Raw genomic sequence first — 57671 nt, forward strand, 5'->3', positions numbered from 1 at the left:
ACAATAATGAAAAAGCCAGGGTGAAACTGGTCACAGATAGCACTAATGTGGAATGCGCACCGGTGACATTAAAGTGTTCAGCAATTAGCGGCAGCATGCCCTGAACAGTATAAAGATTGATATAAATAACCACAGACGCAAGGCAAAGCGCCCAGATTAATCGACTTTGTTTACTTTGCTCATGTGCTGATGAGTGAATTGACATACTGGGAGATGCTGATTGGTGAGTCACACAGGCCACGGATTAATGACAACGGAATAATATTATCGTTCGCCACTATGATTAATCAATGGCGAACACGGTAAAATGTGAACTTGATGGCTTTAAAAGGTCAGTTGTCGCCCTTTACTTAACTTGTTTCATCAACACTTCTGTGGTGAATTTATCATTATTAATTACTTTAAATTTCTCATAGGTTTGAAAAATCACTTTACCCTGATAAGTGATCATCGCTACCACGCCATAATCAATATTCTTATCTATTGTTTCGACAGGAAAAATAAATTTAAACGGCACTGGCGCCCGTGCTATATCAAAGGTTTTTTGCGAAATAATCGAGCCTGGTGTATTAAAATCAATCACAGCGATATTAATTTTACAGCCTTGAGGTAATTTTATTTTCTCTAGATAACCGGCATAGCCATTCACCACAACTGGCTCTTCAGGGGCAACAGTCACACAGCCGGTCAACATCAATAATACGCCAGCAAGACCCGCTAAAACATATTTACACTTACTCATACTACTCAACCTATTCATCTATTATTGTTGACATTAATACACTAAACACCCATTAGGACTTAGTCATTCTCAACAAACCTTCCTGGGTTGCCGAAGCCACTAGGCGACCTTGCTGATCAAAAAACTGCCCTTTTACAAAGCCACGACCGCCACCAGCATTAGGACTTTCAATACTGTATAAAATCCATTCTCCCATATTAAATGGACGATGGAACCACATAGAATGATCAATCGTTGCCATTCGAATACCAGGGGTTAAAAATGACACGCCATGAGGCTGGGCTGCAGTCACTAAAAAGTTAAAGTCAGAGGCATAGGCTAATAGATACTCTTGAATACTATGATCATTGGGGATAATGCCATTGGCTCTAAGCCACACATAGCGCACAGGCTCACTGGTTGAAGGTGCGAGTGGATTACCGGGATTCACTAAACGCATTTCAATAGGTGAATCGGCCATAAATTTTTCAAGCATCTTTGCTGGCACTTTATCGCGCATCGTCATGGCAAGTTCTTGCTGATTCATCAATCCTTCTGGTCCAGGTACATCAGGCATAGTCGCTTGATGTTCATATCCTTGTTCGATCGTTTGGAATGAGCAGGTCATATAAAAAATCGGCCGGCCTTTTTGAATCGCTTTCACCCTACGGGCACTAAAGCTACCGCCATCACGCATGATTTCAACATCATAGATAATCGGTTGTTTTTCATCACCTGCGCGTAAAAAATAAGAATGCAAAGAATGCGCATATCGATCTACACTCACGGTCTGTTTTGCTGCACTCAATGCTTGCCCCATTACCTGACCGCCAAAGACATGGCCAAAACCTAAATCCTGACTTTGACCACGAAATAACCCCAGCTCAATTTGTTCAAGGGACAATAATGATAATAAATCGTTTAAAACCTGACTCATTTAACTCTCTCACAAACCACATAATTATAGATAAGCCTACCTTAAACTCTTCAGTAAGAGCTAGTGACTTTTGATTACCATTTTAAATCAGCACTACTTTATATATTCAAATTCAAAATTAGTGATTTGTCGCAAACAATATCAACAGCAGTCGTTATCAAAATTTGTTAAGCTATTAGGCATTACTAATCTAGTTATTTGATATTTATGCAACCTTGGATTTTGGCTATTCGCCCAAGAACATTGCCAGCGGCAATCGGACCTTTACTTATCGGTAATATGTTAGCGCTTCAGCTAGCCCAATTTAGCTGGCTCATTGCCGCTATTTCAATGTTATGTGCCGTATTACTGCAAATATCAGTCAATTTAGCCAACGACTATTTCGACTTTAAAAACGGCATAGATACCGCAGAAAGACTTGGGCCAGTGAGAGTAAGCCAAAGCGGTATGATCGCCCCAGATACGGTACGTAAAGCCATGATACTGTGTTTGTTAGCGGCGTTATTAGTGGGCTCGTACCTTATTTGGCACGGTGGCTGGCCAATTGCCATATTGGCGGCGGCATCTATTTTAGCGGCACTTTGCTACAGTGGCGGCCCTTACCCTCTGGCTTCCCATGGATTAGGTGAAGTTGCAGCATTTATCTTTTTTGGCTTAGTTGCTGTTGTAGGTAGCTACTACCTGCAAGCTGGCGAGACCACATTAACGGCTTGGCTATTAGGCTGTGCAATCGGATTTTTTAACGCCGCCATTATGTTAGTCAATAATACCCGTGATATCAGAACCGATACCAAAGCGGGCAAAAACACCCTTGCGGTTCGCATTGGTGAAGCGCAAGCAAAAGTCTTATACCAAAGCTTGTTATATTTGCCTTTTGGAATAATCATTGCCGGATTTTTATTGGGTGCACTTGAGGGCTGGCCGGTATTATTAGCAGGCGTATCATTAGTCTTAGCCAGAAACTTAAGTAAAGATTTTAGAGATAATTCAGGGGAAGCGTTAAATCCTATTCTGGGTAAAACAGCTAAACTGACGATGATTTTCAGCGCACTTTTCAGCGTGGGCTTAATTATCAATTTCAGCCAAATCTAAGCATTTAAGCTAAGCATAGGTATTTAACTTTAAGCTCCCAAATCTAAAAGCTCAGTGTAAAAATCAAAAAAGGCTTCATTAAGAAGCCTTTTTTATTGGATAACACAAACTAAACTTTACACTTTAGTTAAAGTGCGCTCTTTTGCGCTCCAGTCTAAATGGTATTTTTCGCCAGCCGGTTTATCTGTACGTTCAAAAGTATGTGCGCCAAAAAAGTCGCGTTGACCTTGCAATAAGTTAGCAGGCAATGTTTCGCAGCGATAGCTATCATAATATGCCACAGCGGAACTAATACACGGTGCAGGAATACCTTGCATCACTGATGCCGCGACTGTTTTACGCCAGTTTAATTGCTTGGTTGCTAAAGTGCTGCTAAAGCTTTCGGCCATTAACAGATTTGGCAACGCAGGATCTTGCTCATAAGCTTGAGTTATGGACTGTAAAAAAGTCGCTCTAATGATACAACCAGCACGCCAAATTTTAGCTATTTCAGCAAAGTTAAGTGGCCAATTTTGCTCTTTAGCTTCCATCGCCATTAGCTGAAAACCTTGCGCATAACAGCATACTTTGGCGCAATATAACGCATCTTCTAATGCATCGATAAAGGCTGTTTTCTCAACATCTGACAAGGTTGTTTTTGCTGGACCAATTAGGGTTTTGCTTAACGACACTCGTAATGTTTTTTGAGTACTTACCGCACGGGCATACACAGCTTCAGCGATTGTTGGCGCTGGACAGCCAATTTGCAAACTACTGACTGCAGTCCACAAACCCGTGCCTTTTTGGCCGGCTTTATCCAAAATCATCTCAACCAGCGGTTTACCCGTTAGCGGATCATCTTGTTGCAATACTTCTGCACTGATTTCCATTAAATAGCTATTTAAACTACCTTGGTTCCAACGCTTGAAAATATCACCAATCTCGTGGGTTGATAAATCTAAACCATCGTGAAGCAATTGATAGGCTTCGCAAATTAACTGCATATCAGCATATTCAATACCATTGTGTACCATTTTAACGTAATGGCCTGAACCTGCAGGGCCAATATAAGTGGTACAAGGTTCGCCTTCAGTAACCGGGTTGCCGGGCTCAAAACGCTCAATAGGCAAACCGGTTTTACTGTCAACTTTAGCCGCTATTGCATTCCAAATTGGCGCAACATATTGCCATGCTGATTCATCACCACTGGGCATTAATGAAGGACCAAAACGTGCGCCCACTTCACCACCAGAAACCGCTGAACTAAAGAATTTAAACTTACCTTTATAATGCGCTTCGCGCTCAACCGTATCAGTCCACAGACTGTTACCAGTATCAATGACAATATCATCACTGGAAATGCCACTTTCAATCAAAGTATTACAAATACCATCAACAATTTTGCCCGCAGGTACGGATAAAACAATTACTTTAGGGGAAATTAATTTTTCGAGCATTTCTGAAAGATTCTTACAAGCTTGCATTCGAGGTGCTAAGCCTTCTTTCCGCTCTTGGTGTTCTTGTTCAAGCGCGCCATTGATTTTAGCTTCGTCCAGATCAAAAACAGTCACGTGGTAGCCATTATCAGCTATATTTAACGCAAGATTTTTGCCCATAACACCAAGGCCGATTACGCCGATGTTTGACAATTGAGTGTGGTGAGTCATTAGATTTATATTCCACAAGGTCACAGAGATTTATCGCGATTCGCGAACCCATATGGACAAATATTATAGCGATTTTTGTAACTAAATTACCAGTTAAAACCTAGATTCTATGGGTTACAGTAATCAAAATGTGTTTTTCAATATTTTCGTAAAGCAGTCTTTTTAAGGTTTATTTAATAAAAACGTCAATGTTATCAAGTATAAAAATCATTATCTTAGCTAACATTGACGTCTGTATTCATTAAAAAATTTACTCACCTAAGGCTTTAGTTAGTGCATTAGCATAGCCCATTCGCGTTAACGTATTGCGAACAATGTCTAAAGTTTGTGGATCTTCTATGGTAGCGGGCACAGTATATTCTTGGTTATCGGCAATTTTACGCATAGTGGCGCGTAAAATTTTGCCTGAACGAGTCTTAGGCAATTTAGGCACTGCGCTGACTAATCTAAACGATGCCACTGGGCCTATTTCATGCCTGACTAAGGCTAATAGTTGGCGATGAAGTTCATCATCGGTTAGGTTGACGCCATTTTTAAGCACCACCATACCCAGGGGCACCTGGCCTTTTAATTTATCTTGCACCCCAATAACCGCCGCTTCTGCCACGGCGGGGTGTTGACACAAGACTTCTTCAAAGCGCCCTGTTGATAAACGATGACCGGCCACATTAATAATGTCGTCGATGCGACTCATAATATACAGATAACCATCTTCATCAATGTAACCAGCATCACCGGTTAAATAGTATCCGGGATACATAGATAAATAACTGTCCACATAGCGGTCATCATTTTGCCATAAGGTAGTTAATGTCCCTGGCGGTAACGGTTGCTTAATGACCACGTTACCACTTTCATTGGCGGGCACTTGCTCACCCATAGCGTCAAGCACTTCCACTTGATAACCCGGTACCGGTCTTGCGGGAGATCCGGGTTTAATCGCTATCGGTTCAATGCCCATTAAGTTTGACGCTACTGGCCAACCCGTTTCAGTTTGCCACCAATGGTCAATCACAGGTTTACCCAGCATGGCTTGACTCCAGTTTAACGTTTCTGGATCACAACGCTCCCCCGCTAAAAACATTTGTTTTAAACAGCTCAGATCAAATGGCTTAATGAGCTCACCTTCTGGATCTTCGCGTTTAATGGCTCGAATAGCCGTTGGGGCGGTAAAAAAACTTTTGACGTTATTGGCAGCAATAATTCGCCAGAATGCCGCGGCATCCGGTGTACCAATGGGTTTTCCTTCATACATAATTGTGGTTGCACCGACTAATAACGGCCCATAAACAATATATGAATGACCAACCACCCAGCCCACATCAGATGCAGCCCAAAACACCTCATCTTGCTCAATATCGTAGATATTCTTCATCGACCAACATAAAGCCACCGCATGACCACCATTATCACGTACAACACCTTTAGGTTTGCCAGTTGTGCCTGAGGTATAAAGCACATATAAAGGATCGGTGGCATTGAGGGATACACAATCTGCATTTGAGGCATTTTGCAGTGCGTGCTGCCAGTCAGCATCTCTTGGCTCGGTTAACTCTGCTTGATATTGATGTCTGGCTAAAATAAGGCAATGGTCAACTTTATGACTGGCTTGGTTTAGTGCATCGTCTAGTAATGGCTTATAAGGTACAACGCCTGAGGGCTCTATGCCGCAAGATGCTGACAGCACGAGTTTAGGTTTAGCATCATTAATGCGAGTCGCCAACTCATTGGCGGCAAAACCACCAAACACCACTGAATGAATTGCACCTATACGAGCACACGCTAACATTGCAAAAGCGGTTTCGGGCACCATTGGCATATAAATCACCACCCTGTCACCCTTTTCAATACCGATAGACTGCATGTAGCCCGCTAAACGGCTCACTTGTGCTAATAATTCGTTATAGGTGATGGTGTATTGATTTTGTGTGACTGGGCTAATGTAACTAATGGCGATACGCTCGCCTTTTCCCGCAGCAACATGACGGTCAACGGCGTTGTAACACGTGTTCATTTTGCCATCGGCAAACCATTGATAAAAAGGTTTATTTGAATCGTCTAAAATGCTCTTAGGCTCTTTGTCCCAAGTAATCATCTTTGCAGCATCAGCCCAAAAGGTCGTTGGATCTTCAATTGATTGCTCATGTAATGACTTTCCTACATCAGTCATGTTAGTTCTCCGTTAGCTCTCCCAAGGTTGATTATGAGCAGAATTAAGCCAATATCCCTATTAGACCAAGGGATTAGTATTGAGATTTATGAGCGCTGCGACAATTACACCAACAGGATACAGAAACATAAATAAGAATTAATAAAAACATATTAATTAATAGCTTAAATAAAAAATCCAATCGAAATGGCAAGATGAATTAACAGTTGTAAAATAGATTTTTTACCGCAAACTTTACCTTTACGTAAACTTCATATATCGTGCATCAAAAGAAACCTATTTGGTGAGATGATGAACGCTACAGTCAGCACCCAATCTACATACTCTATCAGTGATTTATCAAAAGAATTTGATATCACCACCCGCAGCATTCGTTTTTACGAAGACCAAGGCTTAATTAAGCCCAAGCGTCGTGGCCAAACACGCATATACACCCTAAAAGATCGCGTCAGACTGAAACTGATTTTACGCGGTAAACGTTTAGGCTTTTCATTGGCTGAAACCCGCCGCCTATTCGAACTTTACGATGCAGATAAATCAAGCACATCACAGCTCAATACCATGCTGGACTTAGTCAATGATAAAAAGGCCGCACTTCAGCAGCAAATGGATGACATTAAAGTGGTGCTGATGGAACTCAATTCTGCCGAGCAGCAATGTAAATCAGCCTTAGAAACCAATAAGGCATCAAAAACATAAAGCGATTTATTTGACTATTATTACAAATATTGTCATTAAAAAATCGAGTGGATTTTGAGTAAAAGTGTCAGTAAAAATAGAACCGAATAATCGGTCATTAGCATCATCAATACCATTTAGCTGCTTAACGCAGCCTTTAAAAGACAAGCAAATGACGCCAAAACGCAACATAGCGTGGCGTCTCAAATAATAATTCAACAGGACATAAGCCATGAGCGATTTATACAGCAGCCTTAATTTCGGTTTGGGCGAAGATATTGATATGTTGCGCGACGCAGTTCGCAGTTTTGCCAGCAACGAAATTGCCCCCATTGCCGCACAAGTAGACCATGACAATGAGTTCCCTAATCACATGTGGACTCAGTTGGGTGATATGGGCTTGCTTGGTGTCACTGTGCCAGAGGAATTTGGTGGTGCAAACATGGGTTACTTAGCCCATGTTGTGGCAATGGAAGAAGTGTCACGGGCATCAGCCTCTATTGGTTTAAGCTATGGCGCGCATTCAAACTTATGTGTAAATCAAATCAATCGTAATGGTAATGCGGCTCAACGCGCTAAATACCTGCCAAAACTCGTTAGCGGCGAACACATAGGTGCGCTAGCAATGAGTGAGCCTAATGCCGGTTCTGACGTAGTTTCAATGAAGCTCAGTGCCCGTAAAGAAGGCGACCGTTATATTCTTAATGGCAATAAAATGTGGATCACCAACGGTCCAGATGCACACACTTATGTGATTTATGCCAAAACTGATTTAGAAAAAGGCGCCCATGGTATCACCGCCTTCATCGTAGAACGTGGCTCTAAAGGTTTCAGCCAAGCGCAGAAATTAGATAAATTAGGCATGCGTGGTTCAAATACCTGTGAGTTAGTGTTTGAAGACTGTGAAGTGCCAGAAGAAAATATTTTAGGCGGACTGAACAATGGCGTAAAAGTACTCATGAGCGGCCTGGATTATGAACGCGTTGTACTGTCTGGCGGCCCACTTGGCATTATGGCAGCGTGTATGGACATCGTGGTGCCTTATATTCACGAGCGCGTCCAGTTTGGTCAATCTATCGGTGAATTCCAGCTTGTGCAGGGCAAAATTGCTGACATGTACACGGGGATGAACGCTGCAAGATCCTATGTTTATAACGTTGCTAAGTCTTGCGACCGTGGCGAAACTACCCGTAAAGATGCTGCTGGCGCGATTCTGTACAGTGCCGAATTAGCCACTAAAATGGCATTAGATGCCATTCAACTGCTTGGTGGCAATGGCTATGTTAACGAATATGCCACAGGCCGTTTATTACGTGATGCCAAACTATATGAAATAGGCGCCGGTACCTCAGAAATTCGCCGTATGCTTATCGGCCGTGAACTGTTTAACGAATCTAAATAATGGTCAATGCGTTAGCCTTATCAACACTTGTTCAAAGTGAATAGGTATGGCTAACACTTTTCCACTTGAGGGGTAAGTTAATCGGCGTAAACGCCCTCCCCCTCAATACCCTATTTGTGCTCAATAAAGGATATTGACATGACGCACCTGAGCAGCAAGATAAATCCTCGTAGTGATGAATTTAAAGCTAAATATGATGATATGGCTTTGTTAGTCGAAGACCTGCAGCAAAAACTGGCAAAAATTGAACAAGGTGGTGGTCCTGTGGCGTGTGAACGTCATCTGTCACGTGGAAAATTATTACCCCGTCACCGAGTTGAAAAACTGCTCGATCCTGGTTCGCCTTTTCTAGAAATCGCCCAATTTGCCGCTTATGAAGTCTATGATGAAGATGTCCCTGCCGCAGGTGTTATTGCCGGTATAGGCCGTGTAAGCGGCGTTGAGTGTATGATCATTGCTAACGACGCCACAGTAAAAGGCGGCACTTACTACCCTATTACAGTGAAAAAGCATTTACGCGCACAGGACATCGCCAAACGCTGTCATTTACCGTGTATTTATCTGGTTGATTCAGGCGGGGCAAACTTGCCACGCCAGGACGAAGTATTTCCAGACCGCGATCATTTCGGCCGTATTTTTTACAATCAAGCACAAATGTCGGCCCTTGGCATTCCGCAAATTGCCGTGGTAATGGGTTTATGTACCGCAGGTGGTGCTTATGTACCTGCAATGGCAGATGAATCGATTATTGTTAAAGATCAAGGCACCATCTTTTTAGCTGGGCCTCCTCTAGTTAAAGCTGCAACTGGCGAAGAAGTATCAGCGGAAGAATTAGGTGGCGCAGAAGTGCATACCAAAATATCCGGTGTTGCCGATCATTTAGCTCAAAACGATGATCATGCATTAGAGCTTGCACGTCGGGCAGTACTGCGCCTAAATCATCAAAAAACGATTTCCAGCATGCTTAGCCCAGTAAAACCGCCTAAGTATGATATTCATGAACTTTACGGCATTGTCGGAACCGATCTTAAAAAGCCATTTGATGTTAAAGAAGTCATTGGTCGTATTGTCGATGATTCAGACTTTGACGAGTTTAAGGCCAATTACGGCGCAACATTGGTCTGTGGCTTTGCCCGCATTCATGGTTACCCTGTTGGTATTGTTGCCAACAATGGCATTTTGTTCTCCGAGTCGGCTCAAAAAGGCGCTCACTTTATTGAGCTATGTTGCCAACGTAAAATTCCATTACTGTTCTTACAGAACATTACCGGTTTTATGGTGGGTAAAAAGTACGAACATGAAGGCATTGCCAAACACGGTGCCAAAATGGTTACCGCAGTATCTTGTGCCAACGTGCCTAAATTTACCGTGATTATTGGCGGCAGTTATGGCGCAGGTAACTATGGCATGTGTGGCCGAGCATTTGAACCCACTATGATGTGGATGTGGCCAAATGCGCGCATTTCAGTCATGGGCGGTGAACAAGCAGCAGGCGTTCTTGCCACCGTTCGTCGTGATGGTTTAGCCCGTAAAGGGGTTGAATGGACTACTGAAGAAGAACAAGCATTCAGAAAGCCTATTGTTGAGCAATATGACAAAGAAGGTCATCCATACCATGCCAGTGCCCGCCTGTGGGACGATGGTATTATCGACCCAGCACAAACCCGTGATGTGGTAGGTTTAGCGTTATCAGCGGCATTAAATGCGCCTATTGAAGACACCAAGTTTGGTGTGTTCCGCATGTAATTGCGTTCAATCAATAGGAGCATTAAAAAATGATTAAAAATGATTTTCAACACATCCAATGTCATCTTAACCAAGGCGTGGGTGAGTTAATATTAAATCGCGCAGAAAAGCATAATGCGTTTGATGAAGTGATGATTAATGAAATGATTATCGCCATCGAACAGTTTGCCGATTCATCTGAATGCCAAATTTTGGTACTGCGTGCCAATGGAAAAAACTTCAGTGCTGGGGCGGATCTTAATTGGATGCGCAAGCAAGCCAAAATGGATTTTGAGCAAAATCTCACTGATGCCCATGAACTTGCCAAACTTATGCATGTGTTGGATAAATTTCCTAAACCGAGTATCGCACTGGTTAATGGCGCAGCCTTTGGTGGCGCATTAGGATTAATTTGTTGCTGCGATATCGCTATTGCCAATCAAGGTGCCAGCTTTTGTTTAAGCGAAGTAAAACTAGGCTTAATTCCTGCGGTTATTAGTCCTTATGTTGTGCGTGCTATGGGTATTCGCCAAGCCAGACGCTATATGTTAACTGCAGAGCGTTTTAGTGCCGACGAAGCCCTTAAACAACAGGTTATTCACGTCATTGATGATGATTTAGATATAGCGGCAGCGCCTTTTATTACCGCCTTTAAAGCGAACAGTCCACAAGGTATGGCATGGGTTAAAACCTTAGTGTCTCGATTAGAAGACGGCGTAATTAATGATGCAACACTGAGCTACACCAGTGAACAGATTGCCCGCATTCGAGTCTCTGATGAAGGCCAAGAAGGCCTAAATGCCTTTTTCGAAAAACGCTCTCCGGCTTGGCAACATGCCGCCGTCCCTCAAGGAGCCAAATAATGATTACTAAATTACTGATTGCCAACCGTGGTGAAATTGCTTGCCGTATTATTAAAACGGCTAAGGCCATGGGTGTACGTACCATAGCCTTATATTCCGATGCCGATAAAGATGCCCTTCATGTCGCTATGGCGGATGAGTCTTATCATTTGGGTGGCAGTGCCCCTGCGGATTCATACTTAAAAGCCGATTTGATTATTGATATTGCCAAACGTTCTGGTGCAGAGGCCATTCACCCAGGTTATGGCTTTTTGTCTGAAAATGCTGAGTTTGCCCGTAAGTGCGAGCAGAACGGTATTGCTTTTGTCGGCCCAGGCAGTGATGCCATTGATGCCATGGGCAGTAAAAGTGCGGCAAAACAGATTATGGGTAAGGCGAATGTGCCATTAGTGCCAGGTTACCATGGTGACGACCAAACCGATGAAAATTTGGTTTATCAAGCCACACAAGTCGGTTTTCCGTTACTGATAAAAGCGGCATATGGCGGCGGTGGTAAAGGCATGCGTATCGTTGAAAATGACGGTGAGACCTTGGAAGCTATTCGCTCTGCTCGTCGTGAAGCCACCTCATCATTTGGTAATGATAAATTATTAATGGAGCGTTACTTACGTCAGCCACGCCATGTAGAAGTTCAAGTTTTTGCCGACAGTAAAGGCAACGCTATCTATCTATCAGATCGCGATTGCTCTATTCAACGTCGTCACCAAAAAGTGGTTGAAGAAGCGCCAGCGCCCGGATTGTCAGACGAGCTACGCGTTCAAATGGGTGAAGCTGCGGTTGCCGCCGCTAAAGCCATTGATTATGTAGGCGCGGGCACGGTTGAGTTTCTACTGGATACCGACAACAGCTTCTACTTCATGGAAATGAATACCCGCTTACAAGTTGAGCACCCAGTGACTGAAATGGTCACCGGCCAGGACTTAGTTAAATGGCAGCTTTTAGTGGCTAGTGGCGGAGAGTTACCACTAAAACAAGATGAAGTGCGCATTCATGGTCACTCATTTGAAGTGCGTATTTACGCAGAAGATCCACAAAATGAATTTTTGCCTGCTAGCGGTAAACTGAACTTTTTACGTGAACCAGAGCAAAATCGTCATGTGCGAATTGACTCAGGCATACGTGAAAACGATGTAATCAGTAACTTCTATGACCCAATGATCGCCAAACTAATCGTGTGGGATGAAACCCGTCCACGTGCCTTGCATCGTTTAGTCAACGCACTAGAGTCATACCAAATTAGTGGTTTAAAACATAACATTGAGTTTTTAGCCAATATTGCAGAACACCCTGCATTTACCAAAGCTGATTTTTGTACCGATTTTATCGAGCGCTATGGCAATACTTTAATTGGTGATGCTAGCAGTGAGTCTGATACTGCCATTGCTCTTGCCGGCTTATATCAAGTGCTATTGCGTCAGCAACAAGCGCAAGTTAATGCCATTAATAGTAACGATCCCTATTCACCTTGGGGACAAGTCAGCGGCTTTAGATTAAACAGTGCCAGCATTCATCATGTCGCCTTGCTTGATGAAAAACATGAACTGCAAAACTTACTCATGACAGACTTAGGCGGTGCATTGCATTTAGGCCTAAATGGCCAAGCACTTAAACTTGCCGGTCAAATTAAAGATGATGTGCTGTTTGCTGAAATAAATGGCCATAAAAGTAAAGTCCCTGTCAGTTGTGATGGCGACGATTTCACCTTATTTCTACCCAGCGGCAGTTACCACTTTACAGCAGTGCTTGCACAAGTTGCCGATGAAACCATTAACAGTGCCGATAAGTTAAAAGCACCAATGAACGGTACAGTAGTGACTCATCTTGTTGAAGTGGGCGCAACAGTTAAAGCGGGACAAGGCTTATTAGTGATGGAAGCCATGAAAATGGAGTACACTATAGAAGCCCCATTTGATGGCGTAGTCACCGAGTTTTACTTCCAAAGCGGTGAGCTAGTAAGCGATGGCGTACAGCTGTTACATGTCGAAGAATCTGTCAAACAAGCGACTACGGAAACCGAAAAGGAAGCTAAAACATGATGCCATCTAAAGTGAGCATTTTTGAAGTTGGCGCCCGTGACGGTTTACAAAATGAAGTACCCGTGCCCACTACCGCTAAACTGCAACTTATTGCTGACTTAGCCGCAGCGGGCCTAACTCGCATTGAAGCGGGCAGCTTTGTGTCACCTAAATGGGTACCACAAATGGCTGACTCTGGTGACATATTTAGCCAAATGCCAAGGGTAAAAGGTGTCACTTATAGCGCCTTAACCCCAAATCTGAAAGGTTTTGAGCTAGCGTTAGCCTCTGGCGTCGATGAGGTGGCAATATTTGGCGCCGCTTCAGAGAGCTTCAGCCAGAAAAATATTAACTGCTCAATTGATGAGTCAATTGAGCGCTTTATGCCATTGATGCAACAAGCAAAACAGCACAATATTGCTGTGCGTGGTTATGTCTCTTGCGTACTTGGTTGCCCCTATGAAGGTCACATCGATGTCAATGAAGTTGCCCGTGTGTCTGAAATTCTTTACAAAATGGGATGTTACGAGATTTCACTGGGTGACACCATTGGTATTGGCACACCATCAAATGCCCGTAAAATGTTAGCAGCAGTGGCAAGTGTGGTGCCGGTCAATAAGCTTGCACTGCACTTTCACGACACCTACGGACAAGCACTCGCCAATATTTTAGCCTGCTTAGATATGGGTGTAACCAGCTTTGATGCATCTGTCGCGGGATTGGGCGGGTGTCCTTATGCTAAAGGCGCCTCAGGAAACTTAGCGACTGAAGACTTAGTTTACATGCTACACGGCATGGGAATTGAGACAGGTATCGACCTAAGCAAGCTTGTTATAGCGGGTAATAATATTAGCCAAGTTATCGGCCGAAAAAGTGCCTCAAAAGTCGCTAATGCATTAGCCTAATGTTGATGGGCTACAACCTTATTTTAAGCTGCTGACTCAAATAATAATCAGCATCTATCAAACATAATAACGAGAAAAGGACAGCACAATGGCAGGTTTCAATAAAGTCGTTCACAGCTATGACGAAGCGCTAGCTGGGCTGACAGATAATATGACCTTGATGGTCGGTGGGTTTGGTTTATGTGGTATTCCTGAAGGCTTAATTAACCATATGGTTAAGTTAGGCGTAACCGGTTTAACCGCTATTTCAAACAATGCTGGGGTAGATGATTTCGGTTTAGGTTTGTTACTCAAACAACGCCAAATTGCCACCATGATAGCCTCTTACGTTGGCGAAAATGCTACCTTTGAACAGCAAATGCTGTCGGGTGAATTGAACGTTATTTTAACCCCTCAAGGTACTTTGGCTGAAAAAATTCGCGCCGGTGGCGCTGGTATACCAGCATTTTTCACTGCGACAGGTTACGGCACCCCCATTGCTGACGGTAAAGAAACCCGCGAAATAAAAGGCCGACATTATGTGTTAGAAGAATCACTTACCGCAGACTTTGCGTTAGTACGTGCCTGGAAAGCTGACACCATGGGTAATTTAGTATTCCGTAAAACCGCAGCTAACTTTAACCCTATGATGGCCACCGCAGGTAAAATTACCGTAGTAGAGGCCGAAGAAATTGTTCAGCCAGGCGAGCTTGACCCTAACCATATTCATACCCCAGGAATTTATGTGGATCGCGTGATCAAAGCCTGCTTTGAAAAACGCATTGAGCAACGTACCGTCACACTAGCAGCGGCTAAATAAAGGAGAGCAAGCACATGGCTTTAACCAGAGAACAACTTGCTCAACGTGTAGCAAAAGAAATGCAAGACGGCTTTTACGTCAACCTAGGTATTGGTATTCCTACCCTAGTGGCTAACTATATTCCACAGGGTATGCAGGTAATGCTGCAATCTGAAAATGGTTTATTAGGCATGGGACCATTTCCAACCGAAGATGCTATCGACGCTGATTTAATCAACGCTGGTAAACAAACAGTAACCGCTGTTGATGGTGCATCATTTTTCTCATCAGCAGAGAGCTTTGCCATGATCCGCGGCGGGCATGTCGACTTAACTGTATTAGGCGCGTTTGAAGTTGATGTTAATGGCTCCATCGCCTCTTGGATGATCCCAGGTAAGCTCATTAAAGGCATGGGCGGTGCAATGGATTTAGTGGCTGGTGCAGATAACATTATCGTCACCATGATGCATGCCGACAAACACGGTAATTCTAAGTTACTGCCGTTATGTGAACTACCGTTAACGGGCTATGGTTGCATTAAACGTGTAATGACCGACCTAGCCTTTATCGAAATCAAAGATGGGGCATTCCACTTACTTGAGCGTGCTCCAGGTGTGTCGGTAGAAGAAATTATCGCTAAAACGGCTGGTAAATTAGTTGTGCCTGAACATGTGCCAGAAATGGTGTTTTAGTCTGTAAGATAAAAATGCAACACACTTAAAAGCGCACTTACAGAGAAGTGCGCTTTTTTATTAGCAACACTAATGAAATCAATTTTTAGAGCATCAGATCAATATGGATTTAGTTTTACCAAGCCTCGAATATCAGCAAAGTTATCATAGTTATATCAAAGAATTAGGTAATGAAGAGCGCTATCCTTTCATTTTAGATTTTGATTATCAGGATTTCAGCGCCTATTTGACTAAAATCAAACATTTCTCAGAAGGCATAAACCTGCCCTGCGGCTATGTTGCTAGTAGTACATTCTGGCTAATTCATCACAATGAAATAGTGGGCGTAACTAATTTGCGTCATCACCTAAACTCTCAAATTAAGCATTGTGGTGGCCATATTGGTTTAAGTATTCGGCCATCTAAAAGAGGCGCAGGTTTAGGTATTCTGTTAATGAAACTCTCTATTGAGAAGCTCCATTCAATGGGTAACAGTGAACTACACATTCATTGTTATGAATCCAATTTAGCCTCCGAACGGGCAATTATCTGCAATGGTGGGGTTTTCGACTCTGCTATAAAAAGTGATTCACACATAGTTAAAAGATATATTATTAACCTTGCTTAAAGTCAGAACAATATCAACCCCCTACTTTGACGAGCTTAATTTAATACCATTACATAAGCCTATCAGCAGTATTATAGAATGGTTTTAATGGCTTACAAACCGGCTACAATGGCTGTTCTCCTCTATTTATCCAGTCGCGACACAACTCGATTTCGTCCTGATTTTTTAGCAGCATAAAGTGCAATATCACTTTGCTTTAACCATTCCTCTAACGAATCACTAATACGCAATTCAGCCACCCCTATACTGCAGGACACATTCACAGGTACGCCGTCAAAGTCTGTTTGGTTAACCGCTTGCTTTAGCCTTTGAGCCATCTCCAATGCTTTTTGCAAATCACAATGCTCATATTGAACTAAAAACTCTTCTCCACCAAAACGAAACAGCTTAGCCTCGGCGGGAAGCAAATGCTTTATCACCTCACTGAACTGCGTCAGTAGCTTATCGCCCACTAAATGGCCGTAGGTGTCATTAACCGTTTTAAAATGATCGATATCGATTAATAACAGACTCGTATCCGTTCCTGTATGCTTAAACGATTCAATACTGCTACTTAAACTGGTAGCTAAATTTTTTCGATTTAATGCCCCTGTTAACTCGTCTGTCGTAGCCAAATAGATAAGCGCAGCCTTTTGTTTTGCAATGATATAAGCAAATATCGCCGCAAAAATAATACAATCGAAGATTGCCACCCCAAAACGCCATACAAGGGAGTAAGTTTCAATATTAAGCGCGGCGATCAAACAGATTAATACGTAAAAACTACTGATTGAAGAGGCGTTTTTGAAATTAAAGATAAAGAAAAAAATAAAGATTGTTGGAAAAACATAGATTAACGATTTATAGCCTAAAGAATAGCAAGATATCGCTATTGTGATACACACTAATATTAAGGTGATTTGTTTGTGTAATATCGCCCCACGATGCTTGATTTCAAGTCCCAACGAAATCGAAATCGGTACCAAGGCTAACGAAAAAAGGGTAAATAAAAACAAATCATCATGGGTCAAACGATACAAAGCATAGATAAAAAATGTCAATAAAGCGGCCAAATGAAAGGCTATTGAAGCGTTCCTTGGTAACCTTTTCGAATCTTGAAGTGCAGTCATATACTTCATAAAGCATCCTTTATAATTTTTATTGGAGGATTTATGCAACGCAATCTAGAGAACGCTAAAGTAACTAGTGTACAAAGCGAATTAATTTTTAGAGTATAGACTAAAATACTTGCTTCACGGCAACTGAAAAGCAACCATAGAAAATCAACAGAGCATGCAAATATCAGAGTAAAAAATTAGAAGTGGTTTTGAATTCGGTAATCTGTAGCAGTAATTGGAATTAGACTAAATCGATTTTTAAGGTAAGTTGTAATGGTCAAGTAATCTAAATTGAAAATATGATTGCTATCACAAAGGTAAATGCAGCCAACATTTCCTATTTTGACTGCATTTATTGTATGAACCATGACTACAGCTCTTTTGCTGCATTGTCGCTAACACTGGTCACCTGTGGCGTTAAACCTTGTCTATTTTGTGTAAAGGTAATTAACCGCTCCGTCAGCAAGCTCATGCTATATCCCAGTACAGCACCAATAACTAATGGGGGCACTATTGCAGCGATATCAGCGTTCATCGCAAAAGTAATACAGCACCCAATAAATGCACCGGGGATGAAGGCAAGACGTTTATGACTGGCTTGTAAACACATCAGGCTGGTGACAATTCCCGTTAGTGCGTAACTGATAATGGGTGAGCCAAAAGAAGTGCTGCCGACGATAATCAGCCACCCCCAGAAAACACCTGACAAGTTAGTACTCATTGCCATTAACATGCCTTTAAAGCCGCTTTCAGTTTGAGCAAAGAAGGTGCTACAACCTAAAAAACCAATCCAAGTCACTAGCTGGAATACATCTGCAACTCCTGCCCATAAAGCGGCTAATAAGCCCGCTGAAAGTGCAATTTGCCAACGATACTGCATAATTCACTCCAACTAAATTGTTTTAATAACAGAAATAACTATTCCTAAAAATACCACAATAACAATCGATTTCAATATTTAATTGTGATGTGAAAAAGAAGATACAAAATCTATGAACAACATCAAATATATCGCTTATTTGTGAACATAAAATCCCTTATGACAGGCAACCTCTAAATTTTCTAGTAAGAATTAAGTGACCAAAGATTATCGCCAAAATAAATTTACTCAAAAAAACTATTCAAGCAAGGGTTGTAAAACGTGATGTACCTCAAGCTTTACCGATAAAAAAAGCTTAATCAATAAATGCAGCTCTTTTCATGCGTGGGGCGACAGTTTCTCTTTATCAGTTAATTTAATCTAACGGTATGAAAAGGGTTGATTGTTTTCAGGAATGAGGATTAGCACTATTTTATTACATCTAAAGATTAAGGGCTCACCATGAAAAATTCTTTCTCATCCTTAAGATTGAATCTAGCAACAACCAGCCTTGATTGGGTTATGGAACACACGATAAAGCATTCATTAAGTCTTAAAAATGCTGTCACTCTTGATGAGTTACAGCCACATAATGTGCCTCAATCCCCAATTGAAACCCTGTATATACATATTCCTTTTTGCCATACCCTTTGTCGTTTTTGTTCGTTCCATAAAGTCAAATTTAACGAACATATTGCCAGGGAGTATTTTCAAGCCCTAAGGCAAGAAATACGTGTTGTACTCGCCCAAGGTTATAGCTTTAACCGGGTTTATATTGGCGGTGGCACGACAACTATTTTAGAAGATGAACTGATTAACACTATCGAGATGATAAAATCATTAACCTCGGTACGTGAAGTATCGTGTGAGAGCGACCCGATCTATTTTAAAGAGGGCAATCCACACCTATTAAAAGGGCTAGTCGACCGTATGTCGATTGGCATACAAAGCTTTGATGATAAGATTTTAAAAGCCAGCGGACGATTTGAAAAATTTGGCAGTGGTTTGCAGCAAGCTGAGTATGTCAGCCGAGCCATTGAGATTATTCCAACGGTTAATGTAGACATGATGTATGGCTTTAACATACAAACACCTGAAACCATTGCCAACGATTTAGCGCAAACCATTCGCTTACGTCCAGATCAAATTACCACTTATCCACTAACAATCGGTATTGGTAAAAATAGTAAAAAGGCGGCTTGCCTAGCGGGTCAAGCCAAGGAATTATGGCCACAGTTTTTAGCTGTCAAAAAAGCAATGTCTGAGCACTATGTTATGGAGTTTCCTTGGACTTTTAGTCGTAACTTTGGTGAACCGGTAGAAAATAAATATGTATTAGATGGTGAGGACTGTTTTGGCGTAGGTTCGGGGGCCTTTGGTCGTTTTGGTGAACAGTTTCGTATTTCAAGCTTTGATATTCCCGATTATATCAGTCGTATCAATGCGGGTCATACTGGCACTTGCTATACCAAACCATTAGAGAAAAAAGCACTATTACAACATCATTTAATGATGATGATGGGACATGGCGTGTTAGATGATAAGCTATTAAAACAACATACTGGCTATAGTTTATGGCAAGCTTTCCCTGTAGAAATGACTTACCTGCTATCTGCCGGTGCGCTTATTAAACAAGGAGACCAATATCATACAAACACACAGGGCCAATTCATTGCTTTGAAAATGTTCTCAGGTTTTTTAGCTGGGATGGATTACCTGCGCGAACAAGCAAGGGAATTACCCTTATCAATGCAGAATTCACCAAGCTAATATCGCGACTAGTTATAATCAGTTATGCCATTAGGTGTCGAATTATAAATGGCATTTGCATCTGCCTTAGCATTATTGTGAGTCATCAACCTCCAATAAATACCCAAGGGCTTTTGATAACTGCGGCGAATCAGGATCGGAAATCCGGGTAGTCCACACCACATCGCCGTTTCTATCGATAAATATTGTTGTCGGAGTACCCGTAACGCCGTATTGTTTTGCTACAGCATCACCCTGAATAAGTGTCGTCATACCTATGCCACGGTCAGTTAACGACTGCGCAGGTGTTGCCCCTTCATCCTCATTAAAGCTTATCGCCATCATAACCAAATCAGTCTGTTTATTTTCCAGCCTTAAGCGCTCAAGACCTGGTTGTAACTTTTTACAATAGGGACACCAAGTCGCCCAAAAGTGCAGCACTATTGGTTTTCCTTTATGCTCGCTTAAATTAAACAGCTGCCCTTTAGCATCTTGTAAGCTGAAATCACTGGCAGGGACAGCTCCAGCACTTGCAAGGGTCGACATCAATATCAGCGGTAACAAAATGAGTAATTTACCGCGCGTTAACCAATGCGAAATCGCATAAAATGACGAAAACGATGTCACAAATTTATCCATGGTAATGACCTTTTTAAAAAATTGATTTATACAACATATGGCAAGATTCAAATACTAGACCGACAATATGACGTTTTGTATTCAATTAATATTAGTCAGTAAAGAATTTAACAGGGTTTACCACTATAGTAGTTTAGATTAACTTGTGTTCTATGTTAGATGAACGCGGGTACTTTTTGCCTTATGTGATCAAGACCTACCAGCAATAAAGGAAGTCATGCCTAATAACAACATAAACGGATCAAACACTCATAATCAGTGGCCTACAAAATGGCATCAAACAGGTTTTTTCTATCCATTTATCGATGAAAAAGGCATTCAGCGACAGATATATATCAACCAGGCTAAAAGTGATAAACCTTGTTTATTATTGATCCATGGGTTTCCGACTAGTAGTTACGACTGGCATCAGCTTTGGTTTCACCTAAGTAAACATTTTAATCTGCTCACGTTAGACTTATTAGGTTATGGTTTATCAGATAAACCCTGTGATATTAATTACTCTTTTGCTTTGCAAGCAGACATTATTGAAGCTGTATTGGCGCATCTTGGTATTCAACATTTTCACATTATTGCCCATGATTACGGCGACACTGTAGCGCAAGAGTTATTAGCCCGTCATGGTGAAGCCAGCGTTGATAGCGGTTTTGCCATCGACAGTACAATATTGTTAAATGGAGGATTATTTCCTGAAACAACTCAACCCATCTTAATCCAACGTTTACTTTTGAGTCCATTAGGGTTTGTTATCGCTAAGATGTTTTCATTTAAAAAATTTAAGCAAAATTTTGATTTCATTTGTTACCAACCGCTAGCCGTTGCAGAACTGGCGATACATTGGCAGTTAATAACACAAAACCAGGGGATTAAAGTGATCCATAAGATTATTCAATATATTCGCGAACGCAAACTACACCGAGAGCGCTGGGTGGGTGCATTGCAGCAATATAAAATGCCGCTGCGGTTTATCAATGGGATCTGTGACCCTGTGTCTGGCCAAGATACCCTTATTCGTTTTGAACAGCTTATTGAACAAGCTGACACAGTTGCTTTAGTGGAAACAGGTCATTACCCTCAACTAGAAAAACCAAAAGCCGTTTTGCAGCACTGTATTAGTTTTTGGCTACAGCATAAAATTATTAGTGAAAACAATGACAAGTTTGTTACTTAACAGCTGTTCCCAAAGTATTAAACTAAGTTTAAGTTGTGATAGTTTGTTACAAATTATACTGTCAAATACTTACTGAGTTTTTACTCAAATTGGGTTAATGTAGAAAAGATAACCATAATAAATCACTTAGCATTAGCGACTGATGCTGTATTGTTGAAATACGCCAAGCACTAATTAAGTAATAATAAGCACTGACAAGGAACGACCTCATGCCAATTTATCAAGCCCCTATTCGTGACTATCAATTCATTCTTTCTGAGTTACTGAATATTTATCAATATCAAGAATTAGCCGGATTTGACCAGGTCGATCCGGAACTAGTAGATGCCATTTTACAAGGCGTAGCTGATTTCACCACCGATATTATGCTCCCCTTAAATGCGGTAGGTGATCATCAAGGTTGTAAATTAGTTGACGGCAAGATCATTACCCCTGATGGCTTTAAAGATGCTTATAAGCAGTATGTTGAAAATGGCTGGGCAACATTAACCTGTGACCCCGAATATGGCGGACAAGGCTTACCTGAAGTGGTCGGCACCTTTGCTACCGAAATGAAAACCGCTACCAATATGGCATTTGCTATGTATCCAGGCCTCACCCATGGCGCCTATTCAGCAATTCATGTGCATGGTAGTGATGCATTAAAACAAAAATATTTAGCTAAGCTAGTCAGTGGTGAATGGACAGGTACCATGAACCTGACTGAATCCCATGCGGGTACCGATTTAGCCCTATTACGCACAAAAGCCAAGCCTTTAGGCGACGATACATTTGCTATTAGCGGTGAAAAAATCTTTATTTCATCTGGCGATCATGATCTAGCTGAAAACATCATCCACCTCGTATTAGCGCGATTACCTGATGCCCCTGAGGGTGTAAAAGGTATTTCACTTTTTGCAGTGCCTAAATTTTTAGTCAATGCTGATGGTAGCCTAGGCGCAGCGAATACGCTGGCGGCAACGGGTCTTGAGCATAAAATGGGGATTCACGGCAATTCAACTTGTGTGATGCTTTTTGACAACGCAGTAGGTGAGCTTGTGGGCGCTGCCCATCAAGGTTTACGTGCGATGTTCACCATGATGAACCAGGCTCGCTTAGGTGTCGGAATTCAAGGTTTAGGCGTATCAGATATCGCCTATCAAAATGCGTTAGTTTACGCAAAAGATCGTATTCAAGGTCGTGCACTTAGTGGCGTGAAAGAGGCCGATAAAGCCGCAGACTCAATTTTGGTACACGGTGATGTTCGCCGTATGCTGCTGTCGCAAAAATCATTTAATGAAGGAACCCGTGCATTAATGGGTCAACAAGCTTTGTGGCTAGATCAGGCAGAGCGCGAATCAGACCCAGTTAAAGCGAAGCAGGCTTCAGCATTAGCCGCCTTATTTACCCCTATTGTGAAAGGTTTTGTCACTGACCAAGGTTTTAAAGCCTGTGTTGATGCACAGCAAGTCTATGGTGGACATGGTTATATTAACGAATGGGGCATGGAGCAATTTGTTCGAGACATTCGTATTGCGATGATTTATGAAGGAACCAATGGTGTGCAAGCACTGGATTTAGTTGGCCGTAAATTGTTAGCAGATAAAGGCGCAACCTTAAATCTATGGTCTGATATGGTTAAGCAGTTTATTGGTCAGCATAATGGCAACGAACAAATGAAACCTTTTATTGCCGGTCTAATGGATGCCGCAGGTGATCTTGAGCGTGCAACGGGCTACATTGCTAAAAGTGCGGCAACTAACCCAGATCTTATTGGTGCGGCCTCTATGGCATACATGCAATTATTTGGTATTAGCGCTCTAGCTTGGATGTGGGCTCGAATTGCCGCAACCTCTTTAGCCGCATTAGACAAAGGAACAGATGAGGCTAGTTTTTATCACGCTAAGCTTAAAACCGGTGCATTCTATATGGGGTATTGGGTAAGCCAAACCCGCAGTCTGCGTAAGCAGATTGAAGCCAGCAGTCAACAAATTGTCGATTTTAATGATGCCGACTTTTAATTTATAATTGCTTGATAAAAATCACTTAATATAAATTTTAGAGACTAAAATGCCGCTGAATTCAGCGGCATTTTTAATTCTAACCAGCAAACTTGTTAAGCATATTCAGCCATAAAATCATCTAAGCTATCATTGACGATTTCAATCTCATCACCCTCAAATTGGGCAATATGGAATAAAGCTTCACCTTCATTTGTCACGGGAATATTACTGTTACCAATAATAATGCCATCAGTAGGGGCACGCAGCGCATAAGGCTCACCACCGTGTGGGTTAACAATATAAGCTAAGATATTGCCTTTATTAACCCTTTCACCCAGCTTAAGCTTAATGTTAATCAAACCATCAGCTTCACTTCTTACCCAATAGCTGCGACTGGCGTTAACACTATTGCCTTTGATGCGAATACGGCCTTTAACCATTTCTAAGTGGCGCATGACATTCAATACACCATTAAGACCAGACTTAATCGACATTTCACTAAAACGTAATGCTTCACCGGCCTCGTATAAAATACATGGTATGCCTTTACCGTTAGCATAGCCACGCATAGAGCCTGTGACATTTTTAGACGTCATGATCACAGGTGCGCCGAAGGCATTTGCCATGCCAAACATTACTTCATCATCGGTATCACAACGGATTTGAGGTAAGTTGTCACGGTGAACCGCACCGGTATGTAAATCTATAATATGCGTCGCGCGATCAACTAATGTATGTGACACCAAATGGGCTAAACGGCTAGCCAAAGCCCCTTTTGATGAACCAGGAAAACATCGGTTTAAATCGCGACGATCCGGTAAGTATCTTGATTGCTGAATAAAACCAAACACATTAACAATAGGCACGACAAGTATGGTGCCGGTTAACGATTTAGCATTTATTTTGCTGAGCAAACGTCGGCAAATTTCAATACCATTTAGTTCGTCACCATGAATAGCTGCACATACTAATAAAGTCGGCCCGGCTTTTACCCCATGGAAAACTTCAACATGTAACTCCATAGGAGTGTCGTTATAAAGCCTTGCAGCAGGAAGCTTAACGCTTTGTTGCGTGCCAGCTTTAACGCTCACTTCACCTAGAGTGAAAGCTTCGCGTTTTTTGACCATTTAGCCAGTTCCTTTGGTTTTAGTGCTGGTTGCTTTTACATTTTTCTCGATAAACTGAATAATCTTGTCAGCAACATCGATACCTGTGGCTTTTTCAATGCCCTCTAAACCAGGTGAAGAGTTTACTTCCATCACTAGAGGACCGTGTTTTGAGCGCAAAATATCCACACCAGCAACGTTAAGACCCATGGTCTTAGCAGCGCGAAGCGCGGTTGAGCGCTCTTCAGGTGTTAACTTAACTATGGTGGCAGAACCGCCGCGATGTAAGTTAGAACGGAATTCACCTGGCAATGCTTGACGCTTCATCGCCGCGATCACTTTATCACCGATCACGAAACAGCGAATATCTGCGCCGCCCGCTTCAGCGATATATTCTTGTACCATGATGTTGGCTTTAAGACCCATGAAGGCTTCAATAACTGACTCAGCAGCTTTACGGGTCTCGGCAAGTACTACACCAATACCTTGAGTACCTTCAAGTAACTTAATCACACACGGTGCGCCGCCAACCATGTCTAATAAGTCTGGTACATCCGCAGGTTTGTTTGCAAAACCAGTCACAGGTAAGCCAATATTTTTACGAGAAAGTAACTGTAATGAACGCAACTTGTCACGTGAACGGGTAATCGCTACCGACTCATTTAATGGGTGAACTCCCATCATTTCGAATTGACGTAATACTGCTGTTCCGTAAAAGGTTACTGATGCACCAATACGTGGAATGACGGCATCAAACTTAGGCAGCTCTTGGCCTTTCATGTGGATGCTTGGAGAGGTCATGTTGATGTTCATGTAACAACTGATGTGATCGACTATTTTAACGTCATGACCACGGGCAACGGCCGCTTCCTTAAGCCTACGCGTCGAATATAAATTTTTATTCCGTGACATAATTGCAATGTGCATTTTACTCTCCTGTTATATAAGATGCTGCTGAATCCACCAAAAATCGTCCTTCCAGTGCTCTGCGACCTAACAACATACGAAATTTCATGTTATCTCTATTGGTTAAAGTCAGTTCGATATCGAACTGCTTTCCACCCATAATGATAGGGGTTTTGATTACATATCGTTTGGTAACATGTCCACCAGAATCGCTGACATTACGACGATCAAAAATGGGGAACTCACACACAACTTCACGATCAGATTCTTGTTCAGGGTGCAACCATACACGCACCCATTTTTCTTTTTCTTTTTGAAACGGTTTAATTTTAAAAGCATGTAAACAAGAGGTTTTTGCCCCTGTATCTACCTTGATTTTGACTTTTTCATTGCCAATTTCAGGAAATGTGCCCCACTCTCGCCAGCCCACAATATCGAGGGTTTGTTTAGTCATGGTCAGTCCTTACGTTTAAAGGAAATAAGTCTTTCTCGAATAACTTGTTCGATGCTACTCACCAAATGTTTTATCGTCTACTGCAGAGTTCAACAGTGAGAAAGTCATTTAAGCATAGCTAATATCAATCAATTTTGGCGCAATATACACTGCATATTGAATAAAACAACTTTATTTATCTAGAATTTTTACGTTAAAGTTATTTACCATAATCCTTCATAAATACACACCGAAAAGAATACTACTAACCTATTAATAATAATAGAATTAATTATTGAGGCATAACAATGTTTACTCGCTGTAGTTTCCAGTTTTTAACCGAACTAAATCAACATAATGACCGTGATTGGTTTAAAGCTAATCAACCCCGCTATGAAGCCCAAGTGCGCACGCCTGCATTACAATTTATTGAGGCGATGCAAGGGCCTATTTTATCCTTGTCACCACGTTTTAATGCTGTGCCCAAAAAAGTCGGCGGTAGCTTAATGCGCCCCCAAAGAGATAGTCGTTTTAGTAAAAATAAAACACCTTATAAAACTAATGTTGGCATTCAATTTAAACATTTTCAGGCTAAAGATGTCCATTCCCCTGGATTTTATTTGCATTTAGCCAATAATGAATGCTTTATCGCTGCGGGTATTTGGCATCCAGAATCAACAGCCTTAAATGCCATAAGGCACTGTATCGATGAAAACCCTAATGGCTATAAAAAAGCGTTACAAGCGATAGAGAGAGCAGGTTTTGTTATGACAGGTCACAGTTTAGTTAGGCCACCAAGGGGATTTGATAAAGATCATCCGCTACTTACTGAACTAAAACGGAAAGACTTTATCGCGCTAAAGACGATAACTGAAGCACAAGTTTGCCAGGCTGATTTTGTCGAGTTCTGTCAAAAGGAATTTCAAAAAACGACTCAATTAATGGCCTATCTGTGTTTTGCGCTTGAGTTAGATTACTAAACTGTTGCCGATAAACCTAATGGCAACTATATATAATCTTTGTACATCCTTAATAATACCAACAGTAATATAGGCATACATTCAATCTAGAAAGAGATGCGTCAGTAGCTTAAAAAGCTTACCTAGAAAAAGAGTTAAAGCAAAGTAATAATGATAAAACAGCTAAGCCGCATTTGCTCGCATGCCATGGGGTACAGGTACCCCATTAGCATTTATGTTAACAAAGACTATTTTATCGACACTGGCTATAGGTGCCTGGGTGACTTTGTTGCGTACTTTACAACGAATAGTCACTGAGCTTTGACCTAAACTTACACTTTCAAAACCAAATTCAAGTATATCGCCAACCAATCCTGGAGTCATAAAGTTGATCTCGGCAATCAGCTTCGCAACATGGCATTGGCTGTTCATTTGGCAACTGGCAAATATCGTTGCTTGTTCATTTATCCAACTCAATAGCTGACCACAGCATAGAGTGTGGCTACTATTTAAATGGACCGGAAGTATTAAGTGGCGGCTGTAGTATTTCATAAAAAACCCTTTAGTTATTAACAAGAAACTCTTGTATCACTAAAGAGGTAGCAATGTTCAAGCCAGTTTTAGTTACATTGATAATCAATTACTTATATGGCTGATTAATAAAACCTGCCCTATAACGGAATTATATTTGCACTATTTAACGCCATTTAAGGCATCACTCATATCACGAATGACGTTTACTCTCAGCGGATAAAAATACGACCCTAGTTAAGTAGATAACACCTGCTTTAAAGATGTAATAAAAGTAGAAATATCTTTCGCTGTAATATCAGCATGGGTTACTAGGCGCAGTTGCTGACTAGGGCTAACCTTAATGCCTTTTTGCAATAACGCATGTGATAATTGATTGGGATCTATATGACTGGCTAAACGTGCAAATACCATATTGGTTTGTACTGATTTCACATCAACCTCAAATTCGTCAAATTGATATAATGCCTCAGCGAGCAGTTTTGCGTGGTGATGATCTTCAACTAATCGATCAACTTGATCGGTTAAAGCCAATTTAGCCGCTGCGGCAATAATACCAGCTTGACGCATTCCGCCGCCCAACATTTTACGCCAACGAGTCGCTTTACCAATAAGCCGCTCATCGCCTAACAAAATAGAGCCAATTGGGGCGCATAACCCTTTTGATAGACAAATAGAAACCGAGTCAAAATATTGGGTAATATCAGCAATCGCAAGGTTTTGGGCAACCGCTGCATTGGCTATTCTTGCGCCGTCTAAATGAATTTTCAAACCCCGATTAAAGGCCAAAGTTTGTGCTTGTGCTAAATACTCTTGCGATAAGACTTTACCGCCAATGGTATTTTCTAAGCTCAATAAACGGGTTCTGGCAAAATGAACGTCATCAGGTTTAATAGCAGCATCGATATCTGACAATAAAATACTACCATCTTGCTGATTATTTAACGGCTGTGGCTGAATGCTGCCAAGCACCGCTGCACCACCACCTTCAAATTTATAATTGTGCGCTTGTTGACCACATAAATACTCGTCTCCACGCTCACAATGTGACATCAATGCTAATAAATTAGCTTGAGTACCTGAGCTAACAAATAAGGCCGCATCAAAGCCATACATTTCAGCGGCCATATCTTGTAGGTTGTTGACTGTCGGGTCATCACCATAAACATCATCACCCACAACGGCATTGGCCATTGCTTTGCGCATTGCGGCTGTAGGTTGAGTAACAGTATCGCTTCTAAAATCAATCATAATAAATCGTCATTTATCCAAACCATGGCCGACAGTGTAACGGATTAAGATTTAGCTGCAGCAATTTTTGTTAATGCTGCGATTGCCGCATCATAATCAGGGTGGCTGCCAACTTCTTTAACAAGCTCTTGATACTGTAGCTGGCCATTAGCATCAATAATAAATATTGCCCGAGCCAGTAAACCACGGCTTTCAATCAATAATCCATATTGGTCAGCAAAGTTACGCCACACAGAATCAGACAATACTTTAATTTTATCAACGCTTTCAGTTTGGCAAAAACGCTTTTGAGCAAAAGGTAAATCTGTACTAATAGTCAGCATAACAACGTCGGCATCAAAATTAGCAAATTCACTGTTAAATCGTTTTGTTTGCAACGCACACACACCGGTATCTAAGCTCGGTACGGCACTGATTAATACTGTTTTACCTTTAAAATCACTTAAATTAACCGGATTAAACTTATCATCAACCACTTTAAATTCAGGGGCTGGCATATTATTAGCGGGTAAATCACCTTTAAGCACCACCGGATGCCCACCCATTGTAACTTCAGCAGCTTGCGTAAAGTGAATAAATACTGGACTGGCAATTAATACTAAGGATAAACCTATGTTCAATAAAGATTGTTGAAATGTCATTATATTCTCCTGATTAATAATAAAAAACCAGCCTTGTGGCTGGTTGTTGTTATACGCAGTTAATCAAATAACTGATTAACTTGCTGCTAATTCTTTAACATGTAAATCCATTTGTGGAAATGGTATTTCAATCTCAGCTGCATCTAATGCATTTTTGATTTGCTCTAAAATTTGAAAACGCGCTGGCCAGTAATCACCCGTGCTCACCCATGGGCGAACAACGAAGTTAATCGATGAATCTGCTAACTCAGCTAAACCAATAGTGTAAGCAGGATCTTTTAATACAAATGCATTGTTATCTAATACTTCAGCCAATACTTTTTTAGTTTTCGCGATATCAGAGGTATAGCCCACACCGATGACTAAGTCGATACGACGCTTTTCAAGCGCTGAATAATTGGTAATAGTACCATTCATAATAGCGGAGTTTGGCGCAGTGATAAGTTTATTATCACCCGTACGAAGCTTAGTCGAGAAAATAGTAATCTCATCTACTACACCGGCAACGCCTGCGGCTTCGATAAAGTCACCCACACGACATGGACGGAATAATACCATTAATACGCCTGAGGCAAAATTAGATAGTGACCCCTGTAATGCCAAACCAACAGCTAAACCTGCAGCACCAATTACAGCGACAAGTGAAGCGGTTTGCACGCCAATTTGACCTAATGTAGCCACAATGGTGAATACAAATACAACTGACCACGCAAGGTTTGACACAAATGAAACTACAGTTTGATCAACTTTGCGACTGGTTAATACTTTATCAGTGAGGCGCTTTGCCACACCCGCAAAATACTTACCAATAAAAAACATCGCCAAAGCAGCTAATGTTTTAAGCCCATAAGCCATAATAAATTCTGGTGCTTGCTTTATTAACGCTTCTAAACCGTCAAGGTTTTCCATTGTTTTACTCCCTAAAGTGACAGATTATTCTGCCGAAATGATAAATTCTACCCGTCTATTACGTTGTCGCCCTTCAGATGTGGCGTTATCCGCAGCGGGTTGGGTGTTACTCATCCCTTTTACAGAAATGTTGTCAGGATTGAAATTAAAATCGGTGACTAATATTGCTTTTACGCTGTTTGCCCGGGCTAATGAAAGCGCTTGGTTTAACTCATCACTTCCCAATAAATCGGCATGTCCAACTAGCTCTAAAGTTACATTATTATCTTGGGCTATGATTTTATTAATACTGTCAAACACAGGTCTTTGCGATAACATTACTTCTGCTTTAGCAAATTCAAAATAAATAGGTTGTACCACTTGCTGTAAACAATTAACTACGCCATCAGCACCCAGTTGCTCGCAGCGATTAACATATTCTATAGTGCTGGTTGGTTGTTCAGCAACCGCTGTTACAGGTTCTTCATCAAAAATAGGAGCTTCATCAATATTGGATTCAGTTAAAGCAAAAGCTGGATCGTTACAGCCATTAGCCATAACCACCTCACCTTGAGGAGTATCAGCACAGGCATCTTTTTTATCTGGTACGCCATCCATATCTGAATCAATCCATGCCAAAGCTTGGGCGCTGTTCAAAAAAAGCCATAGTATTAATACAGGTACGAATATAGTCAGTAATGAACGCATGCAGTCTCCAATCATGTGATTTTAATATAGTAAGACAACATCTTTTGAGGTTTTAACTTTTTTTCAACAAGTTTGAATTATACATATTTTAACTTTTAGCGACACATTTGCAATTAAGCAAACATAAATTGCTGCAAACAAGTTAATGCTTTATGTATTTCAGCTCAAAATAGCACCATCTAACACTTATAAAGTGAATTTTTAATTATCGGCAACAAACTCACAAACTTGACAACAGTCGCTTTAACCAGCATCGCAATATTGAAAATAACTCGCACTGTATAATAAGCATACAAGCCAACTAAAAAATGACATATGTTTACAAAAATGTAACCCGCAAAATGCGCCTGACACCCGCACAAACATTGACTTAAGCGTCCTGAAAAGGGTATATAAGGTGGGATTTTTGATGTTTTAAACAAATTAAACATTAAATGAATAATATTTATTATAAGAAATGAACAATAAATCGGCCAAGATTGCCCAGATAAAAAGCACAACATCTTCTTGATGCAATGCTTAATCGCAATACTTTGCCTAAATTTGCAAACAATTATTCTGTGGTGCAACTTGTGCCGCAGCCAATCACAAGCTTTAAGGTGGAAAACTTAATGAGTGAAGTAAAAGCACCAGGAACGATGCTTGGGCATCCAAAAGGATTGTTCCTTCTCTTTACAACTGAATTGTGGGAACGATTCAGTTATTACGCAATGCGTGCCATATTGGTCCTTTATTTGGTTGATAAAGTTCAAACAGATGGTGGTAGTGGTTTAGGTTGGACGCCACAGGATGCATTATCTCTTTACGGAACCTTCACCGGTTTAGTCTATTTAACGCCGCTTATTGGTGGTTGGTTAGCAGATAATTACCTTGGCCAACGTAAATCTATTTATATTGGTGGTGCGTTAATGGCAATAGGGCAATTTACCCTTGCTGCGCCGCATAGCTGGTTTTCTGGTTTAGAAACCACTCTTTTCTATATTGGTTTAGGTACGTTGATATTGGGTAACGGACTGTTTAAACCTAACATCTCTACTATGGTTGGCGACTTGTATGAAGAAGGTGATCACCGTCGAGATGGTGCATTTACTATTTTTTACATGGGTATCAACGTTGGCGCCGCGCTATCGGGTATTATTGTAGCTTGGGCTTACACCACTTTTGGTCATACTGAAGTGGTTGCAGGACAAGAGGTATTTGTTAACAACTGGCAGGCTGGTTTCTTCTGTGCAGGTGTTGGTATGGTTGCATCGTTAATTATTCAATTCTTTTTTGCTCAAAGATTACTTGGCGATATAGGTACTGTTCCTGCTGCAAAACTCGAACGAGACAGGAATGCACTTAAGGGCCAAGTCCGCAGTGAGCCACTGACTAAAATTGAACGTGATCGCATAAAAGTGATCATGATTATGGGTTTATTTACCATTATCTTCTGGGCTGGTTTTGAACAAGCCGGTGGATTAATGAACCTATTCACCAATAACTTTACTGACCGTATGATTGGTAGCTGGGAAGTGCCTACCACTTACTTCCAATCACTGAATGCGATTTTCATCGTCATTTTTGCTCCAGTTATAGCCTCAATTTGGATACGTTTAGGTAAGAACGAACCCAATTCGCCCGTTAAGTTTGCCCTTGGTCTAGTGTTACTTGGCATTGGTTTCTTATTCATGATTGGTGCTGTTTTACAAATGGGCGGCGACGCTTCAATCAAATCAAGCATGTGGTGGTTAGTCGGCGCATATTTCTTCCATACTATGGGTGAACTATGTTTATCACCAATTGGTTTATCTATGGTCACTAAACTGGCTCCACTGCGTATAGCATCACTTATGATGGGCGCATGGTTCCTATTTATTGCTATTGCAAACAAAGTTGGCGGATTAGTTGGTTCACTCATTGGCCACGGTGGCAGCGTTGAAGATCAACTTGCCAATGCAATGTCAATCTTCGCGGGCATCGCAATTACAGCGGCGGTTTCAGGTATAATTTTATACTTCATGGCTGACAAGTTAGTAGATTGGATGCACGGTGCTGAAGGCCATAATGATTCTGAAGAAGAAGCATTAGCGGAAGAAATTGCCGTTACTGCTGAACACGAAGCGATTAAACGTTAATCACTTGCTAGTGAAGTTACTAAGGTAGCTTAATAGATAAGTAAATCATCATATTAATGATTTAGAAATGGGCCTTAGATGAAAATCTAAGGCCCATTTTATTTGTACATTCTTGATTGAATAATGATTACGATATAATGGTTAACTAGAATTTATTAACCTTCTCTCACCAACTCAATAGCTTATCTAATTGTACTTGCAGTGATGGGTGATATCCTGCCCTAGCCTTAGCGTATATTTGCTCAACTTCCTGTTTATACCCAGCAACCAATAACTCGCTATAAAGTGGTTTAACAAACTTAGCCCGCCCGACTGAGATGAGAAACGCCGATAAGGGTTCAAGCACGGGATCATAATGATTTCGAATAGCTGCCCTAAACCAATCACAAACAATTTCTGCATTTTTACTTTGACTAAATAAAAAGGTGTCATCTAAATCAAGTAACTGTTCTTGGCTGATAACCTGTGGCAACTGATTTAAAAAATATTGCCAATGATGAACCCGCCAGTCACTCACATTCAGCATTTTTGCTGGTTTTTTATGTTCAATTTCCATAAGCGCCAAATGTACTTTGTCTAAACTACTCGAAGAAGGAGGTACAAACCAATGAGGCAGTCCTTCACCATACACCCATTCTTTTAATTCAACTTCAGATAACTTATCTGGAAAATTGGGTAATACATGTTGCAGCATATAAGCCATAAAGACTTCAGTGGTAATGGCTTTGAAAGCAAAGTGAGTGACATATTGAAACAAAAAAGCATCAAAGGATTCACGGCCAAAACGCTGCTCTAGTTCATGGACAAACATTGATGCTTTATCGTAGGTAAAACGATTAAATGCCTGATTTGGATCTCGCGTTTGAACATTAGCAGGCAAGGTTTGATCTATCAAATCAACACACTGCATTTCAGCTTCTAAACGAGTGTATTCATTCACCCATTCTAAATCAGCTTGCTCTTTGCCATATACAGCTTCAACGATACGATTAGTAAAGTAGGTGGTAAATCCTTCGTTAAGCCACAGATCACGCCATGTTGCATTACTGACCAAGTTTCCAGTCCAAGAATGTGCCAGCTCATGTGCTACCGTAGACACTAAACTTTTATCACCCGCTATCAAGGTTGGGGTCATAAATGCCAGCATAGGATTTTCCATACCGCCAAAGGGGAAACTAGGTGGTAATACAATCATGTCGTACCTTTGCCACGCATAGGGGCCAAGTAATGACTCCGCTACCTTGATCATCGCTTCTGTATCTTCAAACTCTTTAACCGCACTTGCTAGCATTGCTGGTTCGGTATAAATACCGCTTCTGGGTCCTGTCGCTTCAAACGCTAAGTCCCCTACCGCTAAAGCCAGTAGATGAGTCGGTATGGGCTTATCCATCACAAAATGAAAAATACCATCTTTAGGCATCTGTGGATTATTAATCGCACTCATTACTGCTCGTAAACCATTATTAACTTTAATGGTGGCGTCGAACGTTACCCGTGCTTTAGGCGTATCTTGCAAGGGGATCCAGCTTCTAGCGTTAATAGGTTGTGATTGACTGAATAAATAGGGCTTTTGCTTACCTAAGGTTTGTTCCGGGGTTAACCATTGTAGACCTTGCGCTTGCGGGGACGTGGCGTAATGAACGGTTACGGCTCTAATTGATTGATTAATCTGTATCACCAACTTTTGCCCTAAGATATCCCCTACATCTACCAGCGAAAAGTCAAGTTGTTGCCCTTGTAAGTCACTCACACTTATCAAGGTTAAATCACGGCAATCTAAAATAAGTTGCCCATACTGACTAGATGACTCTTTAGTTAAATCAAAGTGTAAAGTGACCTGCCCGATAAGTTGCTTAGCACTAAAATCAACTTCTAGATTAAGTTCTAAATGAGAAACACAAACCATGTCAGTATTGGCACTTGAATGGTAATCATACTGATGATCCCATGATGAAGTTAAACTAGTGGTCACTTTAATATCCTTAATTGCAGTTTTAGTTTTGACTGTTAAGTTAAGTCAAATTAATCGCACCAAACATAACATTTAACAGGCTTCTTTAGTATCGCCCCTCTGAGCTTCGACAGGTTTATAGCCTTAAATTATGAGGGTAATAAAAATAATTAACTGCATTTGGAACTTTTATAAATAACGCCAGTCTGAATATATGAACCGAATTTTGTACACCCCAATTTATTGAAAGTTTGAGTCTGTAAATGATTTTGTTCATCATCATCTCCCCTCTCGATAGTGAGTTATCCTATCAACAGAATTGCACATTGCAGTTACAGCAACCTTAATAGGTTGCTTTTTTTTAACTATTTTTTGAGGTCGAAGCCGTCACCCGGTTTATGGATAATCTTTTTCTTGCACATTGATAAAGCGGATTTTATAACGCTGCGCTCATCAAACGATAGAAAAACATTTCTAACGCTAACCTTGAGTCCTTTTCATCAGAACAGAGCGGTCAGATAATACTCGGCACATTTTTGTTAGTTTTTTTATCTTTATTTGGAACTTTTATAAATAACGACAGTCTGAATATATGAACCGAATTTTATACACCCCAATTTATTGAAAGTTTGAGTCTGTAAATGATTTTGTTCATCATCATCTCCCCACTCGATAGTGAGTTATCCTATCAACAGAATTGCACATTGCAGTTACAGCAACCTTAATAGGTTGCTTTTTTTTGGCTGTTTTTTACCGATTGACTTGAAAAACACCGTAACGGCTAAGCTGCCACTATGTTTTAGTGCCATCATTTTTAACAGGCGTTTTATAGTAAAGTGCTTTCTAATAAGAAAGCGGCGAGCAATGTTAGTGGGAACAGTACTTAAGATAGTTAATTCAATTTTTTATCTTTATTTGAAACTTTTATAAATAACGCTAGTCTGAATATATGAACCGAATTTTATATACCTACTTTTACTGAACGTTTGAGCCTGTAAATGATTTTGTTCATCATCATCTCCCCACTCGATAGTGAGTTATCCTATCAACAGAATTGCACATTGCAGTTACAGCAACCTTAATAGGTTGCTTTTTTTTGCTTCCAAAATACAGCTGAACTCGAAACAAAAAAAAGACCTCACTATGGAGGTCTTTAATCGTGCAACTTAATTTAGTTTAAAGACGGATGCCGGCTTTCTCTAAATCTTTTGCTATTACTGTGCGAGGTAATGGTACATAACCATCTTTTTCAACAACTTGCTGACCTTGCTTAGATAATATGAAGCGAATGAACTCACGATCCATTGGCGATAAATCTTTGTTTGGGTGCTTGTTGATATAAACGTACAAGTAACGAGAAAGTGGGTAAGTCCCATTAGCAGCATTGGCAGCTGATGCGTCGATAAACTTATCGCCTTTCTTAGATACAGCTACAGCTTTTACACCCGCTGTTTTATAACCAATACCAGAGTAACCAATTGCGTTAAGACCTTGAGATACAGACTGTACGACAGATGCAGAACCTGGTTGCTCATTCACATTTGGACGGAAATCGCCTTTACATAATGCTTTTTCTTTAAAGTAGCCATAAGTACCAGATACTGAGTTACGGCCGTATAATTGGACATCTTTTGCTGTCCAGTTACCGTCTAGGCCTAAGTCACCCCAACGTTCAACTTGCTTACCACCACACTTGTTTGTTGAAGAGAAAATGCTATCGATTTGCTCGATGCTTAATCCTTTAATTGGGTTATCTTTATGCACAAACACAGCTAAAGCATCAATTGCAACACGAATAGCTGTTGGTTGGTAACCGAAATGCTTTTCAAATGACTCAACTTCATTAGGCTTCATTTTACGGCTCATTGGACCGAACTGTGAAGTTCCTTCAGTTAATGCTGGAGGCGCTGTAGAAGAGCCAGCTGCTTGAATTTGGATATTAACATTAGGATATATATGCTTAAACTCTTCTGCCCATAACGTCATCATATTCGCTAACGTATCAGAACCAACAGAAGACAAGTTACCAGAAACACCACTTGTTTTTTCATACATAGGTAACGTTTCATCAATTGCAGCCATAGATGCTGCCGAGAACACACCAGCGGCTGTTAGGGTAATTGCGCCGACAAGTTTTTTCAGTTTCATTGTATTGCTCCAAATTAAGCGTGCTAAGTTTTTATAACGCAGTCAGTATCAACTCCAATGATGACAAGTCTATGACTATAATGTGACAGTTAGGTGACAGGTGAAATATATTTGCTGATTTAACATCATTATTGAAATAGTTAAGTCACAAAAATGAAAATGCCGTCATTATGACGGCATTCAAATATCAAACAGTTAGTTTTTCCTATCAATTAAATGGGTAGGAACGATAAAGCTAAAAGTACTGCCTTTACCAAGCTCACTCAATACTGTCAATTCACTGTGATGATGACTTAATGCATGCTTCACAATTGCCAAACCTAAGCCACTGCCACCCGTCTTACTGGAGCGAGCGTTATCTACCCGGTAAAAACGCTCAGTTAAACGATTAATATGTTGAGGAGCGATACCCACTCCGGTATCTGTTACCGAAAACTTTGCACCACTGGCAACACTTTGCCATGTTATGGAGACTTTCCCTCCTGGTGAGGTATAGCGAATCGCATTTGATATTAAATTAGAGCATGCACTTCTAAGCTGCTGCTCTTGGCCATGAACATTTAATCCCGGTTCGCAGAAAAATACCAGTTCATATTGCTCTGCTGCTAATGCTTGGGCTTCAGTTTTAAGCTGGCTAAACATGCTATCCATATTGACAGTGTGAGACAGATCAATACTGGCTCCAGCCTCAATACGCGACAGTGCCAGTAGTTGCTCTACCATAGATTGCATTCGGCTCGTTTGCTGCTGCATCATATTAAGCGGTTTTTGATTTGGTGAGTTATCGTCTTCCATGGTTTGCATTATCTCTAAATACCCCTGTAATACTGTCAGCGGGGTTTTTAGCTCATGGGATACGTTAGCCACAAAGTCTTTACGCATGCTTTCTAATTGATGAATGCGGGTAATATCGCGCGCCATTAATAATAACTGACGATCACCATAGGGCATTAGCCGAATTTCTAGCAGACGTCTTTCTGATACAGGCGATGGGATCTCTAAAGGTTCACTGAAATTATGTTTACGCAAGTAAGCTGAAAAATCAGGATGACGAATGAGGTTATCAATTCGCTGGCCATTATCTTGTGGCCACACAAAACCTAATATTAATTGAGCCAGTTTGTTACACCATAAAATATTGTGCTCTGAATCTAGCACCACAGCAGCATCGGGTAGTGCTTCAGCACCTTGTCTGAAGCGTCCAAGTAATGATGCTAGCTGACCCACTCGACGGCGGTTTTTTCCTTGAAGCCGATAAATACCATTAAAAATACCCTCCCAGCTCCCCCGCCCCTGCGGTGGCGTAAGCTTTTTATCTTTCCATAACCAATGGCTTAACCTAGACAACTGACGGTAATGCCAGAACAGTAGTACTGCAGAACCAAGAAGTATTGTTAACATTATGTTGTCAACAATCCAGCCCACCAGCACTAATAGTAGTACCATCACCCCAAGGCGAAAAAGCAAGCGAAAGCCAGAATAAGAGTTCAATATACGTTACCTAAATCGCAGTATGGCAGTTAAATTATTCATTAATGATAACTTAACTGCCATACAGTGTGACTTTACATTTGAGCAGCTAGACTAGCATTTTTTGCCACTACAAACATAGTGATATGAATATTCAAATAGTGAATATTCACTACATCCTTGTTGAAAATCGGTAACCGGCTCCACGAACCGTTTGGATTAGCTTATCGTGTCCGCCTTGCTCTATCGCTTTACGTAAACGTCGAATATGCACATCAACGGTACGATCTTCAACATAAACGTTTGTTCCCCAAACGTTATCAAGCAATTGTTCGCGGCTATAAACACGTTCTGGGTGTGTCATAAAAAAATGTAACAACCTAAATTCAGTAGGTCCCATATCGAGTACCCCATCACCAGCTGAAACACGATGACTAACAGGGTCTAATTGTAAACCTTGTACGTCTATTGTTTCCTCAAGTCTTGTTGGCGCACTGCGTCTTAATACCGCCTTAATACGTGCAACAAGTTCTTTGGGGGAAAAGGGTTTAGTGATGTAATCATCTGCCCCTACTTCTAAGCCTTTAACCTTATCTTCCTCTTCGCCACGGGCGGTCAGCATGATAATAGGGATTTGACGGGTAAACTCATCTTGCTTTAACCGTTTGGCTAATTGAATACCACTGCCTCCAGGGAACATCCAATCCAATAAAATTAAGTCTGGATAAGGTTCCGCTAATAACGCAATGGCGGAATCAAAATCTTCAGCTGCAGCGGTTGTAAACCCGTGTTGGTCCATCACAAATGTCAGCATCTCACGGATGGCTGATTCATCTTCTACAATTAAAATCCTTGCTGTCATATTCGCTTCTATCAGTAATTTGCCACGATGACCATTATTGGTCAGTTTTGTTACAGAATTATGATCTTGAAGATATTTAACCATATTCCTTGATAAACAGCTTCAAAATGCTTGGCCTAATTACATTTCAAAACTGATCTAATAACATTTTATACCACAAAGCAAAAAGGAGCCGAAGCTCCTTTTTTCATCTAAATATTAAGCTTAAAACTTATGCTCTAAACCTAAACCAAAATATGAGTCATCAACATCACCAGAGTCATACATTGCATTAGTGGTATAGTAAGCAAATAATTTAGTTGGCTTAGCCAATGTGTAATCTGCACCCACTGACATTGAGTCGCCTTTATTATCCATGTCTTGGTATTGTGCTTTTAAGGTCACTGCATCTATGTCATATGCAGCACTTAATAAGTAACCATTATCTGTTACGCCAGAGTTCAGCTTTTCTTGTTGCTGATACATACCGCCTAACACTAATCCAGCAATTTTACCTTGTACCGTAGCACGTGCAGTATCATAACCTTTTACTTCAGAATCATAAGCTATTGCAGCATAAAATGGCGTTGCCTTTAAGCCTGAATCACCATATGTTGCAGCCATACTCACGCCTGTGTTTTCGCCTTGCTCCGCATCGCCGTCAGCAACATACGTTAAGCCGAACTGGAAATCACTAAACATTGGTGTCATATATGTCGCGGTTTGTGCCATACGGTTTTCACCTTTAAACACATTTTTTACATCGCCAACTAAGTCATTAAACTGATCTACTTTGCCCTGTGATATTTTCAAGACGGTATCATTACGACCCACAGACACAAGACCAAAATTACCCTGTAAACCAACAAACTGGTTACGCGCTTTAAAGTTTTCTTTTGCGACATCACCCGTGTCAACTTCATACTCAATAGTATAGAAAGCTTCAAGGTCATTGCCTAAGTCAAAATTACCTTTCACGCCAAAACGTGAAGCATTACTTTGAATCGTTGTTTCTGTCTCACCGGCTACATCGTTAGATTGTGCTGATACATTTAACTTACCATAAACTTGTAATGGGTCTGCGGCGTATGCTGTTGATGCTGTTGCAGCTGTTACAGCGCAAGCCAGTAGAGTTTTAGCAAATAAGTTCATCATTTCATCCTTTCAACGTTTCTAATCATATGTGTTTACAGCTTGGGAACGAGCCGAAGTTTGCCTTGCTAATGTTGCAGAAATATTTCAGTCATTCAGAAAAAACTTTAAAATATGCATAATTCACAAAACAAAATCTACTTAAATATTGAATTTAAAGAATAAAAATACAATTAGTTGCTTTGTGACATTTTTATGAATTCTGTCATATGAATCAATAGGCCGATTTAAAAGGCCTGTTTACCCAACCAATCAGATGCCGTAAACTGCTTGGCCAACTATTTATTAAATAATGAGTGTCTCTTTATGTGGTTTAAAAATCTCACCTTGTACCGTTTCAATAAACCGTTTTCCACCGACACCGAAGCGTTAGAAAAAGCCTTAGCAGATTTCACCTTTTCACCTTGTGGTAGCCAAGACATCAGTAAATTCGGTTTTTCAAATGCGCTGGGTAAAAAAGGTCAAGCTTTAGTCCATAGCGCAGAAAATCGTCACCTTATTTGCGTCACTAAAGAAGATAAAATATTACCTGGTCAGGTCATTAAAGAAGCACTTGATGAAAAAGTGGCTTTAATTGAAGATGCAGAAAACCGCACTGTGACTAAAAAAGAAAAAGATGCGATGAAGGATGACATCACAACCACATTACTGCCAAGAGCGTTCACTCGTCGTAGCCAAACCCGTGCGCTTATTTTGCCAGAACTGGAAATGATTTTAGTTGATAGCTCAAGTGCAACCAAAGCTGAAGAAATGTTAGCTTTATTGCGTAAAGCTTTAGGCAGTTTACCTATTATTCCACTCAGTTATGTCAAGCCTATTGAGCAAACCTTGACTGAATGGTTACAAGCGGGTGAAGCACCACAACCTTTTGAAATGCAAGATGAAGCTGAGTTAAAATCTGAATCAGATGAAGGTGGCATTGTGCGCTTTAAACAGCAGGTTCTTCAGGAAGATGAAGTATTGGCACATTTAGCAACCGGTAAACAAGTGCACAAACTCGCGCTACATTTTGCTCAGTCTGTCGCATTTGTGATGCAGTCTGATGCGAGCGTGAAACGGATTAAATTCTCTGAAGAGTTTAGAGCCGGTAACGACGAAGTCGGTAATGAGGATCCTATGGCGCGTTTGGATGCAGATTTTGCATTAATGGGCAGTGAACTTATCGCCTTTGTTCAAGCATTACATGGTGCATTTGGCCCAATGGAACAAAGTATTTAAGCTGTCACAATATCAATAAATATCTTACTTTTTTAATAAGTGAAAGGAGTGGTAATGAAGCTATATGGAAGTTATACCTCACCGTTTGTCCGCCACTGCAGAATTGCATTGATGGAGTCTGGTCAAGATTTCGAATTTATCGAAACGGACCAAGCCAGTAGTGCGTTACTCTCGCCGACTCAACGGGTACCATTCCTACAACATGGTGATACTTTTTTAACCGATTCAAGTGCGATTTTATTTTATATCAGGCAGCAAGCTGGACAGCCATACTTAGGCACTCCAGCTGAACTCGATCTGTTTTGTATGGTCAATACCGCTTTAGACAGCACAGTTAATTTGTTCTTTTTAGAGAAAGATGGCGTTGATATCAACTCAGTCGCATATACCCAACGTCAAGCGGCTAGAATTGACTCAAGTCTTGCACAGTTTGAGCTACTCACCTTAAGCGATAGCGCCCCCTATACCGACCCAGAGCTGCGTTTAGCGTGTTACTTAGACTGGGGGGTATTCCGTAATCGTATCAATATAGACAAGTGCTCTAATCTAAAAGGTTTTCTCAGTGGTATAGCAAAATATGCACCTTTTGCTAACACCAAACCACCGCAATAAAGGTTAATAAAATGCCCATCAACTTGATGGGCATTTTATTGCCTGGTTAAGCTACTTATCAGCCTTTATATATTCACCTTTAGTATCAAATGGCCAATCTACGCCTAACCATGCTTTGAAAAAGGCTTTATGCTCGGCAGTCACTTTTTCAACAGGGGATATTGTTAGCTCACCTTTTGGTTGTTCGGCTAAAGTAAGACTGCGTTTTACCAGTTGATCATTATTAAATATCGTCAACTCAATAATGTCGCCAGGGTTAAAATCCGCTAACCGTTTATCCCAACTTGATGCACTCACTTTAAGCCCGTTTACCGCAACAATTTGATCCCCTGCATTAATGCCAGCTTGCCATGCAGGGCCCTCTCGGGTCACAAATAAAATCGTTAAATCATCATATAGACCAGTTAGGGTTAAACCTGCATTCACTTCGGTTTTAGCCTCTTTACCGTATCCAAGTTGAAGACCAGCTTGTAATAACATGGCGTCAAAGTCCAAGGTGACGGGTGAGGTAACATTTTTACTCCACCACGCTTGATAATCTTTTCCTGATAAACCTTTGAGAATATTTTTAATGTCGCTGACGTTATAGCCCATCGGTACTTTAAAATCTTGATAAAGCTTTCTGTGCACATCACGAAATGAATGCTTCAACTCAGTTTGTGCAAGTAAATCAAAATCTAATGATAATGATGTCATGTAACCTTCAGCGTATATATTCACACTGTGATTAACGGCATAGTCACCCCAGGTACTGCTCCATTGACCTAAACTGGCTTCAGCAATCGATTGAATCTCACGGCCTGGATTATGTTGATTATTGACAATGCGTTTACTGAGATCATCAAAAAACTCTTCGGCGGTAATAATACCAGCACGCAATAACAACTGATGTTGGAAATAACTGGTTGCCCCCTCTGCAATCCACAACAGTTCAGTCATATTTTCCGACTGATAATCGTAAGGCACTAATCCCTGAGGACGATAAGCTTTAACGTTCCAGCTATGAATAAACTCATGTGAAGCGGTACTGATAAAACGTAAGTAATCACTACGTTCTCGAAAACTAAAACGCGGCAATTGAATAACAGTTGAGTTTAAATGCTCAGTTGCCCCGCTTACTCCACTGGTGGCGTGTACCATATAAACGTAACGTTCAAACGGATAATCATCCCAAATAACACTCGCCTGATGACTTATTTTTTCTAAATCGGTAATAATTTGTTTAGTGTCATAATTACCCTCGCCCCAAAACACAACCTCATATTCCCGTCCATCGGCTGTAAAACTAAAATGCTGATTAATACCCGTTTCTATTGGAGAGTCAACTAACACATCGTAGTTATCAGCGACAAAGGAGTGGGCTTTTTTACCACTTTCCATGCCTGAGTAACTGCGCCACTCTTTTGGCACAGACAAATTAACTTTTACCGCCTCGTCACGAAATACTGGGCTATACATAAAGATACCACTGGCATCTAAATAAGCATGGCTGCGATCAATATGACGTAATCGATCGCCAAGTTCATTAGCATAAATTTGATATTGAACTGTTACACTTGAGGGTTTATGTAACTTTACCTGCCATTCGCCACTCGCCGTTCGATGCCAATCTAATGCTTTCCCTTCACTATCTGTGGCTTTAAATAATCTCACCCCATCGGCAACGGGTAATACTTGATATCGACCGGTACGCCACACTGGCAAATTAATAGTCAGAGAGCTTGTATCTGTTTGCGGAAAAGTCACCGCCACTTTGGCTAAATGATGCTGTGGCTGCGTTAAATCTATTTGATATTCAACATCGGCTAACGCTGGCGTCGCCCAACTGGCGACAAAAATAGCACTACTTAACATTATTGCTAAAGAGGTAGGTTTCACTGTGGCATCCTTCTGGTATGATTCTATTATTGTTTTTATCTTGATTTAGTTTTGCATTATCTTAAAAATTATAACAACCTATTGCTAGAGTCTCAGCAATAAACAACATCTGTTTACATATTATTACTCATTGTGAGTTTCCGACGGTTGTCGGCTTATCAAGGAAGGTTTAGATTTTATGCGGCATATCATCATTTGGTGTTCACTGGTATTCATTATTTTGTCTGCATCAGCTAATGCCACTGATCTTGAATTACAGGAAATTACTTTTCGCGAAACACCACAAGAACTTTACCTTGAACTCAGATCCAGTACTCAGTTTCCATTAGAGTTTAGCAATAAGAGTCAATTTGATCTGATTGCCAAAAAGCTTGATATGTCACCCGATGATTTGATCCAACAATTAATATTGCTGGCTAGGCTTAACCTTGAATCAAATGTGAACTCAGATACAAAAAATGAGGATGCTCTCACTCTCATAAAGCAATTAAGAATAGTGGCAACCACAACGTTAGATAAAGCAGTAATTATTATGTTAAACGGGCGGTTAAGCGCGCGAGAAACCCAAGATTATACTTATGCAATAAGCCAATATAACGATGCATTGAATAAGGTAAGCTCTGACTTATCACTGCAAGCCACCTTATTTAGATTTTCAATTCATGAGCACTTAAGTGGCTTATATAGAATGGTTTTACAACCATCACCTAACCTAACTCACTTAAACCGTTATCGAGAAATAGCTTATCAACTGCGTAATGACTATTTCATTGCACTGGCAGAATTAGAGCTAGGGCGTTATTACAATAGAAGAAGTGAACCGGCAAAGTCATTACAATATTATACAGAGGCTTTTCGTGTGGGTAACCGCATTAACTACCCAGGGATTAAAGCGCACGCCCAACTCAATTTAGCCCGTACTTATCGCGATTTAGAACAGTGGGATGAAGCGCTCAAACACGCCCATGATGCAACTACAAGTTTCCAGACTTTTGACCAAGGTTCATATACGGCAGAAGCCTTGACCGTGATTGCGATGATTTACGCAGGCAAGAAAGAATGGAACAAAGCAATTGACTATTATCTTAATGCACAACAAGTTAACGAACGACTTGGTAATGAAATAGGTCAAGGTTTAAACAGCCACAATATTGCTGAGGCCTATTTAAACCTTAACAATGGGCCAGCAGCATTGGCTGCGATAGCCAAAGCTAATAGCATTTTCATCGCTAAAAATGTTACTCATTACTTAGTTTATAATGAAGCCTTGTACACAGAAATTCTGATTAAACTAGCAATGTGGCCAGAAGCCATTGAACATGCAAAGAAGTCACTCGTCCTAGCGACAGAAAAAAACTTAACAGATCAAAAGTTAGAAGCATTAAAATACCTATCAATGTCTTACCGAAAAGTGGGTGACTTAAATGCTGCCATAGACATTGTTGATGAAATTATTGAATTATCCAACGGAATAAACGCAGTAGAAGAAGATAATTCTGAGAGTTCGGGGCTCACTGAGCAAAAATTAAAATTCGATTTAAGCCTATTGCAAACAAAAGTTAACGAACAAAAGACTGCCCTTAATGACAGTCAGTTGATGACTATTTTATTACTCTGCAGCGCTATTGTCATTGTCATTGTATTGTTAGTGACCATAAGCCGTTCTCAGAAAATTATTCGAGCGCAACGAGAATATAAACAACAATACCTATTAGAGCCCATAAGCCAACTAAATGGATTTAGAGCCTGTATTCTACGTTTACAAAATGACAAACAATCTGAGATATCCACTTTTGCTTTACTTAAAATAGAAGCACTGACTCATAGCGATACCCAAATGGGTTTAACTGAATCAGCTAAAATTATTCAGTCGTTTATTAATGAATTAAGCCAGTTATTAACCGCAGATATCTACGTTATCAAGCCGGGACAATTTGCTTGTTGCTTTAATCATGCAATTAACGCGCAGGATTTATTGTCAACGATTGAAGGTTATGTCGCTAAAACCACACTTTTTAACCCCATAATACCCAGCTTTAACAGAGAAAAAAAATTATCGCGAATTTATATCGGTCATATTAATATGCCATTACTGGCCAACCCTGATATATCAGTATCTGCAGAACTGCATTTTGAGACCGCGCAATATGCTATTGCAGCAGCAATGACTCAAACCGAAAATACCTATGTATCAATCAAGACCCTTAACTTCGCTCCAGCTACTATTTTTAGTGTGCCACTCTATCTTAACCTCACACAAGCATTGAAAAGAGGGATAATCAAAGCTGACAGTAATCAGATCATTACTGAAGAATCTTGGCCAAGTTAAATATTGCACAATTATTCAGCGAACATTAGTAATCATCATCTTTTGTGCTGATTTTAGATACCCGTCTACAACGCTTTGTTATAACATTGCTACACTATAGATATAGTCGAGCGTCGTTATGTTAGATATTACCCAATTAATCTAAATTTTAGTTATCTGTGTAATTGACAATATATAGTCATTATCTTTTTTATTAGTTGAATTTAGCGGAAGCAACAAGGCATTTTATGAAAGATTCTGAGATAGCGGTATCACAAATAGCGCTAATGAAACAAAAACTTCATGCTGCCCGAACAGCTTTAGAGGATATTAATAAAGATCGTAATGATAAGCTTAAAACCTTGATCCAGTTTATTGGCCATTTAAGCTTGGCCTGTAAAGGACAGAATCTGGAACTTGATAATAAATTAGCCAAATTACGTCATCAATTACATGATTACGAGCAAATTGACGAGGCACTACCTGAATTAGTTGATATTGAAAGAATTTTGAAAGGTCAATATCACCATACTATGACTCAGCTTGAAGAAAGCAGATTAGGTCTAGCTAGAGTGATAAGGCAGATTCAACGAGTCAATTCAGCACCCGATAAAGTCAAAAAAGAAATCAATTATTTCAAGCAAGATCTCGCGAAACCTTTTCACACCGTATGGGAATACATCCCCAAAGTTGAAAAGCTTATTGGCTTTTACGAAGAAATTTTACAGCAACAATTTACCGGTGCAGACAATTACGACATATTACCGCAGCACATTCAACTTGCGCGAGAGCTGGCAGTAAAGATATCTGAAATAGAGTTTCGTAAAGATCAACGCGACCAAATCCTGGTAATGAAAGAAGTATTATTGGGCGATATTAGTTTAAATACTCTACTTGAATCGTATCAAACTATCCTAAGCTTATTATTAGATAATATTGCCAGAGAGAAATCAGCTTCCCAGGACTTTCTATACGCATTAAATGATGCTTTAACCGTTGTTCGTGATGTCGTCAATAATTCGCAAAACAACAATGAACGAAGCCATCAACTTAAGCAGCAGTTAAATAAAGAGATTAATTTAAGGGTTAATAATGCCGACGGTATTATCACTGAAGTCGATGACTTTAGTGATTTAAAGACGCAGCTAACAGTGCAGTTATCATCCCTTCGTGATGTGTTATCACGCAAAGAAGCGCTTGAGCAACGTGAACAAACAATATTACGTAAGTCTATTGAAGCCATGCGTAAAGAGCTTAATAGTATTACCCAAGAAGCAAATTGTTATAAAGAAAAACTATTTGAACACCAAAAACTTAATCTTCTTGACCCACTGACTCAACTGGCAAATAGAACCGCCCTTGAGGATAGAATGGATCAAGAATATCGAAATCATGTTCGATTTAAGACACCTTTGTGGATTGCGGTAACCGATATTGACCATTTTAAATCGGTAAATGATAATTTTGGCCACAGTACGGGTGATAAAACACTGCAAGTAATTGCTATGGCTCTTAAAAACTCATTACGCGACAGTGAATTTGTGGCAAGGTACGGTGGTGAAGAGTTTGTGCTGTTACTGCCTGACGTTACCGAAGAGCATATTTCAGCATTACTTAACCGCGTAAGAGAAAAAGTAAAAAATATTCCATTTAAATTTAAAAATCAGAGAATTACAGTTACATTATCTATCGGTGCTGCGCAAGTGATGGACAATGAAACCATCGAAGAAGCTTTTGAAAGAGCAGATACGGCACTCTATAAAGCGAAAAATAATGGCAGAGACAGAGTCGTAATAGACATATAAGCAGCACCGCAGCTTAAGTGTCTTTACACTTAGGTCTAAAGGAGTTGCTTATGATTATACGGATTAGCCCTCGAGGCAGTTTGGATCAACTTTCACAGTTGGAAGTTGATCGACTAAAACAAGGCGCCAAAAGCGACCTTTATCAATTGTACCGCAGCTGCTCATTAGCTGTGTTATCTTCAGGCCTTGTCAGTGATGACGCTGAAGCGCTTTTCGATAGATTCGACACCTTCAATATCAATGTACTTCAACGTGAACGTGGTATTAAGCTTGAATTGATCAACCCTCCCGAGCAAGCTTTTGTCGACGGTGAAATAATTACCGGTATTCAAGAACACTTATTTGCTGTGCTGCGTGACATCATTTATATCACCAATAAATACGATAACCTCAAACACATCAACTTAACCAATGCGAGTCACATTACCAATGTTGTTTTCGATATATTGAGAAATGCGCGCGCGATCTCGCCAATGAAGGACCCCAATGTTGTCGTATGCTGGGGTGGACACAGTATTAATGCCGTCGAATATCAATATACTCGCGACGTAGGATACCAGTTAGGGCTTAGGCAACTTGATATTTGTACTGGCTGTGGCCCTGGTGCAATGGAAGGTCCGATGAAAGGCGCGGCAATTGGTCATGCAAAACAAAGGGTTAAAAATGCTCGTTATATTGGTTTAACCGAACCCAGTATTATTGCCGCAGAGCCTCCTAATCAAATCGTGAATGAACTGGTCATTTTGCCCGACATAGAAAAACGCCTTGAAGCCTTTGTGCGCATTGGTCATGGGATTATTATATTCCCAGGTGGTGCGGGCACTGCTGAAGAGCTACTGTACTTTTTAGGTATTTTATTGAATATAGAAAACGCTGACACTCCTTTTCCATTAGTGCTTACTGGCCCTAAGGAAAGTGCGCAATATTTTGAAGAAATTGATAAATTTATTGGTGCCACCCTTGGCGAAGAAGCCCAGAATAAGTATCAAATTATTATTGATGACCCTGTCAAGGTTGCTCAAATAATGAAACAAGGTATGGCGGAAGTGAAAACCTATCGCAAAACAAAAGGCGATGCTTATCAGTATCAGTGGTCTTTAAAAATTGAACCAGAATTTCAATTACCCTTTGATCCCAGCCATGAAGTTATGGCAAATTTAAATCTATACTTTCAAAGTAATAAAGCTGAGCTTGCCGCTAATTTACGTAAGGCATTTTCAGGCATTGTGGCTGGCAATGTGAAAGGCGAAACCATCAAGCGCATTAAGGAGCACGGCAAGTTCCATATTAAAGGCGACCCTAAGTTAATGGAGATGATGGACAAGTTACTTAATGCATTTGTAGAACAACAGCGAATGAAACTTCCTGGCAGCGCTTATGAGCCTTGCTATAAAATCATTACATAAAATAATAATATGAATAAATTACTCATTATTGATGGTCTTAACCTGGTTCGGCGTATACATGCGGTGTTACCAGACGAGACTGATATTGACAGTGTTAAGGCGCGCACTTTGGCAGCTTGTCATAAAATGTTACAACACCACCAACCTTCCCATGTAATTGCCGTCTGGGACGGCGAACAAGAGTCTTGGCGTAAAAAGCTTTATCCCGATTACAAAAAAGGTCGAAAGCCGATGCCTGAAGCCTTACATAAAGGGTTAAAGGAAATTAAATCGGCACTGGCCGCAGAGCATATCTATTCATTAGATTCTACATCAGAAGCTGATGATGTCATCGCCACATTAGCCCTTAAAATTACCGATAATCAGGGCCAGGCAATTATTGCCTCTACCGATAAAGGCTTTAGCCAGTTACCGCAAAATCAACTGACATTGTGGGATCACTTTAATCAAAAAGCATTTGATTTAATTGAACATGAACGCAAACTTGGTGTAGTACACAGTCAATTTTTGGACTTTATTGCCCTTGCAGGCGACAGCGGCAATAAAATCCCCGGCATTGCAGGTATCGGTCCCAAATCAGCGGCAGACTTACTGAATAAATTTCGCACCTTAGCTAATATCTATCGTTCACTGGAAAATCTTGGCCCCAAACAGGCACAAAAACTTGCAGAAGGAAAAGACATAGCACGTATTAGTTACAAATTGGCCCAGCTGCAATGTGACATTCCACTCAATATCAACTTAAAACAATTTAGATATCAAGCTGGGATATCGACACCATAGGTTACAAAATTAGCCGTTACAAAAACATTAGAATCCATTAAGTTAAATAATATTGTAACTCAACACTAAAATATATTCGGGCCTATAAATGAAAGCTAAAGCTACTTACGTTATCGGTGGGGTTTTTATCGCATACCTCTTTTTTGTCGCTGTTGTGATGTTTGTTTACGAACCACAGCCAGAAGATAGGGAGTGGGATGACAGGCAAGCTTATAATAACCAGAAAATGAGTGAACTCAGCTTTGGACAACCACGGGAAGACATTATAAAGATATTTGGCAGCGCGGATTTTGTTGAGGCTAAAACGGCTATAGATGGTCAATATCAACTGTTATTTTATCGCACCCACCATGTGCAATCAGATGGCATTACCACTCGCGATGAATGCACACCGCTGTTGTTTAAAAATAATATCTTAATAGCTTGGGGAACCGAAACACTCCAACAATATTTAGCTAGCACTATTTTTGCTGATAACAGTATTCAGGCTCACTAGTTTAATCCTGCACTTATGCCGCGGCTCATCAATATTGAGCCGTGAGCCGCAATCAGTTAAATAACCGATATTTTTCCCGCAAAACTAGGTCTTTAGCGCGATTCTATTTATAAGATTGACTCACTTTTTTGTATCCTTAATATTCAAATCTTATATTAAGTCAAATAAAGGATTACTTATCCGGGATGATAACTGTTGAAGACAGAATGGTTGGTAAGGCCAGATGATGTAGTACTTCCTCTTAAATGTATTATCATTTTTCAATAAGTCATTTTTATCGCCGAACTCAACAGCATTATCGCAGCCAATCAGAGATTCTAGTGTTATGCACTGAGATGAAAATGTTTTCCAATAAAAATGCAGGCCGCTAGTGCCTGCATATTCTAGTCAACTTAGCATCTTATTAGTCTGCTGAGTACTCTTGATAAGCTTCACCTTTTTCAAGCCATAATGGCGCTGGCTTACCGAGTAAGTAATGATCAAAGTATTGACGCATTTTGATGGTGTAATCCAGCTTGTTAGGGTACTTCTTCAAATGATGTGGTTCCCCTTCATACTGAAGAAATACCACATCCTTACCTGCACGGCGCATGGCTAAATACATTTCAACACCTTGCTCCCAAGGTACAGCATCGTCAATATCACCAAACATAATCATCATAGGTGTTTGAATGCGTTCAACATAAAATACCGGTGAGTTTTCAATGTATTTCTGTGGCGCTTTATATAAACTTTCAGCCATTCTACTTTGGCCGGCCTCATACTGAAATTGACGTGCAAGTCCGCTACCATGTCGAATTCCACTGTAGGCGCTGGTCATATTCGATACCGGCGCCCCTGCTACTGCTGCGGCAAACATATTAGTTTGAGTAACAGCATAAGCCGTTTGATAACCGCTCCATGAATGTCCATGCAGGCCGATTTTTTTAGGATCAGCTACACCCATTTCAACTATTTTTTGTACACCAGAGGTTAATGCTTTTACCGCCGAGATACCTGGATAGCCAATTTCAAAACGAATATCGGGTAAGAAAATCGCATAACCATTATCGGTATACCAAGCAAAATTAGGTCTATGGTTAATTTTCATATCAGGAAACGCGTGTAAACGATCGCTCATAAAGCGGTAATAATAGACCATAACAGGATAGGTTTTTCCTGCCTGGTAATTACTTGGTTTAATCAACACGCCATCAATAGACTCACCATCTGCGCCGGTCCATTGCACCAGTTCTGCATGACCCCAAGAAAACCCTTGGCGCTGCTTGTCTAATTGAGTAAGCGCTTTAGCATTGCTTAGGGAGTCTAGCGTTGCAGTATAAATATCTGGATATAAATCAAAACGCTGGGTTGAAAATAATACCTGCTCGCTCTGCTTAGCTCTGGCTAGCACGGTTAATTTACTTTTACTATTGGTGAGTTTTTTTACCCCTGCAGTACCTATTTTTGCTTGGTAAAACTCATCCTCTTTATTACGATGACTGTAACCTTGTAATAGCACCATTTGATCTTGCTTAAGCGTAGCAGGCTGTTTATCTTCAACTAACCCTTTAACACGAAATTCAATACCTTGCTTTCGCCCTTCTCCATTAGATAACATAAAACCATTATGAGACTTGGTATTGAACTGCCATGCATCATATTTATCATAGGCAATAAAGCCTGAACTATCGGCTAACCATGGACCAAAACCATAGCCTGGAGCTTGGCTCGGATAATCATGGTCTTCATCGGAAAATGGTGCATGGTATTGGCCACTCAAGTTATAACTTACCGCTTGAGCAATATCGTAAATATAAATATTTCCCTGCTGATAATAGCGAAGGTATTGAGCATTAGGTGATAATGTCGGAATAGCATCGCTAGGTTGTTGTGCTAATACCAAAATCTTTCGACCCGTGTTCACATCCACCAAATACACATCTTGATAAAAACCGGCCCAGGTAATCATTTTCTGGTAAGGCACATCTGATGTTGCCACTAAATAACGCTGTTGCTCACCATAATTTATGGTTGGCACAGTTTTATCGGCTAATTGAACCATATGATCTGCTTCAATATGATAAACCGCTAAATAAGTACGCTTTAGCTCATCTTGATATTCTTTCACTTCATGGGGCTTAATTTTGGGGTCATCGCCATGCCAAACCCGTAGATTTTTATTGTCAGTAATGACACCTTGATCAAATAATGATTGCTCGTCGGTGTATTTTACCCGCGCTGTAGGGGCAATAATTTGCGGTACTCTACCAACAAATAACCGCTCATTATCACGGGAAAACATCACGCTAGCATGTTGATTCAACGTCCACCCATCACTACTAGGTTGACGTTTCTTACCTGACTTTATATCAATAAGATGTAATTTATATTCACGACTATCACGCTTACTGGCCAGTTTTCCCGCCGTAAATCCAACAAAGCGACCATCGTTGCTTAAAGCCAGCTCGCCTATTTGCTCATTTATCGCACTATATATATTACGCTGTACTTGATCTTTTAAGTTAACTAACGTGACATTATGTTGATTATTATCATGATCATTAACCGCCGCGACAAAATGAATTCCTGACTCATCAAATGCGTATTGAGTCACATTAGTGAGTTGAATTTCTTTTTGAGTCGTTAAATGGATTAAGGTTAACGAGGTGCCTTTATCGGCAACATCAAGTTTGAGCTTTTTCTTCGAATCTGATTGCTCGGTATTATCTTCTGCTGGCTTACTGTCTGAGGCAGGTTTTTCTTCTTTAAACCAAATAGCTAAATACTGGCCATTATCATTAAAATGCGCCGACTTAACATTTTCAAATGTCTGTTGTGTGTTTGTCTTAGTGTTAAGTAATACTATATTTTGGGTTAATTCTGCTTTCTTTTTAGTTTCTTTATCTAGCAAACTTGCTGGAATAGTCGCGATAACAAATTGACCATTAGGTGTCACTTCAGGCTGAGTACCATTAGTGATTTCAAAACTCTTGCTGCCATCAGTCGATTTAACAATAACATCACTCTCACCTCTGTCAGGCTGAGCCTCAACTGCCATTATGCTACCATCATCAGCTAATACCGGTTGCTGTAAGGTTTTAAAGTGCATAATGTCGGTCAGAGTTAATGGTTCTGCTGATATCAGGCTCGATGAGAGCGACAAAGCCACCACAGCGTAAATGGACAAATAAGATAATTTCACAATCTTCCTCTTTTATAATTATGGGGTATTAATAACAACTAACACCCAATTCGAAGTATTTACTGTTCAGTGCTCATTTGTAATTAGTCACCGGCTGCCACATAAGTATCGCTACTTTCATTATGCGACTATGGTCGTCTAGTAAATAACCGCAATAAATGAACAATATATCCTGCTTTAATAGCGTTAACTCTTGCTGAAAAAGGCAGGCTGACTTATCGATTTGTTAAGTTTTAGTTGAATCGGTCATTTATTGAATTATTTTAATCCAAAATGACTTTAAATGACCTTTAAAATGTCATTTCACTCTCAGTTTTGTGTAAATAAAGATGTTAAATCGTTAAAATAGCTCACCGAAACATTGCGTTTCGATCTTAGTGCCACCGCTTAGTGTAAGCCGTATTTAAATCACCTTGCTTAGGCGGTCAATATTAATGCGCTGTATTCATTGCAGTCACATCTCAGGTGTAAGGACTTCTCATGTCAAAACGTACAATAACTGTAATTCCAGGTGATGGGATTGGCCCAAGCATTATCGATTCTGCATTAAAAATTCTTGATAAGGCTGGTTGTAATTTTGAATATGAATTTGCCGATGCTGGTCTAGCTGCGTTAGAAAAACACGGAGAGCTAATACCGCAACGTACCTTAGACTTAATTGAAAAAAACCGCATTACTTTAAAGGGCCCGTTAACCACTCCTGTTGGTGAAGGTTTTACTTCAATTAATGTTAGTTTACGTAAAAAGTTCAGCTTGTATGCAAATGTTCGCCCAGTAAACTCATTTAAGGGCACTCAGGCCCGTTATGAAAATATTGATATTATTACGGTGCGAGAAAATACCGAAGGCATGTACTCAGGTTTTGGCCAAAAAGTATCAGACGACGGTGAAACGGCTGAAGCAACCAGTATTATTACTCGCAAAGGTGCTGAGCAAATTGTGACATTTGCCTATGAATTAGCCCGTAAAGAAAATCGTAAAAAAGTCACTATTGTGCATAAAGCCAATATCATGAAATCAACCTCAGGTTTGTTTTTGAAAGTGGCGAGAGAAGTCAGCTTACGTTATCCTGATTTGATTACTGAAGAAATGATTGTTGATGCCACTTGCATGAAGCTGGTAATGAACCCAGAAAACTTTGATGTAATAGTCACAACCAACTTATTCGGCGATATCTTATCTGATTTGTGTGCTGGGCTTGTCGGTGGTTTAGGCATGGCTCCGGGGGCAAATATTGGTCGCGACGCCGCAATCTTTGAAGCGGTACATGGCAGTGCACCAGATATTGCGGGTAAAAACTTAGCTAATCCAACATCCGTTATTTTAGCCTCAATTCAAATGCTGGAATATTTGGGCATGTCTGATAAAGCGGTTATGATCCGTAATGCGGTAGCTGCAGTGATTGAAGAAGGCGACCGTACTACCCGTGACTTAGGGGGCACTTATGGCACTACTGATTTCACTCAAGCAGTATTAGAACGACTAGATTAGCTTTTGCTGTTGAGCACAAAAACCTACAAAAAAGCCCTAATTTCGATTAGGGCTTTTTGTTTTATATAAATCTAACACTGAAAAATGAATAACTTATCTTTCACCCAATACGGCATAATTAACGCCTTTTTCTGGGAATAACCATAAGTGTACCGTCACTTCATCACGGTCATGATAAAGGTGTTTGCATTGCATGCGGTATTCAATGTTATTTTCTTTAAAAATCTCCGCCATAGTATCTAGGATAACTCTCACTTCTTTGTATCGACTTTTCATTGGTAATTTCAGATTAAAAATAGCTTCTTTAAACCATGCATTAATGGCCCAAGCTTCTATCAACTCTGCCACGCGTGAAGGTTTTTCAACCATGTCACATACTAACCAATAAATATTTTTTCTTGGGGGTTCAAATCGAAAACCATCGGCACGGTAATGCTTAACTTGGCCTGTTTCCATTAACTTTTCATTCATAGGGCCATTATCAACAGCAGCAACCATCATCCCTCGGCGGACTAATTGATAAGTCCAACCACCAGGACATGCGCCCAAATCAACGGCATTTAAGCCACTACGACAGCGCAAATCTTGCTCTTCTCTGGTTAAAAAGGCACTAAAAGCTTCGTCTAGTTTTAAACTAGAGCGACTCGGTGCATCTGCAACCATTTTCAAGCGCGGAATACCCATGAAATGTGGTGAGCTATTATTGCTAAGAGAATAGCCTACATATGCCTTTCCCGGACCAATAAAACACACATGTACAATTGGACGACTTTGGCTTTCTTTGGCCAATAAAATACCAGCTTTTTTCAACCCCTGGCGTAATGGTACAGTGAACTTACGGCAAAATGCCGACAATTCTTTTGCTTCGTTAGTGTCAGGAGTTTCTACCCGTAATTCGCCACAACGAGATATCTCACCTAAGGCTGCAACAATCGGACTCATTCTGTCTTGCTCTGGCAAGTCAATTAGTAACTCGCCAGCTGCAAACATTTGTCGCGTAAAAATTAACGACTGCAATGCTAGTTGCTCGGCTAACTTATCGGCACCATTGTCTTCAAAACATTGATAAATAACATAAGCGTCATTGTTATTAGTTTTAACGAAGCCGCCTATGTTGAGCTCTGCCGCACGTTGTTGAATTTCTGCTGCGCACTCTTTTTCATATCCAGCGCGGCAAAATAAGAATAGGTTTTTCATGTAAAGCCTTAGCAATAGTCGATCTTGGAGCCAAATTTTGTCGGATTATAGCAAGAATATGACGCTATAGCAGATTTAGATTTGATCAGTATTAATGGGTCTACGCCATGCAGCAATCGCAAATAACGCCCAAGCTATGAGTAAACAAAGCCCTCCCATAGGAGTGATAGGACCAATCCATTTAGCCTGGGTTAAAGCATATAAATACAGTGAACCAGAAAACAAGAGTGTGCCTACGATAAAGAAGCCCGCAGACCAATTAAGCCACTTAGTTGACAACCATTGGGCCGCAAAAGCTAAACTCACTAGTGCAAAGGTGTGATAAAACTGATACTCAACCGCTAATTTGAAAATACTAACCATTTCCGCTGAGGCAATATTCTTTAATCCATGGGCGCCAAAAGCCCCTAAAGCAACAGCAATAAAACCACTAATAGCAGCAATAAATAACAAACGATGGTTC

At 40.6% G+C, this 57671-nt stretch carries 48 protein-coding genes (2 of these 48 cut by a window edge); 23 read left to right on the forward strand and 25 right to left on the reverse strand.

Annotated elements, in window-relative coordinates; all coding sequences use genetic code 11:
- The 3 genes from ACRWQL_RS03710 to tesB all read right to left on the reverse strand — a co-directional run.
- Positions 1-205, reverse strand: the 5' portion of a protein-coding gene (locus ACRWQL_RS03710) for an MFS transporter (RefSeq protein WP_434952424.1). Its footprint begins 1031 nt before the window's first position; 205 of the gene's 1236 nt are visible here — the first part of the coding sequence; the start codon lies at positions 203-205; its stop codon lies beyond the left edge, outside the window.
- Between the two features lie 141 nt (positions 206-346).
- Positions 347-742 (reverse strand): YbaY family lipoprotein, encoded by a 396-nt coding sequence (locus ACRWQL_RS03715; RefSeq protein WP_434952426.1) that lies wholly within the window; start codon positions 740-742, stop codon positions 347-349.
- A 52-nt stretch (positions 743-794) separates the two neighbouring features.
- On the reverse strand, positions 795-1658 hold the full coding sequence (gene tesB / locus ACRWQL_RS03720; protein WP_434952428.1) for an acyl-CoA thioesterase II: 864 nt from the start codon (positions 1656-1658) through the stop codon (positions 795-797).
- A gap of 207 nt (positions 1659-1865) precedes the next feature.
- Here tesB and ACRWQL_RS03725 point away from each other — a divergent pair, with 207 nt between their 5' ends.
- Positions 1866-2750 (forward strand): 1,4-dihydroxy-2-naphthoate polyprenyltransferase, encoded by an 885-nt coding sequence (locus ACRWQL_RS03725; RefSeq protein ID WP_434952430.1) that lies wholly within the window; start codon positions 1866-1868, stop codon positions 2748-2750.
- Positions 2751-2866: 116 nt separating this feature from the next.
- Here the strand turns inward: ACRWQL_RS03725 and gndA are convergent, their stop codons facing one another.
- Both gndA and ACRWQL_RS03735 read right to left on the reverse strand, forming a co-directional pair.
- Positions 2867-4396: an NADP-dependent phosphogluconate dehydrogenase gene (gene gndA, locus ACRWQL_RS03730; RefSeq protein WP_434930083.1), complete on the reverse strand. Its 1530-nt coding sequence runs from the start codon at positions 4394-4396 to the stop codon at positions 2867-2869.
- Positions 4397-4646: 250 nt separating this feature from the next.
- Positions 4647-6566, reverse strand: a complete 1920-nt coding sequence (locus ACRWQL_RS03735; RefSeq protein WP_434952432.1) for a propionyl-CoA synthetase — start codon at positions 6564-6566, stop codon at positions 4647-4649.
- A gap of 291 nt (positions 6567-6857) precedes the next feature.
- Here ACRWQL_RS03735 and ACRWQL_RS03740 point away from each other — a divergent pair, with 291 nt between their 5' ends.
- From ACRWQL_RS03740 to ACRWQL_RS03780, 9 genes are all read left to right on the forward strand, one after another.
- Positions 6858-7265 carry a MerR family transcriptional regulator gene (locus tag ACRWQL_RS03740; protein ID WP_226410375.1) on the forward strand — a complete coding sequence of 136 codons (408 nt, stop codon included), beginning with the start codon at positions 6858-6860 and terminating at the stop codon, positions 7263-7265.
- Positions 7266-7476: 211 nt separating this feature from the next.
- On the forward strand, positions 7477-8646 hold the full coding sequence (locus ACRWQL_RS03745; protein ID WP_434928800.1) for an isovaleryl-CoA dehydrogenase: 1170 nt from the start codon (positions 7477-7479) through the stop codon (positions 8644-8646).
- A 138-nt stretch (positions 8647-8784) separates the two neighbouring features.
- Positions 8785-10392 (forward strand): carboxyl transferase domain-containing protein, encoded by a 1608-nt coding sequence (locus ACRWQL_RS03750; protein ID WP_434952433.1) that lies wholly within the window; start codon positions 8785-8787, stop codon positions 10390-10392.
- A 29-nt stretch (positions 10393-10421) separates the two neighbouring features.
- Entirely contained in the window at positions 10422-11234 is an 813-nt protein-coding gene (locus tag ACRWQL_RS03755; RefSeq protein WP_434930084.1) for an enoyl-CoA hydratase-related protein, read from the forward strand.
- Positions 11234-13270, forward strand: a complete 2037-nt coding sequence (locus ACRWQL_RS03760; protein ID WP_434952434.1) for an acetyl/propionyl/methylcrotonyl-CoA carboxylase subunit alpha — start codon at positions 11234-11236, stop codon at positions 13268-13270. Before ACRWQL_RS03755 ends, ACRWQL_RS03760 begins: the two co-directional genes overlap by 1 nt.
- Positions 13267-14154, forward strand: coding sequence for a hydroxymethylglutaryl-CoA lyase (locus ACRWQL_RS03765; protein WP_434952436.1), 888 nt, complete (start codon positions 13267-13269; stop codon positions 14152-14154). Before ACRWQL_RS03760 ends, ACRWQL_RS03765 begins: the two co-directional genes overlap by 4 nt.
- An 88-nt stretch (positions 14155-14242) precedes the next feature.
- The gene (locus ACRWQL_RS03770; RefSeq protein WP_434952438.1) at positions 14243-14953 is read left to right on the forward strand and encodes a CoA transferase subunit A; all 711 of its coding nucleotides are present in this window, start codon (positions 14243-14245) and stop codon (positions 14951-14953) included.
- 14 nt (positions 14954-14967) lie between these two features.
- A complete protein-coding gene (locus tag ACRWQL_RS03775) occupies positions 14968-15624 on the forward strand; it encodes a 3-oxoacid CoA-transferase subunit B (RefSeq protein ID WP_434930087.1) in 657 nt (218 codons plus the stop codon).
- A 103-nt stretch (positions 15625-15727) separates the two neighbouring features.
- Positions 15728-16231: a GNAT family N-acetyltransferase gene (locus ACRWQL_RS03780; protein ID WP_434952440.1), complete on the forward strand. Its 504-nt coding sequence runs from the start codon at positions 15728-15730 to the stop codon at positions 16229-16231.
- A 122-nt stretch (positions 16232-16353) separates the two neighbouring features.
- Here ACRWQL_RS03780 and ACRWQL_RS03785 read toward each other — a convergent pair whose 3' ends face one another.
- Positions 16354-17349, reverse strand: coding sequence for a GGDEF domain-containing protein (locus ACRWQL_RS03785; RefSeq protein ID WP_434952442.1), 996 nt, complete (start codon positions 17347-17349; stop codon positions 16354-16356).
- 349 nt (positions 17350-17698) lie between these two features.
- Positions 17699-18208, reverse strand: coding sequence for a DUF1097 domain-containing protein (locus ACRWQL_RS03790; RefSeq protein WP_434952444.1), 510 nt, complete (start codon positions 18206-18208; stop codon positions 17699-17701).
- A 441-nt stretch (positions 18209-18649) separates the two neighbouring features.
- Between ACRWQL_RS03790 and ACRWQL_RS03795 the strand changes: the two genes are divergently transcribed.
- Positions 18650-19957, forward strand: coding sequence for a coproporphyrinogen III oxidase family protein (locus ACRWQL_RS03795; protein WP_434952446.1), 1308 nt, complete (start codon positions 18650-18652; stop codon positions 19955-19957).
- A gap of 72 nt (positions 19958-20029) precedes the next feature.
- Here ACRWQL_RS03795 and ACRWQL_RS03800 read toward each other — a convergent pair whose 3' ends face one another.
- Entirely contained in the window at positions 20030-20575 is a 546-nt protein-coding gene (locus tag ACRWQL_RS03800) for a TlpA family protein disulfide reductase (RefSeq protein ID WP_434952447.1), read from the reverse strand.
- 217 nt (positions 20576-20792) lie between these two features.
- Between ACRWQL_RS03800 and ACRWQL_RS03805 the strand changes: the two genes are divergently transcribed.
- Both ACRWQL_RS03805 and ACRWQL_RS03810 read left to right on the forward strand, forming a co-directional pair.
- Positions 20793-21746 carry an alpha/beta fold hydrolase gene (locus tag ACRWQL_RS03805; RefSeq protein WP_434952449.1) on the forward strand — a complete coding sequence of 318 codons (954 nt, stop codon included), beginning with the start codon at positions 20793-20795 and terminating at the stop codon, positions 21744-21746.
- Between the two features lie 209 nt (positions 21747-21955).
- Complete coding sequence (locus tag ACRWQL_RS03810) at positions 21956-23746, forward strand: acyl-CoA dehydrogenase C-terminal domain-containing protein (protein ID WP_434952451.1); 1791 nt, start codon at positions 21956-21958, stop codon at positions 23744-23746.
- A gap of 95 nt (positions 23747-23841) precedes the next feature.
- On the opposite strand, the gene ACRWQL_RS03815 is transcribed toward ACRWQL_RS03810, so the two are convergent.
- From ACRWQL_RS03815 to ACRWQL_RS03825, 3 genes are read right to left on the reverse strand one after another with little or no spacing between them, the layout of a single operon-like run.
- Complete coding sequence (locus ACRWQL_RS03815) at positions 23842-24855, reverse strand: succinylglutamate desuccinylase/aspartoacylase family protein (RefSeq protein WP_434952453.1); 1014 nt, start codon at positions 24853-24855, stop codon at positions 23842-23844.
- Positions 24856-25761: a 30S ribosomal protein S6--L-glutamate ligase gene (gene rimK, locus ACRWQL_RS03820; RefSeq protein ID WP_434930096.1), complete on the reverse strand. Its 906-nt coding sequence runs from the start codon at positions 25759-25761 to the stop codon at positions 24856-24858. It lies immediately after the preceding gene.
- A gap of 1 nt (position 25762) precedes the next feature.
- Positions 25763-26194: an ATP-dependent zinc protease family protein gene (locus ACRWQL_RS03825; protein WP_434930097.1), complete on the reverse strand. Its 432-nt coding sequence runs from the start codon at positions 26192-26194 to the stop codon at positions 25763-25765.
- A gap of 287 nt (positions 26195-26481) precedes the next feature.
- Between ACRWQL_RS03825 and ACRWQL_RS03830 the strand changes: the two genes are divergently transcribed.
- Positions 26482-27153, forward strand: coding sequence for a DUF2461 domain-containing protein (locus tag ACRWQL_RS03830; protein ID WP_434952454.1), 672 nt, complete (start codon positions 26482-26484; stop codon positions 27151-27153).
- 162 nt (positions 27154-27315) lie between these two features.
- On the opposite strand, the gene ACRWQL_RS03835 is transcribed toward ACRWQL_RS03830, so the two are convergent.
- The 5 genes from ACRWQL_RS03835 to ACRWQL_RS03855 all read right to left on the reverse strand — a co-directional run bounded on the left by ACRWQL_RS03835 (position 27316) and on the right by ACRWQL_RS03855 (position 31151).
- Positions 27316-27684: an acyl-CoA thioesterase gene (locus ACRWQL_RS03835; protein WP_434930099.1), complete on the reverse strand. Its 369-nt coding sequence runs from the start codon at positions 27682-27684 to the stop codon at positions 27316-27318.
- A gap of 216 nt (positions 27685-27900) precedes the next feature.
- A complete protein-coding gene (gene ltaE / locus ACRWQL_RS03840; protein ID WP_434930100.1) occupies positions 27901-28914 on the reverse strand; it encodes a low-specificity L-threonine aldolase in 1014 nt (337 codons plus the stop codon).
- A gap of 44 nt (positions 28915-28958) precedes the next feature.
- Complete coding sequence (gene tpx, locus ACRWQL_RS03845) at positions 28959-29555, reverse strand: thiol peroxidase (protein ID WP_434930102.1); 597 nt, start codon at positions 29553-29555, stop codon at positions 28959-28961.
- Between the two features lie 75 nt (positions 29556-29630).
- On the reverse strand, positions 29631-30464 hold the full coding sequence (locus ACRWQL_RS03850) for a mechanosensitive ion channel family protein (protein ID WP_434952455.1): 834 nt from the start codon (positions 30462-30464) through the stop codon (positions 29631-29633).
- 24 nt (positions 30465-30488) lie between these two features.
- Positions 30489-31151 carry an OmpA family protein gene (locus ACRWQL_RS03855; protein ID WP_434952456.1) on the reverse strand — a complete coding sequence of 221 codons (663 nt, stop codon included), beginning with the start codon at positions 31149-31151 and terminating at the stop codon, positions 30489-30491.
- Between the two features lie 611 nt (positions 31152-31762).
- Between ACRWQL_RS03855 and ACRWQL_RS03860 the strand changes: the two genes are divergently transcribed.
- The gene (locus ACRWQL_RS03860) at positions 31763-33268 is read left to right on the forward strand and encodes a peptide MFS transporter (protein WP_434952457.1); all 1506 of its coding nucleotides are present in this window, start codon (positions 31763-31765) and stop codon (positions 33266-33268) included.
- 166 nt (positions 33269-33434) lie between these two features.
- Here the strand turns inward: ACRWQL_RS03860 and ACRWQL_RS03865 are convergent, their stop codons facing one another.
- From ACRWQL_RS03865 to ACRWQL_RS03885, 5 genes are all read right to left on the reverse strand, one after another.
- Positions 33435-35174 carry a M1 family metallopeptidase gene (locus ACRWQL_RS03865; RefSeq protein WP_434953327.1) on the reverse strand — a complete coding sequence of 580 codons (1740 nt, stop codon included), beginning with the start codon at positions 35172-35174 and terminating at the stop codon, positions 33435-33437.
- Positions 35175-36395: 1221 nt separating this feature from the next.
- Positions 36396-37367: a PstS family phosphate ABC transporter substrate-binding protein gene (locus ACRWQL_RS03870; RefSeq protein WP_434928782.1), complete on the reverse strand. Its 972-nt coding sequence runs from the start codon at positions 37365-37367 to the stop codon at positions 36396-36398.
- A gap of 195 nt (positions 37368-37562) precedes the next feature.
- Complete coding sequence (gene phoR, locus ACRWQL_RS03875; protein WP_434953328.1) at positions 37563-38861, reverse strand: phosphate regulon sensor histidine kinase PhoR; 1299 nt, start codon at positions 38859-38861, stop codon at positions 37563-37565.
- Between the two features lie 148 nt (positions 38862-39009).
- Complete coding sequence (gene phoB, locus ACRWQL_RS03880; protein ID WP_226415983.1) at positions 39010-39699, reverse strand: phosphate regulon transcriptional regulator PhoB; 690 nt, start codon at positions 39697-39699, stop codon at positions 39010-39012.
- A gap of 204 nt (positions 39700-39903) precedes the next feature.
- Positions 39904-40833 (reverse strand): porin, encoded by a 930-nt coding sequence (locus ACRWQL_RS03885; RefSeq protein ID WP_434952458.1) that lies wholly within the window; start codon positions 40831-40833, stop codon positions 39904-39906.
- A 303-nt stretch (positions 40834-41136) separates the two neighbouring features.
- Between ACRWQL_RS03885 and rdgC the strand changes: the two genes are divergently transcribed.
- Positions 41137-42048, forward strand: a complete 912-nt coding sequence (rdgC, locus tag ACRWQL_RS03890; RefSeq protein ID WP_434930111.1) for a recombination-associated protein RdgC — start codon at positions 41137-41139, stop codon at positions 42046-42048.
- Between the two features lie 54 nt (positions 42049-42102).
- Positions 42103-42660, forward strand: a complete 558-nt coding sequence (locus ACRWQL_RS03895) for a glutathione S-transferase N-terminal domain-containing protein (RefSeq protein WP_434952459.1) — start codon at positions 42103-42105, stop codon at positions 42658-42660.
- Between the two features lie 51 nt (positions 42661-42711).
- On the opposite strand, the gene ACRWQL_RS03900 is transcribed toward ACRWQL_RS03895, so the two are convergent.
- Positions 42712-44538, reverse strand: coding sequence for a M61 family metallopeptidase (locus ACRWQL_RS03900; RefSeq protein WP_434952460.1), 1827 nt, complete (start codon positions 44536-44538; stop codon positions 42712-42714).
- Positions 44539-44716: 178 nt separating this feature from the next.
- Between ACRWQL_RS03900 and ACRWQL_RS03905 the strand changes: the two genes are divergently transcribed.
- The 5 genes from ACRWQL_RS03905 to ACRWQL_RS03925 all read left to right on the forward strand — a co-directional run bounded on the left by ACRWQL_RS03905 (position 44717) and on the right by ACRWQL_RS03925 (position 51336).
- Positions 44717-46867, forward strand: a complete 2151-nt coding sequence (locus ACRWQL_RS03905) for a tetratricopeptide repeat protein (RefSeq protein WP_434952461.1) — start codon at positions 44717-44719, stop codon at positions 46865-46867.
- Positions 46868-47094: 227 nt separating this feature from the next.
- Positions 47095-48651 carry a GGDEF domain-containing protein gene (locus tag ACRWQL_RS03910; RefSeq protein WP_434952462.1) on the forward strand — a complete coding sequence of 519 codons (1557 nt, stop codon included), beginning with the start codon at positions 47095-47097 and terminating at the stop codon, positions 48649-48651.
- Positions 48652-48701: 50 nt separating this feature from the next.
- A complete protein-coding gene (gene ppnN / locus ACRWQL_RS03915; RefSeq protein WP_434952463.1) occupies positions 48702-50057 on the forward strand; it encodes a nucleotide 5'-monophosphate nucleosidase PpnN in 1356 nt (451 codons plus the stop codon).
- Positions 50058-50066: 9 nt separating this feature from the next.
- On the forward strand, positions 50067-50840 hold the full coding sequence (xni, locus tag ACRWQL_RS03920; RefSeq protein ID WP_434952464.1) for a flap endonuclease Xni: 774 nt from the start codon (positions 50067-50069) through the stop codon (positions 50838-50840).
- A gap of 88 nt (positions 50841-50928) precedes the next feature.
- On the forward strand, positions 50929-51336 hold the full coding sequence (locus ACRWQL_RS03925) for a DUF3192 domain-containing protein (RefSeq protein ID WP_434928773.1): 408 nt from the start codon (positions 50929-50931) through the stop codon (positions 51334-51336).
- Positions 51337-51739: 403 nt separating this feature from the next.
- Here the strand turns inward: ACRWQL_RS03925 and ACRWQL_RS03930 are convergent, their stop codons facing one another.
- Positions 51740-54520 carry an alpha/beta hydrolase family protein gene (locus ACRWQL_RS03930; RefSeq protein ID WP_434952465.1) on the reverse strand — a complete coding sequence of 927 codons (2781 nt, stop codon included), beginning with the start codon at positions 54518-54520 and terminating at the stop codon, positions 51740-51742.
- 480 nt (positions 54521-55000) lie between these two features.
- Here ACRWQL_RS03930 and ACRWQL_RS03935 point away from each other — a divergent pair, with 480 nt between their 5' ends.
- Positions 55001-56011, forward strand: a complete 1011-nt coding sequence (locus tag ACRWQL_RS03935) for an isocitrate dehydrogenase (RefSeq protein WP_434940423.1) — start codon at positions 55001-55003, stop codon at positions 56009-56011.
- A gap of 93 nt (positions 56012-56104) precedes the next feature.
- On the opposite strand, the gene rlmM is transcribed toward ACRWQL_RS03935, so the two are convergent.
- Both rlmM and ACRWQL_RS03945 read right to left on the reverse strand, forming a co-directional pair.
- Entirely contained in the window at positions 56105-57208 is a 1104-nt protein-coding gene (gene rlmM / locus ACRWQL_RS03940; RefSeq protein ID WP_434928771.1) for a 23S rRNA (cytidine(2498)-2'-O)-methyltransferase RlmM, read from the reverse strand.
- A 75-nt stretch (positions 57209-57283) separates the two neighbouring features.
- A protein-coding gene (locus ACRWQL_RS03945) for a DUF423 domain-containing protein (protein ID WP_434930121.1) crosses the window boundary here: on the reverse strand, positions 57284-57671 show its 3' portion. Its footprint extends 2 nt past the window's final position; 388 of the gene's 390 nt are visible here — the last part of the coding sequence; its start codon straddles the right edge of the window (only 1 of its three bases is visible, at position 57671); the stop codon is at positions 57284-57286.

Source organism: Shewanella sp. HL-SH4, assembly GCF_051164845.1.
In the GTDB taxonomy this organism is placed as follows: Bacteria; Pseudomonadota; Gammaproteobacteria; order Enterobacterales; family Shewanellaceae; genus Shewanella; species Shewanella glacialimarina.

What these genes read in the sequence shown, in the direction of transcription:
- ACRWQL_RS03760 (WP_434952434.1), top strand. Translation starts at nt 11,234, where the DNA reads ATGATTACTAAATTACTGATTGCCAACCGTGGTGAAATTGCTTGCCGT.
- gndA (WP_434930083.1), bottom strand. Translation starts at nt 4,396, where the DNA reads ATGACTCACCACACTCAATTGTCAAACATCGGCGTAATCGGCCTTGGT.
- ACRWQL_RS03935 (WP_434940423.1), top strand. Translation starts at nt 55,001, where the DNA reads ATGTCAAAACGTACAATAACTGTAATTCCAGGTGATGGGATTGGCCCA.
- tpx (WP_434930102.1), bottom strand. Translation starts at nt 29,555, where the DNA reads ATGACATTTCAACAATCTTTATTGAACATAGGTTTATCCTTAGTATTA.
- ACRWQL_RS03905 (WP_434952461.1), top strand. Translation starts at nt 44,717, where the DNA reads ATGCGGCATATCATCATTTGGTGTTCACTGGTATTCATTATTTTGTCT.
- ACRWQL_RS03910 (WP_434952462.1), top strand. Translation starts at nt 47,095, where the DNA reads ATGAAAGATTCTGAGATAGCGGTATCACAAATAGCGCTAATGAAACAA.
- ACRWQL_RS03765 (WP_434952436.1), top strand. Translation starts at nt 13,267, where the DNA reads ATGATGCCATCTAAAGTGAGCATTTTTGAAGTTGGCGCCCGTGACGGT.
- ACRWQL_RS03795 (WP_434952446.1), top strand. Translation starts at nt 18,650, where the DNA reads ATGAAAAATTCTTTCTCATCCTTAAGATTGAATCTAGCAACAACCAGC.
- ACRWQL_RS03770 (WP_434952438.1), top strand. Translation starts at nt 14,243, where the DNA reads ATGGCAGGTTTCAATAAAGTCGTTCACAGCTATGACGAAGCGCTAGCT.
- ACRWQL_RS03885 (WP_434952458.1), bottom strand. Translation starts at nt 40,833, where the DNA reads ATGATGAACTTATTTGCTAAAACTCTACTGGCTTGCGCTGTAACAGCT.
- ACRWQL_RS03800 (WP_434952447.1), bottom strand. Translation starts at nt 20,575, where the DNA reads ATGGATAAATTTGTGACATCGTTTTCGTCATTTTATGCGATTTCGCAT.
- rimK (WP_434930096.1), bottom strand. Translation starts at nt 25,761, where the DNA reads ATGCACATTGCAATTATGTCACGGAATAAAAATTTATATTCGACGCGT.
- ACRWQL_RS03895 (WP_434952459.1), top strand. Translation starts at nt 42,103, where the DNA reads ATGAAGCTATATGGAAGTTATACCTCACCGTTTGTCCGCCACTGCAGA.
- ACRWQL_RS03745 (WP_434928800.1), top strand. Translation starts at nt 7,477, where the DNA reads ATGAGCGATTTATACAGCAGCCTTAATTTCGGTTTGGGCGAAGATATT.
- ACRWQL_RS03715 (WP_434952426.1), bottom strand. Translation starts at nt 742, where the DNA reads ATGAGTAAGTGTAAATATGTTTTAGCGGGTCTTGCTGGCGTATTATTG.
- tesB (WP_434952428.1), bottom strand. Translation starts at nt 1,658, where the DNA reads ATGAGTCAGGTTTTAAACGATTTATTATCATTATTGTCCCTTGAACAA.
- ACRWQL_RS03805 (WP_434952449.1), top strand. Translation starts at nt 20,793, where the DNA reads ATGCCTAATAACAACATAAACGGATCAAACACTCATAATCAGTGGCCT.
- ACRWQL_RS03780 (WP_434952440.1), top strand. Translation starts at nt 15,728, where the DNA reads ATGGATTTAGTTTTACCAAGCCTCGAATATCAGCAAAGTTATCATAGT.
- ACRWQL_RS03735 (WP_434952432.1), bottom strand. Translation starts at nt 6,566, where the DNA reads ATGACTGATGTAGGAAAGTCATTACATGAGCAATCAATTGAAGATCCA.
- ACRWQL_RS03850 (WP_434952455.1), bottom strand. Translation starts at nt 30,464, where the DNA reads ATGGAAAACCTTGACGGTTTAGAAGCGTTAATAAAGCAAGCACCAGAA.
- phoB (WP_226415983.1), bottom strand. Translation starts at nt 39,699, where the DNA reads ATGACAGCAAGGATTTTAATTGTAGAAGATGAATCAGCCATCCGTGAG.
- ACRWQL_RS03775 (WP_434930087.1), top strand. Translation starts at nt 14,968, where the DNA reads ATGGCTTTAACCAGAGAACAACTTGCTCAACGTGTAGCAAAAGAAATG.
- ppnN (WP_434952463.1), top strand. Translation starts at nt 48,702, where the DNA reads ATGATTATACGGATTAGCCCTCGAGGCAGTTTGGATCAACTTTCACAG.
- ACRWQL_RS03835 (WP_434930099.1), bottom strand. Translation starts at nt 27,684, where the DNA reads ATGAAATACTACAGCCGCCACTTAATACTTCCGGTCCATTTAAATAGT.
- ltaE (WP_434930100.1), bottom strand. Translation starts at nt 28,914, where the DNA reads ATGATTGATTTTAGAAGCGATACTGTTACTCAACCTACAGCCGCAATG.
- ACRWQL_RS03925 (WP_434928773.1), top strand. Translation starts at nt 50,929, where the DNA reads ATGAAAGCTAAAGCTACTTACGTTATCGGTGGGGTTTTTATCGCATAC.
- ACRWQL_RS03790 (WP_434952444.1), bottom strand. Translation starts at nt 18,208, where the DNA reads ATGCAGTATCGTTGGCAAATTGCACTTTCAGCGGGCTTATTAGCCGCT.
- ACRWQL_RS03825 (WP_434930097.1), bottom strand. Translation starts at nt 26,194, where the DNA reads ATGACTAAACAAACCCTCGATATTGTGGGCTGGCGAGAGTGGGGCACA.
- ACRWQL_RS03870 (WP_434928782.1), bottom strand. Translation starts at nt 37,367, where the DNA reads ATGAAACTGAAAAAACTTGTCGGCGCAATTACCCTAACAGCCGCTGGT.
- ACRWQL_RS03855 (WP_434952456.1), bottom strand. Translation starts at nt 31,151, where the DNA reads ATGCGTTCATTACTGACTATATTCGTACCTGTATTAATACTATGGCTT.
- ACRWQL_RS03725 (WP_434952430.1), top strand. Translation starts at nt 1,866, where the DNA reads ATGCAACCTTGGATTTTGGCTATTCGCCCAAGAACATTGCCAGCGGCA.
- rdgC (WP_434930111.1), top strand. Translation starts at nt 41,137, where the DNA reads ATGTGGTTTAAAAATCTCACCTTGTACCGTTTCAATAAACCGTTTTCC.
- ACRWQL_RS03750 (WP_434952433.1), top strand. Translation starts at nt 8,785, where the DNA reads ATGACGCACCTGAGCAGCAAGATAAATCCTCGTAGTGATGAATTTAAA.
- xni (WP_434952464.1), top strand. Translation starts at nt 50,067, where the DNA reads ATGAATAAATTACTCATTATTGATGGTCTTAACCTGGTTCGGCGTATA.
- ACRWQL_RS03810 (WP_434952451.1), top strand. Translation starts at nt 21,956, where the DNA reads ATGCCAATTTATCAAGCCCCTATTCGTGACTATCAATTCATTCTTTCT.
- rlmM (WP_434928771.1), bottom strand. Translation starts at nt 57,208, where the DNA reads ATGAAAAACCTATTCTTATTTTGCCGCGCTGGATATGAAAAAGAGTGC.
- ACRWQL_RS03785 (WP_434952442.1), bottom strand. Translation starts at nt 17,349, where the DNA reads ATGAAGTATATGACTGCACTTCAAGATTCGAAAAGGTTACCAAGGAAC.
- ACRWQL_RS03755 (WP_434930084.1), top strand. Translation starts at nt 10,422, where the DNA reads ATGATTAAAAATGATTTTCAACACATCCAATGTCATCTTAACCAAGGC.
- ACRWQL_RS03860 (WP_434952457.1), top strand. Translation starts at nt 31,763, where the DNA reads ATGAGTGAAGTAAAAGCACCAGGAACGATGCTTGGGCATCCAAAAGGA.
- ACRWQL_RS03740 (WP_226410375.1), top strand. Translation starts at nt 6,858, where the DNA reads ATGAACGCTACAGTCAGCACCCAATCTACATACTCTATCAGTGATTTA.
- ACRWQL_RS03815 (WP_434952453.1), bottom strand. Translation starts at nt 24,855, where the DNA reads ATGGTCAAAAAACGCGAAGCTTTCACTCTAGGTGAAGTGAGCGTTAAA.
- ACRWQL_RS03830 (WP_434952454.1), top strand. Translation starts at nt 26,482, where the DNA reads ATGTTTACTCGCTGTAGTTTCCAGTTTTTAACCGAACTAAATCAACAT.
- ACRWQL_RS03865 (WP_434953327.1), bottom strand. Translation starts at nt 35,174, where the DNA reads ATGGTTTGTGTTTCTCATTTAGAACTTAATCTAGAAGTTGATTTTAGT.